The 57,671-nt window shown below is 70.8% G+C and carries 39 protein-coding genes and 3 pseudogenes (3 of these 42 running past the window's edge); 24 read left to right on the forward strand and 18 right to left on the reverse strand.

All coding sequences use genetic code 11. From position 1 onward, the window contains the following. Positions 1–4,279, reverse strand: partial view of an AAA domain-containing protein gene (locus CG740_RS16735; protein ID WP_100575938.1) — the 5' portion only. 371 nt of this gene lie to the left of the window's left edge; only the first 4,279 of its 4,650 coding nucleotides appear in the window; it begins with the start codon at positions 4,277–4,279; its stop codon lies beyond the left edge, outside the window. Positions 4,280–4,626: 347 nt separating this feature from the next. Here CG740_RS16735 and CG740_RS16740 point away from each other — a divergent pair, with 347 nt between their 5' ends. Next, complete coding sequence (locus tag CG740_RS16740) at positions 4,627–5,763, forward strand: hypothetical protein (RefSeq protein WP_100575939.1); 1,137 nt, start codon at positions 4,627–4,629, stop codon at positions 5,761–5,763. On the opposite strand, the gene CG740_RS16745 is transcribed toward CG740_RS16740, so the two are convergent. Further along, positions 5,702–6,313 (reverse strand): very short patch repair endonuclease, encoded by a 612-nt coding sequence (locus CG740_RS16745; RefSeq protein WP_100575940.1) that lies wholly within the window; start codon positions 6,311–6,313, stop codon positions 5,702–5,704. The two genes, CG740_RS16740 and CG740_RS16745, sit on opposite strands and share 62 nt — an antisense overlap. Positions 6,314–6,418: 105 nt before the next feature. Then, entirely contained in the window at positions 6,419–7,756 is a 1,338-nt protein-coding gene (locus CG740_RS16750) for a hypothetical protein (protein WP_100575941.1), read from the reverse strand. 237 nt (positions 7,757–7,993) lie between these two features. On the opposite strand from CG740_RS16750, the gene CG740_RS16755 reads away from it, so the two are divergent. After that, positions 7,994–8,560: a hypothetical protein gene (locus tag CG740_RS16755; RefSeq protein WP_159030308.1), complete on the forward strand. Its 567-nt coding sequence runs from the start codon at positions 7,994–7,996 to the stop codon at positions 8,558–8,560. Positions 8,561–8,870: 310 nt separating this feature from the next. Here CG740_RS16755 and CG740_RS41735 read toward each other — a convergent pair. The 6 genes and pseudogenes from CG740_RS41735 to CG740_RS16785 all read right to left on the reverse strand — a co-directional run. Beyond that, positions 8,871–9,041 (reverse strand): annotated as a pseudogene (locus tag CG740_RS41735) (NUDIX hydrolase); the annotation flags it as partial. A 56-nt stretch (positions 9,042–9,097) separates the two neighbouring features. Continuing rightward, a complete protein-coding gene (locus CG740_RS16765; protein ID WP_234376295.1) occupies positions 9,098–9,856 on the reverse strand; it encodes an STM4013/SEN3800 family hydrolase in 759 nt (252 codons plus the stop codon). Continuing rightward, positions 9,853–10,362: a hypothetical protein gene (locus tag CG740_RS16770; protein ID WP_100575943.1), complete on the reverse strand. Its 510-nt coding sequence runs from the start codon at positions 10,360–10,362 to the stop codon at positions 9,853–9,855. The genes CG740_RS16765 and CG740_RS16770 overlap by 4 nt, the downstream gene beginning before the upstream one ends. Continuing rightward, the gene (locus tag CG740_RS16775) at positions 10,355–10,987 is read right to left on the reverse strand and encodes a dTMP kinase (protein ID WP_100575944.1); all 633 of its coding nucleotides are present in this window, start codon (positions 10,985–10,987) and stop codon (positions 10,355–10,357) included. The genes CG740_RS16770 and CG740_RS16775 overlap by 8 nt, the downstream gene beginning before the upstream one ends. 3 nt (positions 10,988–10,990) lie before the next feature. Further along, positions 10,991–11,731, reverse strand: a complete 741-nt coding sequence (locus CG740_RS16780; protein WP_234376296.1) for a radical SAM protein — start codon at positions 11,729–11,731, stop codon at positions 10,991–10,993. A 563-nt stretch (positions 11,732–12,294) separates the two neighbouring features. Then, entirely contained in the window at positions 12,295–12,684 is a 390-nt protein-coding gene (locus tag CG740_RS16785; protein WP_159030309.1) for a DUF6415 family natural product biosynthesis protein, read from the reverse strand. A 132-nt stretch (positions 12,685–12,816) separates the two neighbouring features. Between CG740_RS16785 and CG740_RS40940 the strand changes: the two genes are divergently transcribed. The 4 genes from CG740_RS40940 (at position 12,817) to CG740_RS16795 (ending at position 14,506) form a co-directional block, all read left to right on the forward strand. Beyond that, positions 12,817–13,290: a helix-turn-helix transcriptional regulator gene (locus CG740_RS40940; RefSeq protein WP_234376297.1), complete on the forward strand. Its 474-nt coding sequence runs from the start codon at positions 12,817–12,819 to the stop codon at positions 13,288–13,290. 132 nt (positions 13,291–13,422) lie between these two features. Continuing rightward, a complete protein-coding gene (locus CG740_RS40945; protein ID WP_234376298.1) occupies positions 13,423–13,683 on the forward strand; it encodes a hypothetical protein in 261 nt (86 codons plus the stop codon). A gap of 47 nt (positions 13,684–13,730) precedes the next feature. Further along, positions 13,731–13,916 (forward strand): hypothetical protein, encoded by a 186-nt coding sequence (locus CG740_RS40950; RefSeq protein ID WP_234376299.1) that lies wholly within the window; start codon positions 13,731–13,733, stop codon positions 13,914–13,916. Positions 13,917–13,933: 17 nt separating this feature from the next. Further along, positions 13,934–14,506 carry an HD domain-containing protein gene (locus CG740_RS16795; RefSeq protein WP_100575947.1) on the forward strand — a complete coding sequence of 191 codons (573 nt, stop codon included), beginning with the start codon at positions 13,934–13,936 and terminating at the stop codon, positions 14,504–14,506. A gap of 550 nt (positions 14,507–15,056) precedes the next feature. Here the strand turns inward: CG740_RS16795 and CG740_RS16800 are convergent. Beyond that, the gene (locus tag CG740_RS16800; RefSeq protein ID WP_199846477.1) at positions 15,057–16,523 is read right to left on the reverse strand and encodes a mobilization protein; all 1,467 of its coding nucleotides are present in this window, start codon (positions 16,521–16,523) and stop codon (positions 15,057–15,059) included. Between the two features lie 438 nt (positions 16,524–16,961). On the opposite strand from CG740_RS16800, the gene CG740_RS16805 reads away from it, so the two are divergent. Next, positions 16,962–20,243 (forward strand): DEAD/DEAH box helicase, encoded by a 3,282-nt coding sequence (locus CG740_RS16805; protein ID WP_159030310.1) that lies wholly within the window; start codon positions 16,962–16,964, stop codon positions 20,241–20,243. A gap of 196 nt (positions 20,244–20,439) precedes the next feature. Next, positions 20,440–20,781, forward strand: a complete 342-nt coding sequence (locus CG740_RS16810) for a histone-like nucleoid-structuring protein Lsr2 (RefSeq protein WP_100575949.1) — start codon at positions 20,440–20,442, stop codon at positions 20,779–20,781. A gap of 106 nt (positions 20,782–20,887) precedes the next feature. Here the strand turns inward: CG740_RS16810 and CG740_RS16815 are convergent, their stop codons facing one another. Then, complete coding sequence (locus CG740_RS16815) at positions 20,888–23,479, reverse strand: GIY-YIG nuclease family protein (RefSeq protein WP_199846478.1); 2,592 nt, start codon at positions 23,477–23,479, stop codon at positions 20,888–20,890. Between the two features lie 521 nt (positions 23,480–24,000). Then, entirely contained in the window at positions 24,001–24,207 is a 207-nt protein-coding gene (locus tag CG740_RS16820) for a hypothetical protein (RefSeq protein WP_100575951.1), read from the reverse strand. 28 nt (positions 24,208–24,235) lie between these two features. Between CG740_RS16820 and CG740_RS40960 the strand changes: the two genes are divergently transcribed. Together CG740_RS40960 and CG740_RS40965 are read left to right on the forward strand one after the other, a co-directional pair. Continuing rightward, positions 24,236–24,658: a hypothetical protein gene (locus CG740_RS40960; RefSeq protein ID WP_234376300.1), complete on the forward strand. Its 423-nt coding sequence runs from the start codon at positions 24,236–24,238 to the stop codon at positions 24,656–24,658. A gap of 7 nt (positions 24,659–24,665) precedes the next feature. After that, a pseudogene (locus tag CG740_RS40965) lies at positions 24,666–25,175 on the forward strand (TetR/AcrR family transcriptional regulator); the annotation flags it as partial. Positions 25,176–25,370: 195 nt separating this feature from the next. Here the strand turns inward: CG740_RS40965 and CG740_RS16835 are convergent. After that, entirely contained in the window at positions 25,371–26,474 is a 1,104-nt protein-coding gene (locus tag CG740_RS16835; protein ID WP_100575953.1) for a winged helix DNA-binding domain-containing protein, read from the reverse strand. Positions 26,475–26,674: 200 nt separating this feature from the next. Here CG740_RS16835 and CG740_RS16840 point away from each other — a divergent pair, with 200 nt between their 5' ends. The 3 genes from CG740_RS16840 to CG740_RS16850 are packed head-to-tail and all read left to right on the forward strand — an operon-like array spanning position 26,675 to position 34,942. Beyond that, complete coding sequence (locus CG740_RS16840; protein ID WP_100575954.1) at positions 26,675–27,112, forward strand: group II truncated hemoglobin; 438 nt, start codon at positions 26,675–26,677, stop codon at positions 27,110–27,112. Between the two features lie 53 nt (positions 27,113–27,165). Next, positions 27,166–34,182: a non-ribosomal peptide synthetase gene (locus CG740_RS16845; RefSeq protein ID WP_100575955.1), complete on the forward strand. Its 7,017-nt coding sequence runs from the start codon at positions 27,166–27,168 to the stop codon at positions 34,180–34,182. Position 34,183: 1 nt separating this feature from the next. After that, complete coding sequence (locus tag CG740_RS16850) at positions 34,184–34,942, forward strand: thioesterase II family protein (RefSeq protein WP_100575956.1); 759 nt, start codon at positions 34,184–34,186, stop codon at positions 34,940–34,942. On the opposite strand, the gene CG740_RS16855 is transcribed toward CG740_RS16850, so the two are convergent. Continuing rightward, positions 34,861–35,733, reverse strand: coding sequence for a 4'-phosphopantetheinyl transferase family protein (locus CG740_RS16855; protein ID WP_100575957.1), 873 nt, complete (start codon positions 35,731–35,733; stop codon positions 34,861–34,863). The genes CG740_RS16850 and CG740_RS16855 overlap by 82 nt on opposite strands. A gap of 161 nt (positions 35,734–35,894) precedes the next feature. On the opposite strand from CG740_RS16855, the gene CG740_RS16860 reads away from it, so the two are divergent. The 8 genes and pseudogenes from CG740_RS16860 to CG740_RS16895 all read left to right on the forward strand — a co-directional run bounded on the left by CG740_RS16860 (position 35,895) and on the right by CG740_RS16895 (position 52,440). Then, positions 35,895–37,127, forward strand: a complete 1,233-nt coding sequence (locus CG740_RS16860) for a hydroxymethylglutaryl-CoA synthase family protein (protein WP_100575958.1) — start codon at positions 35,895–35,897, stop codon at positions 37,125–37,127. A 3-nt stretch (positions 37,128–37,130) separates the two neighbouring features. Continuing rightward, entirely contained in the window at positions 37,131–37,904 is a 774-nt protein-coding gene (locus tag CG740_RS16865) for an enoyl-CoA hydratase-related protein (RefSeq protein ID WP_100575959.1), read from the forward strand. A 53-nt stretch (positions 37,905–37,957) separates the two neighbouring features. Beyond that, positions 37,958–40,189 (forward strand): ACP S-malonyltransferase, encoded by a 2,232-nt coding sequence (gene fabD, locus CG740_RS16870; protein ID WP_100575960.1) that lies wholly within the window; start codon positions 37,958–37,960, stop codon positions 40,187–40,189. 135 nt (positions 40,190–40,324) lie between these two features. Beyond that, a complete protein-coding gene (locus CG740_RS16875) occupies positions 40,325–46,516 on the forward strand; it encodes a beta-ketoacyl synthase N-terminal-like domain-containing protein (RefSeq protein ID WP_100575961.1) in 6,192 nt (2,063 codons plus the stop codon). A gap of 45 nt (positions 46,517–46,561) precedes the next feature. Beyond that, a complete protein-coding gene (locus tag CG740_RS16880; RefSeq protein ID WP_234376301.1) occupies positions 46,562–48,109 on the forward strand; it encodes an MDR family MFS transporter in 1,548 nt (515 codons plus the stop codon). Positions 48,110–48,168: 59 nt separating this feature from the next. Continuing rightward, positions 48,169–49,191, forward strand: a pseudogene (locus CG740_RS16885) (DUF6039 family protein); the annotation flags it as partial. Then, complete coding sequence (gene fabD, locus CG740_RS16890; RefSeq protein WP_100575963.1) at positions 49,188–51,458, forward strand: ACP S-malonyltransferase; 2,271 nt, start codon at positions 49,188–49,190, stop codon at positions 51,456–51,458. The pseudogene CG740_RS16885 and the gene fabD (CG740_RS16890), both read left to right, overlap by 4 nt. A gap of 49 nt (positions 51,459–51,507) precedes the next feature. Further along, the gene (locus CG740_RS16895) at positions 51,508–52,440 is read left to right on the forward strand and encodes a DUF6039 family protein (protein ID WP_100575964.1); all 933 of its coding nucleotides are present in this window, start codon (positions 51,508–51,510) and stop codon (positions 52,438–52,440) included. Between the two features lie 73 nt (positions 52,441–52,513). On the opposite strand, the gene CG740_RS16900 is transcribed toward CG740_RS16895, so the two are convergent. Together CG740_RS16900 and CG740_RS16905 are read right to left on the reverse strand one after the other, a co-directional pair. After that, complete coding sequence (locus CG740_RS16900) at positions 52,514–52,879, reverse strand: VOC family protein (RefSeq protein ID WP_100575965.1); 366 nt, start codon at positions 52,877–52,879, stop codon at positions 52,514–52,516. Between the two features lie 128 nt (positions 52,880–53,007). Continuing rightward, positions 53,008–53,415, reverse strand: a complete 408-nt coding sequence (locus tag CG740_RS16905) for a DUF3224 domain-containing protein (protein WP_100575966.1) — start codon at positions 53,413–53,415, stop codon at positions 53,008–53,010. A 212-nt stretch (positions 53,416–53,627) separates the two neighbouring features. On the opposite strand from CG740_RS16905, the gene CG740_RS16910 reads away from it, so the two are divergent. After that, entirely contained in the window at positions 53,628–54,344 is a 717-nt protein-coding gene (locus tag CG740_RS16910; protein WP_100575967.1) for a PIG-L deacetylase family protein, read from the forward strand. Between the two features lie 80 nt (positions 54,345–54,424). On the opposite strand, the gene CG740_RS16915 is transcribed toward CG740_RS16910, so the two are convergent. After that, entirely contained in the window at positions 54,425–55,159 is a 735-nt protein-coding gene (locus CG740_RS16915; RefSeq protein ID WP_159030313.1) for a class I SAM-dependent methyltransferase, read from the reverse strand. Between the two features lie 8 nt (positions 55,160–55,167). Then, positions 55,168–57,162, reverse strand: coding sequence for an alpha/beta fold hydrolase (locus CG740_RS16920; protein WP_100575969.1), 1,995 nt, complete (start codon positions 57,160–57,162; stop codon positions 55,168–55,170). A gap of 260 nt (positions 57,163–57,422) precedes the next feature. Between CG740_RS16920 and CG740_RS16925 the strand changes: the two genes are divergently transcribed. Further along, positions 57,423–57,671: the 5' portion of a phosphopantetheine-binding protein gene (locus tag CG740_RS16925; RefSeq protein ID WP_159030314.1), read on the forward strand. Its footprint extends 9 nt past the window's final position; the window shows 249 of its 258 coding nt (coding positions 1–249); the start codon lies at positions 57,423–57,425; its stop codon lies beyond the right edge, outside the window. Continuing rightward, a protein-coding gene (locus CG740_RS16930; RefSeq protein WP_100575970.1) for an AMP-binding protein crosses the window boundary here: on the forward strand, positions 57,641–57,671 show its 5' portion. 1,556 nt of this gene lie beyond the right edge of the window; the window shows 31 of its 1,587 coding nt (coding positions 1–31); the start codon lies at positions 57,641–57,643; the stop codon falls past the right edge of the window. The genes CG740_RS16925 and CG740_RS16930 overlap by 40 nt, the downstream gene beginning before the upstream one ends.

Consider the following 57,671-nt stretch of genomic DNA (forward strand, 5'->3'; position numbering starts at 1 on the left):
GGTACCGCTCGCCGTCGCACTCCACGGCCAGTCGCCCCCGGGCCCCTACGACGACGAGGTCAATGCGTTTGCTTCCTGCCGGGTACTGCGGGATGACGTGGTACCCGCGAGCTTTCAGGCGCAGGTAGACGTGCTGTTCGAAGAGGGATTCGAACGGCTTCTGCGGAACATCGCTCGACACCTCTCCGATGTCGTCGGTGGCGGCAAGCCCGGCGGGCGGGTTCTCCATGTAGGCAAGGAGGTTGAGGCGAAGGTCTCCCGGCTTCAGGCGGTCTGGCGGCACTGAGTAGAAGAGCCGCATCTGGTCCTGGGCGCGGGACGCAGCGACGTTGTACGCCTGTCGTTCACTGCGTGCACCGCCCGCGATGCGTGGCGGGTCTGTGGCGACCATCGACAGCAGGATGACGTGCCGCTCGTCTCCCTGGAACGAGGCGGGGTTGCCCACCCGGATCTGGTGGTGTTCGCGTACAGGCGCCGGAATCCGCTCGTTGATCAGCTGTTCCAGAAGCTTGACCTGACCGATCGGCCCTTGAAGGGTGATGACGCCCATGGTCTTGTCCCGGTAGGCGGGGTCCTCCACCAGCTGTGCCAGGCACTCAAGGATGGCCTCGGCTTCCTTCGGGTTGCGGAGCCGGCTGTCGCGTCCTTGGGTCACGGCTCCCTCGACGAAGTGCGTCACGAGGGGGTCGAGGCGCTCGCCGCCGTACTGGCGCAGCGGTTGCAATTTGTTGTTGTAGAACGTCTGAGAGGACCAACCGATGATCTCGGGCATGCACCGGAAATGCTCCTCCAGCCGGATCACCTTCGGGAAGAACGTGGACAGAAGCTGGTAGAGGTTGGTGGCGGGACCGTAGAGGGTGCGCAGGCTCGGAGGCATGTCCGGCAAATGGGAGACGAGCCGGTCGTGGATCGCCTGGTGACGTCCCATGCCGCTGAGTGAAGGCGCACATTGCTTGTCGTCCCCCACGACGATCACGCGAGGGGCGAGCCACATCAGGAACAGCGCGTCCATGCCCGCCTGACTCGCTTCGTCGACGATGACCACGTCGAACGCGTCTCGCTTCGGCAAGACCATCTCGGCCACCTGCGAGATGGGCATGACCCACGCGGGTACCGCTCCCTGCGCCGTCTTCATGGCGTCGTGTGCCGCGGCACGATAGCGACCTGCGCTTCGGCCCTTGCCTTTGCCATAGGAGGCCATGTGGGTGCGGTACGCCTGGAGTGCGGACCGCTGCTCCTGTGTCATTCGCTCCAAACAGTGCAGCCGACCCCAGATGGCGGCCAGTTCACCGGTGAGGGACTCCAGGTTCCTTTCGCACTGGTTCAGTTCGCCTTCGATCTGATGCTCACGGCCCGTGGCGCGCTGGCTGCGTACGAATGCGGAGGCCGCTGCCCAGGCCCACGCTTCGGCCAATGCGTCCAGCCGGGTCTCCCAGGCCGGATCATCGGGCTCCTGCATCAGCTGGTCGGCGAGCAGAGGGTGCGCCCTGCGGATGCCCTCCAGGAGTACGGCGCACCGACGCCGACGGTGCTCCCGCCGATGTGCCTCCCGCAATGCCTCGAGCTCCTTGGCGTAGCGGTCGACGTCCTGATCTCGGACGGCCTGGGCGGCGGCCAGTGCTTCGGAGGTGGGGTGAGAACCTTCCAATGGCGTGCGGAGGTACTCCTCCCAAGTGCCCAGCTGAGCCAGGGCTTCATCGGCTGCCCGCCGACCAGAGAGGGCGGCCAAAGCCGTGATGAAGTCCTGCCAGGCCGGGCGCGAAGTCAAGTCGATGTGCAGCCCGTGGCGCACGAGAAGTTCGTCGATGTGCTCGCGGGCGTCGCCGAATGCGTCGACGTGCTCCAGGTGTGCGTATGCCTCGGTCAGGGAAGCCAGACGCAGTTCCACTGGGCCTGCAGACATGGGGACCCCGGCTTGAGCCCACCGCTCTGAGAGCGTGGCAACGGAGGAGAGGGCGCGTAGGTGGGCGAGGACGGACTCGAGATCCTCCGGCGTTTCAGGCGAGTGACCGTTTACGGTGCACGTGTCGAGGAGTTCCTGGGCGGCCTTCTGCGCCTTCGAAGCACGGAAGCTGCCTCGCGCCCGCAGTTTGCCGGCCGAGACGAGATGGTCGCGCAGCGCAGAGCCGAGCGTGAGCATTGCGTCGGCCCGTTCGGCGGAGAGCTGTTCCGGTACCATGACGCGCTTGATCCCCAGCTCGTCCAACTGCTGTGACACCAAAGCGAGTTGATCGGCAAGTCCGGACACGCGACGCCATAGGGCGTGATTGGTGCGGGAGAGCCGCTCCGAGAGCGCCTTGGTGGTCCACCTGTCGGTATCCCATTGCCTGGCCGAGGGGGGCAGGCCAAGGCGGTGCAGAGCCGTACGGCAGTCACCCGCGAACGCGGTCAGTTCATCGGTGACGGAGGAGTCGAGCTGGGCGAGGTGGTCGCGGATGTCCGCTGATTCGGGGGAGAGGCCGTCCCCGGTGACGCGGCTGGCCGCGAGTGTCTGGGCTAGAACCTCGGGGGCGGGGAGGGAGTCGGGGTGCGGAAGCGTTCCGCCGGTCCGTGGCTCAGCTGCTCCGTCGCGCAGCAGGATCAGTAGTTCCGCTGCCTGCGCGGGTGACAGCGGGGAAGCAGAAGGAGTCGGCCCCTCATCCGGAACCAGGCCGATCCAGGAGTGACGTGGGGCGTTGTCGGCGACACGCCGCACGATCGTGGCGAGGGTGCCGGCGTATCCCGGGGCGATTTCCGGGTGCCGATAGACCTCGGCCTCCCGAAGCGCGATCACCTGTTCGGTCAGGACGCCGATCCTTCCCCGCACCTCTTCGCGGCGGTCGGAGAGCCGACGGATTTCCTCCCGGAGCTGATCGGAATCGCTGGCAGCGACCTGGTCGGTCAGGGCGTTGATCGTGCGTTCGAGTTCGTCCGCCCCGTCCTGCCGTGCGGAGCTGAGGAGGAGTACGCACAAGTCCCTCACCGCAGGTGGAAGTTTGTCTCGCAGGACCGTCAGGGCCTGATCGCGGGCGCTGGTCACGAGCACCCTCTGTCCCTGGGCGAGCAAGGCCGAGACCAGGTTGGCGATCGTGTGTGTCTTGCCGGTACCGGGCGGTCCCTGCACCACCACGCCCGTGTCGTGCTCCAGCCGACGCAGCACGCTTCGTTGCCGTTCGTTGGTCTTTCCCGGGAAGAGCGGGTCGTCCCCGAACAGCGGTGGGATCTTGCGGCCGTCCCAGTTCGCCCGCTCCTCCGGACTCAGGGGCAGCACCAACTGAGCAATCCCCAGGGGTGCGTGCGCCTCGGAGGCCACGCTGTCAGCAATCCGGTCGTAGAAACCCAACAGGGCATTACGGTCCCGGGGGCGCACCATCAGTGCCGGAGCGTAGGTGAGCCGTGCGCCTGCTCCCGGTTCGCGTGGCGGCTGCCACTCGGCGCTGAACGCCACTGGGCGCTGCAGCACCCGCTCCTGCCATTGGGCCAGTTGCTCCAGGGCCTCGGTTCCGAGCAAGTGCAGTGATCGGGCGGCGATCTCCTCCGCAAGCGCGGCCGAGCGCTCGGCCGCCCAGCCGTCATCGGTGTCGAGGAACGCCTGGTCCTCAAGCCGCACTGCCCCTTCGGCCATGAGGCGGACCGTGAGCCGAGCGGTCTTACGGTCCACCGAGGTCTCGACACGGTGGGTGAGCAGATGGCGATGGACGGCGTCGCCTCGGGGATCACTCCAGGTCAAGAGGCCAGTAGCCAGGATGAGTTCGAGCTGGTCATCCTGCTGGGTCAGCTTCTGATGCCAGTGGTAGACCTGCTCGTACAGCTCTCGTAGGGCTCGCTCCGCACGCTCCCGCTCCGCCCACCGACGCCAACGATCTAGCCACGGGCCGTACGCTCGTAGTACTTCAGCGGCATCCTCTCGGCGGACGGTGTGATCCTCCGCCTCCTCCAACCACTGGCGGCCGTCTGCGGCTCGCACCAGCTCCCGCCCCGGTCCCTCGATCGCGAGCGGCGGGTCACCGCCATCCGCGTCTTGGCACCGTTCCGCGGATACCCATCCGTCCAGAGCATCCGGCAGAGGGGGCGGGGCGGTTTGCGGCACGTGGTCGAGCGTGAGCAGCAGACCATCGATTCGGTCCGATGGGCGCCGTACGGAGGCGGGAAGGTTGGCCAACCACAGGCGCTCTCGCGAGCGTTGGTCGTCGCGAAGACGGTTGTGGCTGCTCTGCACGACCTCTTTGAGGAAGCCGATCAGTCCGGTGGTCTGACCGATGACATCAGGGTCTTTCGCGGTACGTCGCTGTACGTTCACCTTGCTCCCCTCGGCTGGCGGCGAACGTTTCAGGATGGGGTCGCCAGGCAGGCAGAGCAACGGGTCTCCGGACAATGGCGCGATATGCGCTGCGCATAGGCCGGAACAATGTTCCGCCACGAAGATTGCGTCGGAGAGCCGTGTGAACACTGGGTCGGAAGGGACCAGAGCACCAGTCGTGATGGTGCCGTTGGTGAGGGGGCCGAGAGAGAGATCGGCACCTGCCTGGATGGCGTTACGCAGGCCAGAGTGCCTGTACAGCGGGCAATGGCCGTTTCGCGACGTGGTATCCGCGAACGTTGGGATTCCGGCCCATGAAGAGGTTCCTCCCTGCCAGGCTCGGATGTGTGACGTACGTAGTGACGGTAGACACCAGCATCCCGACGGGCGCACCGGAGATGGACCCGCTCCAGCGCGCCGGTTCCGTGGCACTCCTTGAGGACGGGTTCGACTCGGTCGAGAGCATCGACGGTCCGGACGGCATGGAGGTCGACGTCCTCGACACGATCGTGGCCGTGCATCCGGGCGGGGCGATACTCAAGGTGTTCGTGGACGCATCGGCCCTGGAATTCGCGGAGGACGCGGTACGTGCGGTCGTGAGCGAGCTGCTGGAGCGTTCCGAGCTGCTGGCCGACTGGACGGTCGACCGGTGCGCGGTGGAGCTCCACCCCGAGGACGCCCGGGAGAGCCTGGCCGCCGCCGACGGCCCGGAGGTCCCGCCCGCCGATCCGGCAGCCCGGAAGGCCCGGCATGCCGAGAGTCCAGCGGCCGGCGGGGACGAGTACGACGCGGAGGCGAAGGCCGCGGAGGTACGAGCCAGGATGCTTGTCTTGGCGGACGAGCTGCGCTACTTCCCGCCGCCGATGTTCGGAGTGCTCGACGAAGAGGAAGCCGAGAGCGAAGACGCCGACTATGACTTCACGGTCTCGCCGGAGGACGCCAAACTCGCGGCCGGGGCCCTGGTCTACAGCACGGACATCTTGGTGGACGAGCTGTTCGAGGACGCACAGGCATTGGCGGAAGACGAGGCCACGGTCGCGGAGTGCGAGCGGCCCCTGTGGCACCTGGAGGACCTGCCCGAGCGGTACGCCCTCCAGTACGACGTCCTCTTCGCCCGGCGCTTCCTGGTGACCGTCATCGCCATGACCACCCGGTTCACCAACGGGAGCTTCCACCAACTGGGTTGTGTGGCCGAGGAGCTCGCACTGAAGATGCTGCTCGACGCGGCGAGCGCCAGCCTCGACCTCTTCGGTCTCCTCGATGACGGCGTCAAAGCAGCCCTCGACGCGTTCGCTGAGAGCGTCTACGAGGATGCGGACTACATGTGGCTCTACGACGAATCGATGGACGGGATCGACGAGAGCCCCGTCGGCGAAGCCCTCGGCATCGAGCCCATGTCGATCAGTTCGTGGTTCACGCCGTTCAACGAGAGCCGTTACGTGCACCCGTACGCAGTGGACGAACCGAAGGAGACGGTGTCGTGAGGCCAGCGCTGCACGGCGAGCGTCCGTAGGCGAGTCCAGGGGCCGGAGGGCTCTTTCCTGCTGCCGACTCTTCCTTGATGCGCAGCGCGCGGGGGTGGCCTTGGTGAGCGAGTGCTTCCACCACCCTGTCAACGGCGGCGTCGACCGCCTCGTGCTCCCACACGCGCAGAGGTTGCCAGCCCAGGCGGACGAGGTGCACATCGGTCTCCTCGTCCCGCCGGGCGTTGCCCTGCAGCTTCTGTCGCCACCACTCCGCGTTGTGCTTCGGCGCGTGCAGGTGGCGAGGACACGCATGCCAGAAGCACCCCTGCACGAACACCGCCGTCCGCCACCGCACGAAAGTGACGTCCGCACGGCGGCGCCGCATCTCCGGAACGGGCAGGTTCACGCGATAGCGGAAGCCAAGCGCATGCAGAGCGCGTCGAAGAGCCAGTTCCGGCGCGGTGTCGCGACCGCGTTGCGCCCGCATGACCTTGCGGGCGCTGGCGTCACGAGGCACGGGACTGCCTGCACGGCCCACTTGTTCTTCCACGCGTTGGACAACCTGCATGTCGCGGTACCGGTCACCGTGCCGTCCGAACCAGTGAGTCGGGTCCGGGAATCCGGGCACTCCCGAGGCAGCGATGCCGGTCGCCTCTCGCAGACAGTCGAATGGTCAGGGCGCGGTAGTCGAGCCGGCGAACCCGTCGCCGTCCCTGTAGACCAGCCCGATACCGAGTCCTGCCAGGTAGTCGCACAGGTCCTGGTGCGGCTTCGACGGGACTAGGACGGCGGATCGCAGGCCCGGGTGGTCGATGTGGCGGCGGTAGTCGAGGAGTTGCCCCACTGCCATGCGCACGGCGCTGCGGCTCGTGTTGGCCTTCGCCTCGTAGAGGACGCCCGCTGTCGTGTCGACGAGGTCGGTCAGGAGTTCCTCACCGGTGCCGGCGACCTGGATCCGATAGCGCTGGACCTGGTGGCCCCGGTCCGTCAGGTGCTGCTCGTAGGCAGCGCAGAGGGCGGACTCGCGGCGCTCTATCGATACCTCTTTCCGCGAGGCGGAGCGAAGGGCCTTGCGGGCGCGGAACGCCTCGGGCGCGACGGCCGTCGCCGTCGTCACCGTCGGCCCTACGGGCTCGATCACGTCGAGGGGGCGTGGGAGCAGCACGATTCCGTAGTCCGCTGGCGGGCCAACGGCGTTGGTGAGGAGTGGTGCGTCGAAGTGGGCTCGGCTCTCGTGGAGGGCGCCGATCCTGGCCAGAGTGATGCGGCAACGTTCCAAGGCGTCAGCTTCGGTGGGCAGTTCACAATATTGCCATTCGCCCCCTGACCAGGCCGCGCTGCCTCGGCCGCGGGCGTCCCACTGCTGTGCATCTTCGAACTCGATGATCCTGTGCTTCCTGCGCCTTTGTTCCGGGCCCTGCTGTGCCGTGGTGCAGGCAGCTGAGAGGACGAGCGCGTCGCGCATGCCCCAGCCGATGAGCAAGGGGGCCGTGTTGGCCGTGGGATGGAGGAGCTGCCGGACGCGTTCGTAGCCATCGATGAAGGTGGTGCCAGATATGTCCGTCCGGCACCGGGAGCAGGGGATGTCCTTGCGCGCGGCGTACCTGGCGTCGAGCTTGTCCTCGCCCTCCATGCTCATCAACGAGAGTCGGGAGATGCGACCGCAGCACGGGGTGGTGACCAGCCCCACGATTAGCGCGTGTCGGTAGTTCCAGACGTCGTAGGTCCACGCGTGGGCCTCACCGGCCTGCGCAGAGAAGAAGAACCGTTGATCCCAGCCGTCCGCTCCCGTGCTGCTGGGTCTGACCGCTTCGTGGCGGTGGAACAGTGCGGTGTGCAGCGAGGCACCGGTGGCGGTGGTCTCGACGAGCCACGCGTCCGGTTCGCACGCCTCTCCGGGGTGCAGCCCTTGCGCGTGCAACTGAGCTGCCGTGGCGAGCGTTGCCGGAACGGTACGCAAATCGAACAAGGGCAGTTGCGCGAGGCCGTCGCCGTACACCTGCAGCAGCATCTGTTCCTCCGAGCGGCCTCTTATTCGATCATCCCACTGTCACACGTGGCGGAACGCGTGGTCTACCGCTCCGGGAAGGCGTTGTCAACGTGCAGTTGGCAGCTGCCACGTTCGGGTTGAGAGCGTGCCGCGCGCGAACTCGCATCCGGCCTGTTGCGTCGGAGAAGCCAACTGGAGGCACCCGCACGAATGAGGCAATCGAACCGGACCGTGCGGCATGGAGGAGGAGGGTTTTCCATGGGACGACTCGACGAAGCGGTCCGGCAGGCGACGGTGTCACCGAATGACCGCTCTCCCGTAGCGGAGCCGCTCCACCGCACGCCTCTGTCACAGCTTGAGAAGGGGATGAATCTCGTTCTCATCGACTCCGACGTTCCGGACGCCAGATTCTTCGGTGCCGTGTTTGCCCTACGGGACGGCAGGATCGTGCTGGTGATGCCCATCGGGCGCCGCGAGCTGGAGCGGGATGCTGTCGAGCGCGCACTCCTGGCCCGTGTTCTTGACGCGTGCCTAGATCAACTCCCACGGCTCCCGACTTCCCTCAAGATCATTGATGTCGAACTTGATGATCCAGCACGACTGCCACCGTGCGGAAGGGTGCCGACGGAGGGCTGCCGAGGCGGGGGACGCACATTTTACGATTGCAGGTGGGCGCCGTTCGGTAAGGAGCACCCTTCTGCTCTCCGTTGCCAGGAGGATGCTGAGCGCGTCGAGCTGACGTTGCCGGAGACCGGCGGCTGCTGCGCCGCCCCGGCCACCCTCCAGGTCGGCATCGGAGCACCGGCTGCCTCCGGAGGCTGCTGACCGGGGCGGCCAGGCCCCGCGCCATGCTGCCCGAGGGCAGGCCGTCAGAGGGTGGAGCGTTCGGCGAGGAGGAGGGCGAGTGGCCCGGCGGGGAGCAGGAAGCGTCCCCCCTCAGCGGCTCGGATAGCGTCTGGCATCGGCCACCAGGAGAGTTAGAAATCCTCTTCTGTTGGCGTGAGTTGCTGAGGTCCCAGAGTCGCCCGCGAGCCTCGTAGAGGTGGATGCGGGCTGTCGAGTCCAGAGTCATGGCGTACGCTCCGAGGGGGCGCCAGGTCTCGGCGCTGATGCCGGCTTCCTCGTGCAGTTCACGCCGGGCACACTCTTCGGGGCTCTCGCCGTCTTCCCGGCGCCCGCCGGGCAGGAAGAGGTACTCGCCGCCGTTACGGGGGAAGTCGGAGGTCAGGACGGCCACTTGGCCGTCCTCGTCGCGCGCCACGATCACTGAGGCGTCGCGGGCCGGGCGCGTGCGTTCGTCGCTCATGCCCGGCGAGCGTAGTGGGGGTCAGCCGCGCACCCTGGCCGCGTACGGCACGTTCATCACGACGGGTGGGCGATGCCGCGGCCGTGGAAGCCGTCCTCGCCGAAGGCGTCGCCGTGGTCCGCGCACAGGACGATCAGCCAGCGGCGACGAGCGGTGAGGGTGGTGATGAGGCGACCGAGGTGCTGGTCGGCGTAGGCGAGGGCGGCGCGTTGGGAGGCGGCGGTGTCGTGGCCGTCGCCGAGGTAGTGGGCGTGGGGGACGTGGGTGGCGGAGACGTTGACGAACAGGAACAGGGCCTGTTTGTCGAAGGTGTCGGCGATCTCCAGGGCGCGGTCGACTTGGTGGCGGGTGGAGTCGGGTTCGGGGGAGCAGAAGGTGGGGCGCCAGTGGTCCTCGTCGAACAGGTCCGGCAGGACGGAGCCGAGCGGGGTCTCGCGCGAGAAGTAGGTGACGCCGCCGACGCAGGCGGTGCGGTAGCCGTGCTGGCCCAGCCCCGCGAGCAGGTTCGGGGCATCGAAGACGAACGTCTCCGGCGGCACGGTCTTGAATGCGGGCGGGCGGCACTCCCACAGGCGGGTGGGCTGCTCGGGTTGCGGGAGCTTGGGCAGGAAGCCGGAGAAGAACGTCATGTGGGCGGGGAGGGTGAAGGTGCCAGGGGTCTGCCGCCGCTCCCAGCCTCCCTGCGGCAGCAGCTCGGCGAGGTGTGGGGTCGTGCCCTCGTCCAGGGCGGTGCGGGCGGTCTCGTAGCGCAGTGAGTCCAGGGTGATGAACAGGATGGGGACCCGGTTGCCGATGACGTCGGCCGCGTTGATCACCGCTCGGCTCCTTCCTCGGCGGGCGGGTGGGGGTAGTGCTCGATGCGGCCCTTGGCCGTTTCGTTGACGGGGATGGGAACGCGGTCGTTGGCGATCAGGTGCCGGATGCTCGCGAGGCCGGTGTCCTCGTCGAGGGGTTTGCCGTCGGACCCGTACAGGACGATGGAGACTGTCTCCTCGCCTTCCGGCCCGGTGGACGAGACGCGGGCGCCGGGCACGCCGCCCAGCTCGGCCATCGCCCGCAGCAGGGTGTCCTCGTCGGCGACGCGGAGGGTGAGCACGGTGCAGGCGTAGTGCTGGGCGTTGACCGCACCCCGGCACAGCCGCTGGTGGAACGGGACACTGGTGCTCCGCCCGTCGTGGGCGACGGTGATGCGGTGGGCTTTGAGGGTGGTGACGAGGCAGGCGCCGAGCCACCAGCCGGCCGCCGCGTGGATCTCGTCCGGGTAGCGGCCGTTGGCACCGCCGTCCCGGATCACGGCGTCGGTGTCGATGGGGTCAAGCACGGTTGCCCTCCGCGTACTTGAGGATCTCGTCGGCGAGCTGGTCGGGGGTTCGGCCGTCGGTGTCCAGGACCACGGCGGTCGGGTCGCCGGCGGCGACCGTCTCGAAGTTCAGGAGCAGTTGCTTGAGACGGTGTGGGACCTCGAAGAGGTCGGCGTCGTCCTGCTTCAGGTCCTGCTTGCTGCGCATTCGCTCCCGCAACACCCCCTCGGAACAGCGGAGGTAGAAGGTGTGGTCTGGGGTGGCCGGATAATCGTGGAACGGGGCGAGCAGGCGCGTGACGTCCTCCGTGGCGACGCCGTGGGCTGCTGCGTGGCAGGCGATGACGGACGACCGATATCGGTCGGCGATGACTGGCCCGGCGGTGAGTGCCTGCCGGGCCTGGTCCGAGGTGTCGAGCAGGCCGGACAGGTAGAAGCCGAATTGGGGCAGGGCCCGTAACCGCTGGCGCGCCTCCTCCGCCCATCCCTCGTGCGGCAGGGTCAGCGTGTGCAGCGCGGTCGCTCCGAGTCGCTCGGCCAGGACGCGAGCGAGGGTGGACTTGCCGACGCCGGAGACCCCCTCCAGTACGCCGAAGAAGCCACGGGGGAAGTCGCCGTACGGGATCGGCGCGTACGCGGGAGGCAGGTTTCACAGGGTCCCCTCGGTGAAAGCGGTGACGTGGCGGGCGACGGCTTCCGCCCGCTGGTCCGGGTCGCTCAGCGCGTCTTTGACGTCCAGGCGCAGGTCGCCGCGCAGCAGGCAGGGCTGGACGCCCGCGGCGTGGTCGGCGCGCAGGGCCCAGAAGCCTTCGACGCAGTTCGCACGCACAGGGCAGGTGCCGCACTGGCCGACGTGGTGACGGCCGAGACCACGCTCGATGACGTCGATCCCCACCCCGTCGACGCGGAAGACCCGCCGGCCCTGGCCGACCCCGGGGACCTCGACGTGTTCGTCGGCAGTGAGGGTCCGCAGGTGCTGGACGATCTGCTCGGCCGGGACCGCGTTGTCGGCGTCGTAGTCGTTGAAGTCGGTGGGCACCAGCTCGATGAACTGCACCGGCAGGCCGCGCGCGAGGGCGTGGTCGAGGATGGCCCGGACTTCGTGCTGGTTCTGGCGCAGCAGCAGGCAGTTCAGCTCGACCCGTTCGAAGGTCTCGCGCGCGGCCTCGATCCCGTCGAGGATCGGCGCGATGCCCGTGCGGACCCCGGCGATGTCGAGGAGCGAGGCGTCGGAGAAGTAGTGGAGCGAGACCTTGACCTTGCCGAGGCGGGTCTGGGCCAGCCATTCCTGGTTCTGGCGGACGCGGGTGCCGTTGGTGATCAGCGTGTACGAACCGTCCGCACCGATCTCCGGCAGGTTCGCCAGCACCTCGCGGGCCAGCGGCGACACCAGCGGCTCCCCGCCGCTGAAGTAACCGCGCCGCAACCCGCCTTGATCATCGCCCGGGTGAAGGTCAGGAAGTCCTCGGCGGCCACGACACGGGGCCGTGGCTGCTTAGTTCGGTCGCGCAGGATGAGGGGCGGCGGGACGTCGTCCTCGTTGTGGCAGAAGAAGCGGCCGAGGTTGCACCGGGGTGTCAGGGAGATCCGGAACTGGCCGCGCGGAGCGGCGAAGTTCCGTAGGGCGGTCCAGTCGACCGCCTCAGGGGCGGTCAGGGCTGCGGTAGTGCTCACGGCGTCCTCCGGACGGGTGGGCGATGAGGTGGCGCCGATGCGTGCGCACTCGGCGAGATGCCGGCCGCGGCCCGCCCGTTCTCGGGGGAGGCGTCGGCCGCGACCGGCGTGGGCGCCCCGAGCGGAAGGGCGCCCTGTTTCTCCCGCGCCCTGTCCCTCTTCGGGGAGCAGCACGCGGGAGAGCTGGAGATCAGCCGCCGTCGGTGGCGATGGCGATCGTGAGGGCGACGGTCAGTACAGCGAGGACCAGGACGTACGCCATGACCGCCCGCTGCGGGCTCACCGCCCGGGCCAGAACGGACGCGGCCGGGTGCGGTCCTGGAGGAACTGCGTGAACGAGCGGACCGCACGGGCCAGCGCCCGCAGGTACGTCCAGTTCGCGAAGGGCCCGTCGCCGGGGCCACGGTCGAGCAGCTCCGCCCAGTCCTGCAGCGCGCCGGGGACTCGTACGTCCCGCTCCGCCTCGGGCAACCTGCTCACGGAGCTGGCCAGTTGCCCTCCGTGGTCGAGCATGACGGCGACCTGGCGGGCATTCTCGGCCGGAGCGGGCTGGTACGCGAACCCGACCAGCGCCCGGTCGCAGTCCAGCGCGATCAACTCCAGCTCGCTCGCCGATGGCACGGCGTTCGGAGCGCTGTCCGCTGCCTTCTGATGCGTCACTGTGCCCACCGCGCTCCTCCTCGAAGAGACCCTTGCCGGGCCATCCGATCGGTCACAACGACCGTATGAGCGTGGGGAATGCGATGGGACTGACCCCGGGTACGTGTTAAGCGGAGCGCCACGCCAGGACGGGAGGGCGTCATGGGCCACGGGCCGCAGCCACGCAGGATCGACATCAGCGGGATCGTGTCCGGCTACGTATTGCGCCTTGCCCGCGAGAGCATCCCCCGCACCCAGACCGGCCTGGCCGAGGATCTACAGGTCGACCTCACGACTCTCCAGGGCTGGGAGTCGGGCCGTCGCCCCTTGGCCAACATGAAGGCCGGCGCCCTGCTCGACGTGCGCTGCCGGTTACCCGCGCTCGGCGCGGACTCCGATCTGGTGCAGCTCCTGGACGCGGCGATGGACGCGGACCGCATCCTCAGTGGGGCGCTCAGCCCTCCGCTCCGGCTGGAGCAACACCCACTGGCCGAGTGGGTCCACACCCGCGCGACGGCCCACATGTTCGCCTCGGCGATCAACGGAACGCCCCCCGATGCTGGTGAACCGGCCCGCTCCGCGGCGCCGTGGGGCCGTACCGACCGCACCAATCATCCCTGCCCAGCAGCGGCTTGACCTCTTCACCCATCTGCGTGAAGTCGCGGAGGGCGCGTCTAGCACGAGCGGGACCGGGGTGCTGCTGCGCCGCCAGGCCGCGTACCTCACCTCGTAAGACGACAGCCCGACACCTCCGCCTGGACAGCCCATGTGCTCCAGAAGGGCCGGGGCGCTCTCTCCGTCCACGGCTGGTCATCCCTGTGGCCCGAAGCTCGGTCGACCGCAACTGCCCTTGCCCGCCAGGGTGATCCGCAGCCGCTACGCGACTTCATCGAGCGCGCCTTGGTGGACGACGACGCGGGTGAGGCCGCGAACCTGAACTACTGGGCGTACTGGCTCGGCGCCGCCTCCCGGCCCCAGCCCAGCGATCTGTTCATGCGGGACCGCGAACTCACCGGCTGGGACCCATAACGCTCCTGCGACTCCTGGTACGAGGGCTCCAAGAAGCGCCGACCTATGTGGAGTTGTACGCCCACTCGATCTGGGCGCTGGTGCACGCGCACCCGTGGCTTCCGCAGGCTGCCCCTTCCGTCCCGGGCGTGCTCGGTGAGAGTGTCGGACAGATCCTCGACACCAGCTCGATCTCCCCCAGGTCCAGGCACGATCTCGGCGCCGTGCAGCACCAGCTAGGCAACCGCACATGAACGATGGAGGGCCACACATGGCAGACGACCAGAGCCGCGGCACCGCAGGGTTCCTGTTCGAGATGGGGATGCTCAAGAGGGCCAAGCGGTCCGGCTGGTGGATCGTCGGCGTCAAGGACCCCGAGACCATCGCGGAGCACAGCTTCCGCACGGCGATCATCGGGAGCGTCCTGGCCATGGTGGAAGGCGCCGACCCCGCCAGGGTCGCCCTGATGTGCGTCTTCCACGACACCCAGGAGACCCGCGTCAGCGACATCCCGCGCATCGGCCGCCGCTACCTTCAGGCCGCCACCAACGAGGCCGTCACCGCCGACCAGGTCTCCGCCGCCCACCCCGCCGTCACCGCCGGCGTGCAGCGCATCGTCGAGGAGTACGAGAACGGCGACAGCCCCGAGGTGATCGTGGCGCACGACGCCGACAAGCTCGAATGCCTCATCCAAGCCGTCGAATACCGCGAGCAGGGCCACCAGAACGTGCAGAACTGGATCGACACCAGCCTGGCTGGCCTCAAGACCGCCTCGGCCAAGGAGTTGGCCGAGGCGGCCCTGAACATGCCCTCGCTGGAATGGCAGCAGACCTACCTGCGATAACGACTGCCGCCCGTCACGAAGCATGCCGCCTGAAACGTTTGTGCGAAATGGGCGTCCTGAGTGACTCATGCGAGCCTCACCGTCCGGAGGCTGGCGGCGGTGCCGACCGCTTCCGCTGGGATGAGCCGCTGGAGCTGCTCACCCCGATGGTTGCCGGCCGGGGCTGATCGGCAACGGGGAGGGCTCTGGCGGGCGCGCTTTGGGCGTGGTGACGTCGCTGGCGGCCAAGGGGCTGGCTTCCCTGATTGCGGGCAGGGCTCGTTCCGTATCGGAACACCCCGGCCGTTCCCTCAGGCAACGGCCGGGGTGTTCCCTCGGGGAACGACTGAGGGTCGCTCTGGCCTAAGGGGTCGTACGACGGCTGCCCTGCAGTGCGTGCTTGCGCTTGGGATATCAGCATCGGTACGGCGGGCCTCAATGAGCTGACGGGTTCGCCGCCCGGAGCGAGGGCGCGGGCCGATGGGGCGATGTCGCAGCTCGCGGTGATCGTTGCCGAGGCGCGTTCAACGAGTGAGCGCCGGGGCGTTCAACGGGTGGATGGTCCTCCCGTTCACCCGTTGAACGCGCTGGCGTCTCCGAATAGCCGTGGCATGGCCGGGGCCGATGCTGCTGGTACCTGTCGCGTGGTCGCCCGCTGATGGCCGGGTCGCTGATCCCGCAGAGCTCCTGGTGCCGGGGCGTATCCGGGGAGGTCCGCGGTGCGTCGCAGGCGCCAGATGAGGACCTCGCCGGCGGATTCGGCGGAGTCGAGCTCGCGGCGGGCGGTGGCCTCGACGAGCAATGCTCGTGCATCCTGTCCGGCGGTTTCGGCGTCGGTGAGGGTGGCGACCAGGGCGTTCCAGCCGGGCTCGGCCAAGATGGTCTCGGCGAGTTCGGGCAGGACGGCGCGCAGAGTGGTGGCGTGGCGGCGCAGCAGGGACGGGGCGATACGGCGGCCACGCTCGCGCAGCACTGTGAGGGGTTCGCCTGCGGCGTGCTGGTAGGCGGCGCGTAGGTGTGCGGCGGTCCGGCGGGCGGCTTCGGCTTGCTGGGCGTGCTGTCGCTGGGCGTGCCAGTTGGCGGCCGCGGTGGCGAGGAAGACCAGCATGTCCAGGACCATCGCGGTGCCGGCCCCGTCCTCGCCCCGGCCCGGAGCCGGCCCGCCGTGGACGAGGTCGCGGGCCGCGCGGCGCAGGTCCTGCGCGTGGCGGAACTCGGCGCGGGTGTGCGAGCGTGAGGCACGCTCGAACTCCCAGGCCGCTTGACGCAGTTCGCTGCGGGTATCGAGGGCGGAGGTCTTGGCGAGCGCGTCGAGGACCTCACCGGTCGCGGAGATCTGGGCGGCCGCCACGCCATCGTCGGCGCCGTGGTCGAGGACGAGCAGGGCATGCCGGGCAGCGTGGGCGGTGGCGCGTCGTGCTGCGGCGGGTACCGATGGCCGGGCGGGGCGTTCCGGCTGCTCGCTGCCAGCGATCTCCGGCGGGGTAGGGGCGGTGGTGAAGCGTTCCTGGATGCGGGGCAGGGACAGATCGGGTGCGAGTCTGGAGCCGGAGTAGAAGGTGGGCTCGTTGTCCTTGTTGCGGTCGTCGGGCAGGGCCACCTTGTAGCCCTGCAGATCGCCGGAGGGCAGCACCCTCGTGCGGACGAGTAGCCCGGCGTTCTTGAGGCGGTCGAGGAACTCGTCCGTGGAGGCGGCGCCGTCGCCGGCGCCGCGAACGGTCTCGCGCAGCTCCTCACGCGGGGCGCGTGCCCGACCCTGGCGTTCGGCTTTGTGGCGTTCGGCGCTGGTGGGGCGTTTAGAGGCGATCCCGTCGCCCGGCGTGACCCGGTGAAGGCCGTAGTCGGCTTCGATACGGCGGGCCTCGGCCTGGGCGCGGCGGGCTTCGTTGTGCAGCCTGGGACGGCGGCCGTCCTCGCGGACCAGCGTGGCGATGACGTGGATGTGGTCGTCGGCATGGCGGACGGCCGCCCACCGGCAGGCGGCCTCGTCGCCGTTTCCCGTAGACGCTCCGTGGAGTGCATGAACGCCGGCGCGCATCGATCTCGCCATCGCCCGGCTCGACCGACAGCGGGCGTGGCCGGCGGGGCGCTGCCTGTCAACCGGCATCGGGCACGCGTCCAGATTCACGGGGTGGCGCTGTAACCCCGGGTTCGTTGCTGCAGACGGCTGATTCGCTGTAGGACCTCCAGGACCTTTCAGGGCGGGAATGAAGCGCACTCAAGCAGTTCGCCCACGGACGGATCCAGACTTCGTATCAACTTGTTCGAGACGTCTGTCGAACGCGCGACCGAGCTGATCTGGCGTGCCGAACTTGCGCTGCAGGACCGTCTCGTCCACTGCCAGTCCGACATCATCGACAATCGTGAATGTCTTCCCACCTGCTGGGCTGGGGCCGCGGCGCACCCGCGGCGTCTGGCAGGCGCGGGAGGTCCGTAGGGTACGGGTGAGTCGGCACTGTGGGTTGGGGGCGTTGTGGTGGATGAGCAGCAGCGGCGGGCCGGGGTCGTGGGGTACTGGCGTGCGGTGGAGCTGTTCAGTCCGCAGAAGATCCCCGCGGTGTCGGTTAGGGAGCGCGTGTACGCGGTGTCTCAGGACGATCCACTGCCGTGGCAGGACAGCCACCCGCTGCGATCCGTAGCCCTGGAGCCAGGATTCGTGTGGCAGCACGTGGTCTACGGCGGGGCTTATGCACTGCGCGCGGTGCGCGACGCGCTGCTGGCAGTCTTCGGCGAGAGCGAAGAGGACCACGACGGGCGAATGGACGGCGAGACTGCCTTGTTCGCCCTCACGGTCAACGACGAGGGCCGGCTTCTGCTCGACTCTCCGGTGCTGTCCACGTGCGCCTGGGCCACCGGCCGAGCCCTGGCCCCGGGGCCCGGCCGCAGGGGATGGCTGGAGGGCTTCGAGGAGGACGAGGCGGTCTGGCTGGCCCGCGCGGCAGAACTTGGCGACGTCCTGGCGACCGACGTGTCCGAGGAACGTGAGGACGATCTGCTCGACGAGGACGACGACAACCCCGAAGACGACGAGGACAAGATCGGGCTTCGGGCTCTCGGCGCCAAGGACCTGCTGGAGTTCGTGGCGGAGGTCAGTGCCGCGTGGGGTGTCCAGGAGGCGCTGCGGCCGGGCGAGGTGCGGGTCCGCAGTGTCATGGTGCGCCAGAAGCAGGCAGACGGGGCTGATCAGCAGGACTTCCTGAACAGCTTCATCGCCGCCGACCTGGGACGGGTCGCCGACGCACTGCGCACAACGGAGCCGGGAGCAGGTCTGGCCGCGTACCTGACCCCGGATGAGCAGGTGAACACCGCATGGCGCACCGACCTGCGCCAGCATCCCCAAGCAGCTCTCGATCAAGTCGCGCCCGAAAACGCGCCGTTGGGGCGCTGGCCGGCGAACGCGAAGCACCCGCTCGCGTTGAGCCAGCAGTTCGCGGTGAACACGATCTGGCGGGACCTGGGCGGTGCGAGCGGCCTGTTCGCGGTCAACGGCCCGCCTGGCACGGGCAAGACCACCATGCTGCGCGACTGCTTCGCTGCAGTGATCGTCGAACGGGCCCGGCGTCTAGCTGCGCTGCGGATGCCCTCGCAGGCCTTCACCGATGGCAAGCCGTACACCTGGAAGAGCGGCGATTACACCCGCACGGTCACCGCGTTGCGCCCGGAATTGACCGGGTTCGAGATGGTGGTCGCCTCCGCCAACAACGGGGCGGTGGAGAACATCTCCACCGAGATCCCCGCCCGCGACGCCCTGGGCGAGCACTGGCGTGAAGAGGCCGACTACTTCAGCGAGCAGGCCACCCGCCTACTCAAGGGCACTCCGGCCTGGGGCGCGGTCGCGGCCCGTCTGGGCAACAAGAAGAACCGCATGGAGTTCGTCAACCGGCTCTGGCACGGCAAGTACAAGGCGAGCGACGAGAACGCGCCGCCCCCACCGCCAGGGCGCCGCCCGCCGCGCCGGCGCGATGCGTGGATCGACAGCGATACAGGGGTCTCCCAGCTCCTGCGCGAGTGGGCACGCCAGCCGCACACCGGCGTATGGCGCGACGCCAAGGAACGCTTCCACACCGCCCTGGCCGACGTGGAGCGGCTGCGCGAGGAGCGCGCGGCCTCGGCGGCCGCCCTCGCCGGCCTACCCGCAGCCCGGGCCCACCTCCGCGAAACGGAGCAGGCAGTCGCACACGCTGAAGAACAGGTCCGGCAGGCACAGCGCGGGCACCCTGGTGGTGAACAGGCCCTCGTGCGGGCCGAAGCGGACCTGGCCGAAGCGCAACGGCTACACGAAGCGCATGCTCAACGACGCCCCGGGTTCATCGTCAGCCTGAGCACCCTGGGTCGTGCCGGACGCGACTGGCACGCCCGCGACCAACAACTCCTCACGGACGCCGATGCGGCCCGCGACACCCGCAACCTCGCGCGCACCGCGCTGAGTACCACACAACACCTGCTCGCCCAGGCAGAGCACCAGCGCCTCACCTGCGCCCAGGCCCAGACGGCGGCCGGGGAGCGCCTGGCCGCGCTCCAGGACCTTGTGGCGGCAGCGGAATCCCGGTGGGAAGGGCACGTCCCCAAGGACACCTGGCTGGTCGACGACGCACAGCGTGAACTCGCCGCGCCCTGGGGCGATGAGGTGATCGCCCACGCCCGTAGCGAACTGTTCCTGGCCGCTCTGGCCCTGCATGAGGCGTTCCTACGCTGTACGGCGCGCACCATGTACGCCAACCTCATGGGCGCCATGGATGCCGTCACCGGCAACATCCCCAAGACCGTTCCGGTGAAGGCCCTGCAGGCCGCCTGGCAGAGCCTGTTCCTGCTCGTGCCGGTCGTCTCCACCACCTTCGCATCCCTGGACCGCGTCTTCGGCCGGCTCGGGCAAGAGGCGCTCGGCTGGCTGTTCATCGACGAGGCCGGACAGGCCAGCGCCCAGCAGGCCGTGGGCGGTATGTGGCGCTTGGCCCGCACCGTGGTCGTCGGCGACCCGCTCCAGCTCGAGCCCGTCATCGTGCTGCCCTGGACCGCCCAACGCGCCCTGGGCGCCGAGTTCGGTGTCGACGAACAATGGGCGCCCAGCCGTACCTCCACCCAGCAGCTCGCCGACCGCACCAACCGCTACGGCACCCTGCTCCCGGCCGAGCTTCCCGACGGCAGCCAGGAAGTCTGGGTCGGCTCGCCGCTGCGGGTCCACCGCCGCTGCGACGACCCCATGTTCACTGTCAGCAACGCCATCGCCTACGACCACCTCATGGTCTACGGCACCCTCGGCCGCGACGAATACCGCTACCAGCCCCGCAGCTGCTGGGTGAACGTCGTGGCAACCGAGGCCGACGGGCACTGGATCCCCGAAGAAGGACGCGCCTTGCGCCGGGTACTGGAAAAGCTCCGCGACGAAGGCGGCGTCGACCTCACCCAGGACGTCTACGTCATCAGCCCGTTCCGGAATGTCGTCCGCGGCGCCGAGAAGGCCTGCCGCGGCCTGCTGCCCGACAACCGGGTCGGCACCATCCACACCACCCAGGGGAAAGAAGCCGACGTCGTCATCCTCGTCCTCGGCAGCGACCCCCGCCGCCCGGGAGCCCGCACGTGGGCTGCCTCCCGGCCCAACCTCCTCAACGTCGCCGTCAGCCGCGCCAAGCGCCGCCTCTTCGTGATCGGCAACCGCGACACCTGGCGTGACCAGCGCTACTTCTCCACCCTGGCCGAAACCCTCCCCGCCCATGATTGGACCCCACCTAGCGGGCCTGGCTCATCGGTCTCGCGCTGACGTTGGACGGTGGTCTCACGGGTGCGCCTGCGAGGACAACGACCCGCGCCCGCCCACTCAACGCAGGCTGCTTGAAGGCGCAGATTCATGTCCGCAATTCACGCGGGATGCAGGACTGGCGAGCATCGGTCACTCAAGATGACGGGCGCACCATCTTTGGGTGGCTGCTTGCCGGATCGGGTCTATAGTCAGCCGTATGGCCCAGAAGGTAATTACGACATACGTGGATGATCTCACCGGTGAGGAATCGACCGAGATTTCCACACACAGCATTCTCATCGACGGAGCTGGGGTTGAGATTGACCTCACCGATGAGAATTACGAGAAGCTCCTCGCCCTCCTCAATCCGTATCTTCACGCGGACGGCGCCCGCAGGATCCGAGGAGCTGCGAAGGCGAAGGGCAAGCCTGGACCGAGTGCCGAGAGCAAGGGCGACTCGTCGGCAATCAGGGCCTGGGCCAAGGAGAACGGCCATGTGATCAGCGACCGTGGCCGGGTGCCGGCAGCGGTCCGTGAGGCATACGCGAAGGCCAAGTAGGAGAACGGTTCGCGCCCCCTCACTCTCGAGTGAGGGGGCCTCGTACTGCCCGGGCGAACGAAGCCGGAAGAGGTACCAACTGGCGTCGGCGAGTGGGGGCGTTGAGTCAACGTGCCCGCCCCTGACGGCGGCCCTTGCGCTGTGCGAGTTGGGGAAGCCAGAACTCGGCCGGCTGAGGATCTGTGGCCGCCGTTGCCCAGCCGTCCTCCTCTTGGGGATTCCGGGGAGCCCAAGAGCGAGGTGCCTTAAGGGAGCGAACCTCCCTGACCAGTGCCGTCATCGTGTCGGGGAGAGTGCGGTCAACGTCATTCAGCAAGAGCGGGATGCCCAATGGGCCCCGTCTCGGAGTCGACGTCCGATACGTGACCTGGCAGAAGGAACTCACTTCGAACACGGCACCCCGAGCGTCCGCTGGTCCCTCCGCGTCCGAGAGCCACACAAGCCGGTCTCCGGCAACCAGACGTTCCCTGCCGTGGATCATGCCGTTCCGCGCGGTGCTGTCTCTGTTGAGGAACGGCACCGGGTCTTCGAGGGCGCCGGGATCACTGTCACTGATCCCGGCCACGTGCCCTGGGTGGCGCGTGGAAACGATCTCCAGTACGTCGCCGTCCGCGTGAACCTGCCAGATATCGAGCATCTCTGCCGACGAACTGAGCAGACTCGGATATGCCGTGAGCGCAAACACCTGCCCGGCCCTCAGCGGGAGGACGACGCGATCATTGTCGCGCAGTCGATGAATGGCAGGGACCGGCGCCCAGCTGGTGAGGCCGGTTACTTCCTCCTGGCATCGCCGAATCGCCTCAACGGCTGTCTCCAAGGAGACTTGGAAGAACTCCCGATCTCCAGCGACCCGTTGGGCGGTGAGGAGGCGGTGGACAGCCCGTTCCACGTCTTTGGGCCTGGACGTGTGTGCCCTGTGGAGAACGTCGAAGGGGAACGGGACTGACGTCCCCGACAGCTCCTTTGCCCGGTCTTCCGAGAGCTGGTCGGTGTAGCCGATCTTGAGCATGTGCGGGAAGGCCGGGTTCCGCTGGATGTACACGAACCCCGTTGTCAAAGGAGGAGGCAGAGGTGTTCGGGGCTGCGTTTTGCCTGTGCCGCTGGGTTTCTGACGTTTCTTCGTGCCGGTGGCGAAGGCGGCCAACGCGACTGGTGGATCGGCTGAGAGGGGCGTGAACCCACCTTCGAGGCCGCGTTGGGACCAAGCAACGATGTCGCGTCCTCGGCATAGGTGCTCGACGTGTGAACGGGGCAGTCGCTGCAGGGCCCCTGCCAGAGCTTCGATCTCGTCGTCTACGTCGTAGTTGCGGTCACGGGCACCTGGCAGTGTCCGGTTCAGCCCGTCGATGGCGACTTCCCTTATCAGGTTCGCCAATTCCTGACCGATGGGGACGTACAGAGCGCCCAGGGGCGTGGACTCGATTTCGTCGTACTCGTTGACGGCATGCGCGTAGAGGTCGATGGGGACGCCGGCCCGCTGTGCCAGGAGAAGCAACTCGCAGGCGTGGGCCGAGTTGTCCATGTCGAAGGCGAACCGGGCGCACATGCCCTGGGACTCAGTCCTGGGCTTGCGGCAGACCAGCAGAAGTCGGCTCGAGTGCTCGGGATCTCGCTCGAAGCCGAGGGGTAGCACCCCCTCGCTGACTGCGGCCTGGGCAGCCTCGGTCTCCTGCGGGGTGCGCACGATGATGCTCCACCGAGGCAGCGGCCCGCAGGTGCCGTGCGCCGTTTGTACATCGAAGAGGAAGGAACCTCCGCGTCCGGGACCTCGGAGATCGAGTGAGTGGTTCAGAAAGGTTCGGATGCAGGCGTCCCGGAAGCGCTCCTGCTGAGTGCCGCTTCGCAGTACTGCACGTTCACTGCTGCTGAGGCACTCGATCGCCTTCGTCAGCGTGTCGAGGTACTCGTCGACCACAGCCAAGGCGGAGGTCATGACCGGTTGCAGGGCACGTTCCAGCTGGGGGTGGCGAGTTGCCTCGACAAGCCAGTCTCTGGCGGCGAGGCAGCCGGCCGACTCCGTACCGAGTGTCCAGAGGTGGCCTGCCGCGGAGGCGGCGGGGAACCGCTCCGACCATGGACTCCGAGCTTCGTGGCCTCGCTCGTTGTGGGCCATAGCGACAGCGGTGCGAACCCGCCTATCCGGCTCGGCTTCCAGTCTGGTCCAGATCGTGCCGGAGCATGTCTCAAGAGGCGTGAGAGAGCTAGGCATCAAGGCAGAGGCGCGATCAGGGGTCTCAACACCCCAATGCCGTCGCAGCTCGTTGGCTACCTGAGCGGGGGACGCTGTGCGACAGCGCTGGCGGGCCCACTGACCAAGAAGCAGGTCATACGTGCCTTCTGGATCCTGAGCGCGCAGGCCGAGGCCGAAGAGCAGCACGGAACCCGTGAGCCCGTCGTACTCCATACGCCGGCGCACTCTCTCGACCAAGCTGGCGAGCTGATCTTCATCCGGCCTGGGGTCACTGAAGTCCGGGTGCTGGGCGAGAAGTTCAATGACCTGCGTTGTCGACAACCCTTGCGAGTCCAGGATGGCGATCCGCAGGATGAGAAGCGCGCGCAGTAGGTTCAGATTTCTCGGGTCGACGGCGAGCCGCGCCGCGTCCAGAGCCGGTTGGTCGTCGGCGGTGGCTGCCAGACCCGTACAGATCTTCTCTATCCACTGATCTCGCTGGTCAGTTAGGGCGGCACTGGAAGGCACAGCCTCATCCCCCTGTATATCCGTGGCCGGTGTGCTGCCGTGGCGCCGCTGGGGGCCCCGGCGAAGGCTCGTTCGCATTCCCGCGTATCAGCGGAGTCTATGACTGACCACTGACAGAGCCACCCAGCATGTTCCCCGATGCCCGTTGCCGTCCCCGGTCCACCAGCTGTTGTCCTGCTCTGCCCCGACGCATCCGGCAATGGACGGTCGGCGGGGGCAAGTTTTGGCCGACCTCTCGATTCCACGCAGGACCTCGGCTCGGCCAGGGAGGCTGCCCCTGGAAGAGAGGCGGCCAGGGGGTGACGATGGGGTACACAGCCGTACATCCGCAGTGCGGCCGGCTGGACGCGTCCCTGGACGATCTCGGCTGTGGCCGCGCTTGGTCGGACATCCACCGCGTCAAAGGCGTGGAGCTGACGTGCCCGGAGTGCCAAGGCCGGGTCTTCGCGCGGCGCTCGCAGCACTACGTCGGGCACTTCTACCACCAGGAGCGCCCGCACGATTGCCAGTTGGCGAACGAGTCACCGGAGCATCACCTGCTGGAGCTGGAGCTGGAGCTGGAGCTGGCAATGGCGGCGCGCGCTGCGGGGTGGCGTGCAGAGCTGGAGGTCGGCAGCCGGGCCCGGGACTGGCGCGCTGATGTCATGGTCTATGACCAGCTGGGGCGGCAGGTTCTGGCTTTGGAGGCGCAGCCGTCGCCGATGACGGCGGATGACGCGCAGCTGCACGGACCACTATGTGCGAGACGGATTTGCCGTGTGCTGGATCTCCCTGCGCGCCCAGCCCTGGCAGCGCACCGTGCCGTCGCTGCTGGCACGCACACCGAAGGACCGGGGCGACGCCTGGACGGTGTTCCACGGTGTGGCCCGCCACGACTGGAGGCCGCGCACGCTGAAGGCGAAGGCGAAGTGGACGCACATCGAGTGTTCCCTGGGCGACGTAATCGGGTGGATTCTCGACGGCGGTGTGCATCCGCGTACGAGTGCGAACGGGACGGTGTGGTGGACGGCCCTTGCGTATGATCGGCTGGCGCTTGGGCGCGCCCGGCTGGAGGCGGAGGCGGAGGCGATCGCGCGAGAGGAAGCGGCTTCCAAAAGATCGAGCCTCGATCAACCCGGAACGGTTCATCACAGGGCCGGAGGGACGCCGACTCACCAAACCCGGCCGGAAGACCCGTGAACGCATCATCGAGGCGGCCGCGGAGCTGATGTTCCACCGGGGCGTCGGGGGTACGAGCATCCCGGACGTCCAGTCGGCCGCCGGGGTCAGCGCGTTGCAGATCTACTACTACTTCGGCGACAAACAGGGCTTGGTCCTGGCGGTCGTCGACTTCCAGACGGACACCAAGCTCGATCAGCAGCGTCCCCTGCTGGACAACCTGGACAGCATCGAAGCGCTGCGGGCCTGGTGCGCCGGGGCGGCGGACCGGCAGGACGCCACGGGGTGGGTCGGCGGCTGCGAGATCGGCTCGCTCGTCAGCGAACTCGCCGAGACCGACCCCCTGGCCCGCACCGACCTCGCCGCGGCCTGCGATCGCTGGGAGGCCCCCATCAGGTCCGGGCTCGCCCGCATGCAGGCTCGCGGCGATCTGAGCGGGCGCGCCGACGTCACGGCACTGGCCACCGCGCTGCTGGCCGCGATCCAGGGGGGCATGCTGCTGTCCCAGGTCCGCCGGTCGAGCCACGCGTACCGGCATGCCGTATCGGCGGTGATCGACCACATCGAGAGTTACGTCCCGCGGCAACCACTCAGGATCTGCCGCCGCTCCCGGCCTCCGGACCGGCGATTACCTCCGTCTGCTCGCCATGGCACGCCGCGCTCCGGCGGACACCTCGGGGGTACCGGTCGTCGTCGCGGAACTCGTCGTCAGCCGCGCCGCGCACCGCCGGGGTCAGTCGCCCACCACGACGTCGACCGTCGCCTCGTCGCCCTCGGCGGCGAAGGCCACCAGCCGCTCACCCTCGCGGGCGATCGCGTCCCGCTCCCGCTTGGGGGTCTTGCCGAACAACTCCACCGTGAGACGGGCCTTCGAGCGCTCGCGCTTGATCTTCCAGACGCCCTGGACGAAGCCGTCGACCAGGACGGTGGGGAGCACCCGGGCGCCCGGCCGGAAGACCTTCGGGCGGTCCTCGTCGGAGATGATCCGGGTGCGGTCGCCGTGGGACAGCAGGAGGTTGTCCCACTCGGGGAGGAAGCGCGGTTCGGCGGGGGCGTCGCCGTCGGCGAGTTGCGCGTCCTCGAGGTCGAACAACTCCGTGCCGTCCTCCGCGCGCAGGACCCGCAGCTGCGGACGGATGCGCTTGAACACCGAGGCCAGACCCGTCAGTCCCGACCAGGTCTGGACGTCCTTGGCCGTGCCCGGGCCGAAGGCCGCCAGGTGGCGCAGGACCAGCGCGTCGGGTGCGTCGTCGCCGTCGGGGTCGGAGCCGAGCCACTCGGCCGCGTTCACGTACGTGGCGCTGGAGCCCGAACCCCAGGTCCCACCGGGCGGCTTCTGGACCACGGGCAGATGGCAGCGCAACGTGATGTAGGCCAGCGCCGACGCGTCGCGGTCGGAGTGGTCCTCAAGCAGCGCCTCGCCCAGCTCCGTGTACCCGTAGGGGCGTTCGGCGAGCAGGTCACGTGCCTGGACCGCCAGCGCGTCGAGGTCGAGGTCGGCGGCGCGCTTGCCCATGAAGCCGCGCATCGCCTTCGACAGCGCGGGCTGCAGCGCGGGCCGGAGCCGGAGGTAGTCCTGGGCGGTGACCACCTGGAGGGTGGCACGCAGCATGCTCGCGCGGACCACCTCACGGTCCTCCATGAGGGCGTTGAGCGACTCCTTGCGGAAGTCCTTCAGCCGGCTCCACAGGCCGATGTAAGGGGCGTTGGGGGTCTGCGCCTGCATGGCCACCAGTTGCTCCACCGCCTCCGCCACCGACCGCTCGTCGCGGCGCAGCAGCATCTGCCGCTCCAGCGCGGTCCGGTTGAGCACTCGTCGGCTGACGGTGTCGCCCATGGTCGCCCTCCCGTTCGTGATGCAGCGGTCGACCTCAGCTAACCACGCGTGGCTCACGGGCGCACGGAATCTGCCGTGCGCGCCGGTCCGTGCGCGGGAACCCCGTTCGGTGACCGGTGCACAAGTTTGAGCAGCCCCTGTCTCCCGGCCCCCGGTAGCGTCCGGCTGCCGGAGCGCGGTGTACAGGAGGGGGCTGACGTATGACCACCATGTACGAACATGTCGGCGGCGAGCAGGCGCTGCTACGTTTCGCCGAGCATTTCCACACCTCGATACAGCAGGACCCCTTGGTGGGACCGCTGTTCCTCGCCGGATCGCCGGATCACGCCGAGCATCTGGCCGCTTTCTTCTGCGAGATGCTCGGCGGGCCCTCGCGCTACAGCGACGAACTCGGCGGCTTCCTCAGCCTGATGAAGGCCCATCTGGGCATGCGCATCACCGAGGAGCAGAGCGAGCGCTTCGTCCAGCGGATGCTCGCGTCCGCGGACGCCGTGGGCCTGCCGAACGACGAGCGGTTCCGTACCGCCTTCGCGGCCCAGATCGAGAAAGCCGCCGGGTTCACCAGGAAGGTGTCCCTGGAGGACGACTCACCGATGCTCGACGCACCCCATCCGGAGCTCGGCCGCTGGAAGTGGTGAATCCGCACGTCGATCCGGCTCGGAGCGAGCCGGATCCTTCACCTGGGGGACCGATGAAGCCTGTAACAACCACCGTGCCGCAGCAGGCTGACAGCACCTGCGGGCGGCTGGTGGGCATCCTGCGCCGCCTGTTGCCCGAGAGCGGCGGGCTCACCGTCGACACGGTGCTCTCCGACGCCGGTCTGTCCTCCCTCGCCGCTGTCCGGCTGGTCCTGGAGGCAGACGCCGAATTCGGTGTCGAGGTGCCGCTGCCCCGGCTGCTGGAGTGCCGGACCGTGGGCGACCTGGCGGCCTGGATCGACGAGGCCGGCGGCCGTCCCGGCACCGGCGATGCGGCCGCCCCGCCCGGCGTGCCGACGGAACCGGAGCGGCGGCACGAGCCGTTCCCCGCCACCCCGCTCCAAGAGGCGTACGTCGTCGGCAAGTACGCCGAACTCGACCCCGACGCGATCGGGTGCCACCACTACCACGAGTTCGAGTTCGACGACCTCGACGTGGCGCGCCTGAGCAGCGCCTGGCAGCGCGTGGTGGCCCACTTCGACGCCCTCAGACTGACCGGGGTGGGACGCTCCCAGCGGGTGCTGGAGACGGCCCGTGCACCAGAGTTCGTGGTGCACGAGACCGTCGGCCCCGACGACTGGGCGGCCACGGCCGCGGACGTCCGCGGCCGGATGTCGCACCACCGCCACCCGCCGGGCGAATGGCCCCCGTTCACCGTCGAGATCACCCGCAGGTCGCCGTCGGGTCGGGCGGTGGTGCACTTCGGCATCGACGGGGGAGTGACCGACGCGCACGGCACCGAGCTGCTGCTGCGGCACTGGTGGGCGGCGTACGAGAACGACGAGCACGAGCTGCCCCTCGCACCCTTCTCGCTCCGTGACAGCGTCCTGTTACTCGCCCGGCGCCGTGACACCGCCGGTCACCGCGCGGACCTGGCGTACTGGACGGAGCGACTCAAGGAGCTGCCCGGCGGCCCCGACCTGCTGCTGTCCGAGCCCCCCGAGCCGCCGGCGGACCTCGACTGCCACCTGCGCCGCTCCCGGCTCGCCCGGCTGGCACCGCCGCAGTGGCGGGCTCTGCGGCGCCGGGCCACCGAACTGGGCGTCTCACCGACCACGCTGCTGCTCTCGGTCTTCACCGACGTACTGAGCGGCGCCGCGCCCGCGGGTCCCTACTCCCTCGTGCTGACGACCACCGACCGGACGCGGCTGCCGCGCGAGGCCGAGCGGCTCATCGGCCCCTACACCTCCAGTTGCGTGCTCGTCGTCGACGATGAGCCGGGCGCCCGGACGTCCCGGGATGCGGTGGGCACGCTCCACCAGCAGGTGTGGGAGGCCCTGTCGCACAGCTCGGTCAGCGGTGTCGAGGTGCTGCGCGAGCTACGGGGCCAGGGCACGGACGTGCCCCGGCTGCCCGTGGTCTTCACCAGCCTGCTCGACATCGCGGTGGAGGGCGCGGACGCCGGGAGCATGGCGGACCACGAGCGCTACGCGGTCGGCCAGACCTCGGGGGTCGCCCTGGACCACCAGGTGCGGTTGCGCGCCGGGGGGCTCGAAGTCCGCTGGGACACCGCGGACGCCCTCTTCCCGACGGGTACGGTCGACGCACTGTTTAGCCGGTTCTGCCAGGCGTTGCAAGGGGTGTGCGAGGCCGCCGAGCCGGTGTCGGTGGTCGACGTCCGGCCGCTGAACGGACTCCAGCAGGCGTATTACGTGCCACGCGTCGCCGGCGACCGTTCGCGGGGCTGTCAGTTCCACCAGAGCTTCACGGTGACGGGGTTCGACCCGGGCCGGCTGCAGGCGGCATGGCTGCGCATGGTGCGCGAGCACGACATCCTGCGGACCCGCGTCTGCGACGACGGGCACCTGCGGGTGCTGCCCGACGCCCCCGCCGACCAGTGGATACCGGTGGTGGACCTCGCGGACCGCGCGGACGTCGAGGCGGAGGCCGTGGAACGCGCGGTGCGCCACGACATGACGCACCGCCCCTTCCCCCTCGGCCGCGGATCCCATGCCGATCTGCGGGTCGTCCGCCGCGCGGCGGGCCGTGCGACCGTGCACCTGGCGGTGGACCTGCTGGTGGCGGACGCGCGCAGCATCGTCCTGCTGGCCAGCGAACTGCTGAGGCGGTACGCGGACCCGTCCGCCGAGATCCCCGGCACCGCCCCGGCCACCGCCCCACCGTCCTCGGACAAGGCGCCCGCGGAGGTATCCGGCCGGGAGCAATGGCATGCCCGGCTCGCGGACCTGCCGTCGGGTCCCCGGCTGCCGGAGGGCACGCCCGGGGCGCACGACCCGGTACGGCGCACAGCCCAACTGACCGATCGGGCCGCGCTGCTGCGGTGGGCGGGACGGCACGGCGTGGAGCTGGACACGGTGCTCCTGGCCGCCTACTGCGCGGCGCTCGCCGCCGAGTGGGACGAACCGTTCACGGTGCCCGTGGTGTGCTGGCGGGAAAGCGACGACTCCCGGCGCCCCGCCGAACTCACCGCACTGAGCTGGGTGCGGTCCGCCGACCCCGGCACCACGCTGCGGGACGCGGCCCACGCCTACGGCCTGATCCTGGCGGCGGACGCCGCCGCCGACGCGGCTGCCGGTCTCGCCGAGATGCGCCGGCTGGTGCTGCGTCGCCGCCGCGCCGAACCCTTCGCGCACCCGGTGGTTTTCACCAGTGTCCTGGACGTCTCCGGCCACCCGCTGCCGCGCGGCACGGCCATGGCGGCCTGGGGCACTGCCACCCCCGACGTGGCGCTGGACTGCGTCACCGTCGACGACGGCGAGACCCTGCACGTGGCATGGGATGCGGTGGCCGACCGCTTTCCCGACGGTGTGCTCGACGCCGCCTTCGCTCGGTTCCTCGACACGCTCCGCGAGCTCACCGAGGAGACGGACGGCCAGCCGCGGGAACGCCCCGCGGACCGCTCCGAGCCGGGCGGCGAGCGGCACCGGGTGCTGTACGAGTGGAACGACACCGCCGTGCCGTACCCCGCCGAAGGGCCCGTCCACCTGCGGTTCGAGAAGCAGGCGGCGCTCCGCCCCGACGCCGTGGCGCTGCGCTGGCGTGGCGGGACGATGAGTTACGGCGAGCTGAACCGGCGGGCCAACCTGGTCGCCGGGGCACTGCGGCGCCGCGGGAGCACCGCCGAGACGCCCGTCGCCATCTCCGTGCGCCGCGGGCCCGCGATGGCCGTGTCGGTCCTCGGCGTGCTCAAGGCGGGTGGCGTCTACATACCCGTTGACCCCTCCCTGCCCGCGGAGCGCGCGGCCGGGATGCTGGAGGACACCGCGGTACGGACCGTCCTGACCACCCCCGGCGCGCCGGCGTGGGCGCTCCCGCCCGGCATCGGCGTGCTCGACGTGGAGTCGGACGACGTCAGCGGCGCGGACGTGCCCGACCCGGGGGACGCGGAGCCGGTCACCGGCCCCGACTCCACCGCGTACCGCATCTTCACCTCCGGCAGTACCGGCAGGCCCAAGTGCGTCTCGGTCGCCCACCGGTCGCTGCACAACCTGTTCAACTGGTGCGAGCGGACCTTCGGTTTCGGGCCCGGTGACACCGGCCTGTGCGTCACCTCGCTCGGTTTCGACCTGTCGGTGTTCGACATCCTCGGCCTGCTCGGCACCGGCGCCGGTCTCTACATCGCCGACGAGACGGAGCAACTCGACCCGGATCTCCTCACCGAGGTGCTGCTGCGCGAACCCGTCACCTTCTGGAACTCCGCGCCGACGACGCTGGCCCAACTCGCCCCGCTGCTCGCCCAGTACCGGGAGCACCCCGGCAGGCACGATCTGCGGCTGGTCTTCCTCAGCGGTGACTACACGCCGCTGTCGCTGCCCGGCGCACTGCGTGAGGTCTTCGACCGGGCGGACGTCGTCAATCTCGGCGGCGCCACGGAGGCCACCGTATGGTCCAACTGGTTCCCCGTCGGCGAGATCGACCCGCGGTGGCGCAGCATCCCCTACGGCAGGCCCATCGACAACGCCCGCTACTACATCCTCGACGAGCGGGGGGAGCCGTGCCCCGTCGGCACCGAGGGCGACCTGTACATCGCCGGTGACTGCGTGAGCCTGGGCTACCTCGGCCGACCCGAGTTGACCGCGAAGCACTTCATGCCCGACCCGTTCCACGGCGGTTCCGGTGAGCGGATGTACCGCACCGGGGACCGGGCCGCGTTCCGGCCCGACGGGGTCATGATCTTCCTCGGGCGGCTCGACCAGCAGGTCAAGATCCGGGGCTTCCGGGTCGAACTCGGCGAGATCGAGCACCGGCTGCGGGCGCATCCCGCCGTGCGGGAGGCCGTGGTGGTGGCGCGGCCGGACGGTGCCGGGGGCCGCCGGGTGGTGGCCTACCTGCTGGCCGAGCCGGGGCAGTTCGTACCGGCCGTCGGCGACCTGCGCCGGTTCGCCGCGGAGACGCTGCCGGACTACATGGTGCCCAACTTCGCGGCCTTCCTGCCGTCCTTCCCGGCGACCGCCAACGGAAAGCTGGACCGCGAGGCCCTGCCCTGGCCGTTGCCGGCGCCGCGGGAGGCGCTGCCCGAGCCGGAGCCCGCCACGGTGCCCCAACCCGAGGCGGTACCCGAACCGGTCCTGCGTCGCGACACGGAAACGGGCGCAGGCGCGGTGAAGGGCGCGGGGAAGTACGTCCTGCCGTCCGCCGACGCGCTCCAGACCGAACTGGTCTCCCTGCTGGCGGGCCTGATCGACATACCGGAGGTCGACCCGACCCTGGACCTGTGGGACCAGGGCGCCACCTCCTTCACCCTGGCCCAGCTCTCGTCCACGCTGCGCGAGCGCTACGGGCGCCGGGTCCCGGTGTCGGCGCTCCTGGCCGAGCCGACCGTCGCGAGCATGGTGCGGCACCTGACGGGCCGAAGCGCCGGCGGCACAGGGACCACCGAGGCGGCCGCCGCCCCGGCTGCCCCCACGGCGCCCGCCGTCGTGCCCGGTCCGGCGGACGAACGGCCGGCGGACGACCCGGCGGACAGCGTCGAGTTCTTCTCGCCGCAGGCCCGCACGGAGTTCAAGTCCGCGGCCCGGCACCTGCGCCCGCAGAGCGACCATGAGCCGATACTGCGGCTGAGGGGCGAACAACTGCCCCCCGAGAGGTTCGAGGAGCGCGCCACCCGGCGCGACTTCGACGGAGGACCGGTCGCCCACGCCGACTTCTGCCGGTTCCTCGCGACCCTGCGGCAACGGCCCGAAGGACACAAGCCCAGCAGGCTGTACGCCTCCGCCGGTGACACCTACGCGGTGCAGGTCTACCTGCACGTCAAGGCGCACGGCGTGGCCGGTGTACCCGAGGGCGTCTACTACTACCGGCCGGGTGAGCACGCGCTGCAACTGATCGGGGACGGCGGCGGCATCGACCGCACCGCGCACTTCCAGTACAACAGGCCGGTGTACGACCGGGCGGCGTTCGAGGTCTTCCTGATCTCCGAGCCGAGGGGCATCGAGCCCCTGTACGGGCCCGAGTCGGAGCTGTACCTCGCGCTGGAGGCGGGGTACATGGCGCAGCTGCTCATGAGCGAGCAGCAGGACTCGGCCGTCGGGCTCTGTCCGGTCGGCGCCCTGGCCTTCGCTTCGGTGCGCGAGCAGTTCCGGCTGCACCCGGGGCAGCGGCTGCTGCACTCCTTCCTGGCCGGCCCCGTCGCCCGTCGCATCGCCCCCGCCTCGACGGCCGCGCCCGCTCTCGTCCGCGCTGCCGCTCCCGAACCGCTGACGGCGGAGGTCGCGGTCACCGGGATGGCGGGGACCTATCCCGGCGCACGTGACCTCGACGCCCTCTGGGAGGTCCTGCGCCAGGGCCGCAGCGCGCTGCGAGCGCTGCCCGCCGCGCGGGCCGCCGCGTTCCGCGCCGTCACCGGGCCGGACGGCCCTTCGTCCGGGACCTCCCCGCACGACTTCCCCCACGGCGGATACCTGACCGGCGACGAACCCTTCGACAGCCTGTTGTTCCGCATCTCACCGCGCGAGGCCGACCTGCTCGACCCCCAACTGCGGCTGCTGCTACCGGTGGTGTGGCAGTGCCTGGAGGACGCGGGACACACTCCGGCGTCGCTGCGCCGCTCCGCCCCCCGGGTCGGCGTCTTCACCGCGGTGATGTGGCACGACCACCGGCAGGCCGGCGAGGACCGCCGGCGCTCCGGCGCGCCTGCCGAACTGTCCGGCGCCGCTTCGGACATCCCCGCCCGTATCGCCCACTGCTTCGGCTTCGAGGGACCGGCCGTCGCCGTCGACACGGCCTGCTCGTCCTCGCTGACGGCCCTGCACCTCGCGGTGCAGAGCCTGCAGCGCGGCGACTGCGACGCCGCCGTGGTGAGCGGGGTCAACGTCGTGGCACACCCTTACCACCTGGCGCTCCTGACGGACCTCGGCCTCGCCGTCACCCTCCCGGGCCCCGGCGCCTTCGCCGAGGAGAGCACCGGCTGGTCGCCAGGCGAGGGTGCGGGCGCCCTGCTGCTGCGCCCGCTGCGCGCCGCGGTCGGGGACCGCGACGTGCTGCACGGCGTCATCGAGGCGACCGGCGTCGGGTCGGCCGGCGGCGCGGGACGCTTCGGTACCCCGGCGGTCGACGCGCTGACCCGCTCCCTGGAGCACATGCTGCGACGGCACGGCATCGCCGGCCGCGACATCGGGTACGCGGAGTGCGCCGCGTCCGGGGCGACACTCGCCGACGCCGCCGAGGTCGAGGCCCTGCTACGGGCGCTGCGCCCGGCGCGGCGGGGGGACCAGGCCCCCTCGGGCGGCCCGTCCCCGCTCGTCGTGGGCACCGTCAAGCCCAACATCGGCCACCTGGAGGCCGCTTCCGGGCTCTCCCAGCTGACCAAGGCACTGCTCCAGATGCGGCACCGCGCGCTCGTGCCCACCGTACTGGCGGGCCGGCGCACCCCGCTCGCCGACTGGGAGGACGCTCGGCTCGACATCATCGACGGCGCGCCCCGCGCCTGGGAACCGGTCGCCTCCGGTGCCCCGCTGCGTGCACTGGTCAACGCCATGTCGGCGTCCGGGTCCTACGGCCACGCCGTACTGAGGTCGGCGTCCTCCGCCGACCATCGAAGGAGCGACTGACATGACCGGTAGCTGGCTCAGAAACGGCGACGCCACCACCGACGCACCGTTGCGGCTGTTCTGCTTCCCCCACGCCGGGGGCGGCGGCGGGTTCTTCCGGCCCTGGCGCGCGCTGCTGCCGCCGCAGATCGAGGTGTGCCCGGTGATCCTCCCCGGCCGGGAGGCGCGGATCGAGGAAACCCCCTACACCCGCATGACCGACCTCATCGACGCGCTCTGCGAGGGGCTGGCACCGTATCTGGTCCGCCCGTATGCGCTGTTCGGGCACAGCACGGGCGCGGCGGTGGCGTACGAGGTGGCCCGGCGGTTCGACGGCGATCCGCTGCGCGCGCCGCGGCGGCTGCTCGTGTCAGGACGCCGCGCCCCGCACCTCGCCGCCCGCCGGCGCGCCTTCGCCGACCTGAACGACGCCGTCTTCCTCCAGGCCGTCGTGCAACTGGGAGGCATCCCCGAGGAGGTGCTGCGCCACCGGGAGTTAGTACGCATGTTCTTGCCGGGGCTGCGCGCCGACTTCGCCGTGAACGAGACGTACCGTCCAGCGGAGGGACCGCCGCTGACCTGCCCCGTGGCGGCCTTCACCGGGGAGCAGGACCCGGAGGTGACACCGCTGGAGATGAGCCTGTGGAACCGGACCACCGAGGGGCCGTTCCGCATGACGGTGTACGAGGGAAACCACTTCTACCTGAAGGACCTGCCCGGGCCGCTGAGGGCCGACCTGGCGGCGGAGCTGGACGAGGACGTACGCCAGGCGGCCGCCTGAGAGGCGGCCGCCGCGCTCACCCCGCGGTGCCGGACCAGGGCCAGGTCGGTGGCCGGTCCGCGCCGCAACGCCACGGCCACCATGTGGTCGGCGCCGTGCTGCCACTGCCCGAACTGCCAGTCGGCGCCGTCGTCGTCCGAGGCGTGCAGCCGGGTGGGACCCGGCGGCCCCAGCCGGAAGGTGTACGAGGCGGTGGGCAGCGAGAGGCCGAGTCCGCGGCCCTTGCTGTACGCCTCTTTGAGCGTCCAGTAGCGGATGAAGCGCTTCGCGGTGACGTACCCACCGGGGGCGGCGGCGATGTCGTCGGCCTCGGCGGGGCTGAGCATCGCCCGGGCCAGCCGCACCGGGTCGAACCGGCGGTCCAGGCATTCGACGTCGAGCCCGCAGTCGATCTCCGGGCAGATGAGGCAGGCGGCCAGCCCGCGGGTGTGCGAGATGTTGAAGCGCAGCCGCGGCGCGGTCCTGGGGGACAGCACCTCGGGGCGTCCTTGGGGGCCGGTGCGAAAGGCCCACTCGGCGGGGTCGACGGCGGGCACACAGCGGCTGAGGGCGGTGCGCAGCAGGACGCGGGCGGTGACGAACAGCGCCCGGTCGCTCTCCAGCAGCATGGCGTCCAGCCGGTCGCGCTCGTCGCGGGAGAGCCACTCCTGGCCCGCTACGGTCCCCTCGGGCGCCGGTTCCGCGGTCCAGAGGTGGGCGAGCGGGTCTCCCGTGCCCGGGCTGTAGAGCGCGAGCGGCCGCGTCGTGGCGAGGATGCGCTCGCCGGGCGGCGTGGGGGATGTCGGCGGCACGGCGGGCTCCCTTCTCGTCCCGCCCACGGCGGCACCCTCCGAGGGTGTGCCGCGACCGGTTCGCCCCGCCGTTCAATAGTGAGCAGACCTCCCGTGCTCCGGCCGACTAGAACCGACACCATTGGGGTCCTCCCGGGTGACCCCCGAGGGCGGGAGCGTGTATGGCCGTCGGTATCGAGGCGCTCAACGCCTATGTGGCGCGGGCCTGCTTCGGCGTGGAGGAACTGTTCCGGGCCCGTGGTCTCGATCTCGCCAGGTTCCAAAATCTGATGATGCGTCAGAAGTCGGTGAACCTGCCGTGCGAGGACGCCATCACCAACGGCGTGAATGCGGCCCGGCCGCTGCTGGACCGGATGACCCCGGAGGAGCGCGACTCCATCGAACTGCTGGTGGTCGGCACCGAGTCCGGCCTCGACCTGGGCAAACCCATCAGCACGTATATCCACCACTACCTGGGACTGAGCTCGCGCTGCCGGTCGTTCGAGGTCAAACACGCCTGCTTCGGTGGCACCGCCGCCCTGCAGACCGCCGCCGGCATCATCGGCTCCTCCCCGGTACCGACGGCGAAGGCGCTGGTGATCGCCGCCGACGCCCCCAGCGCCGCCTCACGCGGTACCTACTGGGAGCCGTCGGAGGGCGGTGGCGCCGCCGCGATGATCGTCAGCCGGCGGCCCGACGTGCTCGAACTCGACCCGGGCGCCAGCGGGCTGCACACCTTCGAGGTGATGGACACCCTCCGTCCCCGACCGGATCTGGACGTCGTGGACGCGGATGTCTCCCTGCTGGCCTACATGACCTGCCTGGAGCAGAGCTTCGCCGCCTACCGCGACCGGGTCGCGGGCGCCGACGTCGTCGACAGCTTCGCCCACCTCGTCCTGCACACCCCCTTCGCCGGCATGGTCAAGGGCGCGCACCGCATGCTGCTGCGCAAGTACCGGGGCCTGCCGCCGCGCGAGTCGCAGGCGGACTTCGAACGCCGGGTCGTGCCCACGCTCGACTACAGCTCCAGGGTCGGCAACCTGTTCTCCGCCTCCCTCTATCTGGCGCTGTGCTCGCTGATCGACACCGGCGGCCCCGTCGGGCCGTGCCGGATCGGCCTGTTCTCGTACGGGTCGGGGTGCGGTTCTGAGTTCTTCAGCGGCGTCCTGGGAGCCGGCGCCGTGCGGAACCTGGGGGAGCTGGGGATCGGCGCCGCCCTGGACAACCGCCGCGAGCTCACCTTCGCGCAGTACGACACCGTCACCGAACTGGGCGGCGACCGCGCGTTCGGCGTGCAGGAACGGGACTTCGACCCCAAGCCGTACGCCGATCTCTACGCGGACCTGTTCGACGGCGCGGGCCTGCTGGTGCTCGACCGCATCGAGAACTTCCACCGCGTCTACCGCTGGAGCTGAGCCGTGACCTACAGCGCCATCGAGGTGACCCGTACGGGAGCGGTGTTGCGCGTCACCCTCGCCCGCCCCGACCGCGGCAACACCGTCGACGCCACGCTGCTGGCGGACCTGGACCGCGCGCTGGACGAGGCGGAATCCGCCGCCGAGTGCCGCATCGTCGTCCTCGACGCGCGCGGCAGCGTCTTCTGCAACGGGCTCGACATGGTCGAGGCCGCCGCGCCCGCCCCCGGCGGACCGGACGGCGCGTCCCTCAACGGAACCGCCTTCTTCCGCCTGCTGCGGCGGTTCACACAACTGTCCCGCACCATCGTCGCCAACGTCGACGGCCGGGTGGCGGGCGGCGGGGTCGGACTGGTGGCGGCCTGCGATCTCGTGCACGCCACCGAACGGTCGACCTTCAGCCTCCCCGAAGCGCTGTGGGGCCTGCTGCCGTGCAGCGTCCTGCCGTACCTGATCCGCCGAACCGGCTTCCAGACCGCGTACGCGATGACGCTGACCACCCTTCCACTCACCGCCGCCGAGGCGGTCGAGCGCCGGCTGGCCGACGAGGTCTCACCGGACGCGGACCCCCTCGTTCGCCGTCTCGTCTCCCGGCTGACCAAGGTCGACGGGCACGTCATCGGCGACGCCAAGCGCTACTTCTCGTCACTGCACCCCATCACCGAGCAGACCGAACGCCACGCCGTCGACGAGTTCGCCCGGCTGGCCTCGGCGCCCGGCGTGCGGGACGGGTTCGCCCGCTTCGCGGCCGCCGGACGCTACCCGTGGGAGAAGTGAACGGACCCCGCGCGGCTGGCGCCCGGGGCACTGACACTGGGGAAGGGAACCGAATGGCAGTCGTATGGGCTTTTCCCGGTCAGGGCTCCCAGCGCAAGAACATGGCGGAGGGGCTGTTCGAACGGTTCCCCGCGATCGCCGCCGAAGCCGACGCCGTGCTGGGGCGGTCCGTACGCGAGCTGTGCGACGACCCGGCGCTGCTCCAGGACACCCGCAACCTGCAACCGGTCATGTTCACCATCAACGCCCTGAAATACCTCGACCTGGCAGGCCGGTCCCCGCAACCCGACTTCATGGCCGGTCACAGCCTGGGCGAGTACAGCGCCCTGTACGCGGCGGGAGCCGTCGACTTCAGCACCGGGCTGCGCCTGGTCTCGGCCCGTGCCGACATCATGGCCCGTGCCACCGGGGGCGCCATGCTGGCCGTGGTGGGCCTGGAAGCCGACCGGATCGAGCGGGTGCTGAGCGGGGTGGGCGCGAGCGACGTGGACGTGGCCAACTACAACTCCCCGCTCCAGACGGTGCTCTCCGGCCCCGAGGAGTCGGTACGCGCGCTCGCGCCGGTCCTGCGGCGGGAAGGCGCGGGCAAGTGCGTACTGCTCTATGTCAGCGTGGCCGCGCACTCCCGGTACGTGCGGGAGGCGGCGGACGAACTCGGCGCGGTCCTCGACACGGTGGACTTCCGCGCGCCACGGGTGCCCGTGCTGTCGAACGTGACGGCCCTGCCCCACCGGGCCGAGGAGATCGGGGCGCTGCTGCGCGAGCACATGGTGCGCCCGGTCCGATGGTGGGACAGCATGCGGTACCTGGCCGGGCAGGGCGTCACCGAACTGGTCGAGGTCGGCCCGGGCAGCGTGCTCGGCAAGCTGTGGGCGACGGTGGAGCAACCGGAGCCGGCGCGCCCGGCCGCGGCCGTACCAGTCGCGGTTCCTCCGCCCGCACCCGTAGCGGCTCCCCGGCCCGCTCCCGCTCCGGCCCGTCCGAATCCGCAGCCGCGCCCAGGGGCCGGGCAGTTGGGCGCGCCAGGGTTCCGCGAGCGGTACGGGGTCCGCCTCGCCCACGCGGCGGGAGCGTCGGGCGCCGGGACGCCGGAGCTGTGCGCGCGGATGGCCGCTGCCGGTCTGCTGTCCTTCGCTGACCGCGCCGCCGACGTCCCCGTGGGCGCGGCGCGCGGCGGGTGGGGCATGGCACTGCGCGACGACCCCACCGCTCCTGCGGCCGTCTCCCGGTTCCTGGAACACGGCGTGCGCCACGTGGAGGCGGACTTCCCCGCCGGCCCCACCGCCGACCTCGTGCGATTCCGCTTCCGTGGTGCCCGCCGGCACCGCGACGGCACCCCGGTGTCGGCGCATCACGTCATCGCCCGGGTCACGGGCATCGAACAGGCCGCGGCCTTCCTCGCCGCGCCGTCCCGCGCCCTGCTCATGTCCCTGGTCGCCGGGGGAGGGCTCACGGAGGAGGAGGCCGAAGCGGCGCGGGGCCTGCCGGTCGCCTCGGACCTCGCCGTGGAGACCTCCGCCGGATGGAGCACCGACTGCGCGGACGCGTTCGCGCTGCTGCCCGCGATCACCGCCCTCGTACGGCGGGTGACGCACCGGAACGGCTACCCGGAGCCGGTCCACGTCGGGGTGCGCGGAGCCGCGGGCACCCCTGAGCGGACCGCGGCAGCCTTCGCGCTGGGCGCCGACTTCACCGTCACCACGTCGGTGAACCAGTGCACCCCGCAGTCCCTTCGGAGCCGGCCGCAGAAGGAGAAGTTGTCCGCCCTGATGGACCAGGACCTGTGCTGGGCGCCCGGCGAGCGGCACTTCGCGCTCGGCGCACGGACCCGCGTGGTGCGCGTCGGCACGCTGTTCCCGGCCAGGGCCAACCACCTCTACCGGCTCTACCGGGACCACCGGTCCTTCGACGAGATTCCGGCCGCGACCCGGGCCCATGTCGAACGGGCGTGCCTCGGCCGGTCCTTCGACGAGGTCACCGCCGTGCTCACGGCGCCCGGGCCGGAGGGGCCCGGCGGGCCCCGGCACCGTATGGCCTCCGTCTTCCGCTGGTACCTGCGCGAGGCGGCACGCGTGGACCACGCGGGCGAGCCGGCGCGGCCGCTGGACCACCGGCTGGACTGCGATACGGAACTGGCCGACTTCAACCGGCGGGTCGCCGGGACGGAACTGGCCCCCTGGACGGCGCGGGACGCGGACACCGTCGCCGAATACCTCCTTACCGGCGCCGCGGAACTGATCGGCGCGGCCGGTCGCCGATGTGGGCCGAAAAGCGCTCACCGATAGAGACACCCCAGCGAACCGCCGTTACGGTCAGCGGCGTGCGCCATCCGGTCTGCGCCTCCAGTCGGGCGGATCCGTGGGGCGCGCCACATGTCGGGCCGACGCGGACGAGAAGTCGAGACCCGTGGAGTGAGACGTATGGAGTGGAATGACAGCGCGTCGTCCGGCGGCACCTCGGTGACCGGTGGCGAGCCGCCCTCAGGGACGGTCCTTCGTGACCCCGTCGTGGTCCTCGTCTCCGCAGGCGACCGCGGACGGCTGACCCGCTCCGCACGGTCCCTGCGCGAGTACCTCGACCGCGTGGCACGCGAGGGGCCCGCCTCCGGCGTGCTGGCTGTCGACGTGGCCTGGACGACGCAGACCGGCCGAACGCCGCTACGGCACCGGCTCGCCGTGGTGTGCACCGGATTGGACGACGCCGTGGCGGCTCTCGGCGCCTACCTGGCCGGGCTGCCCGACCCCCGCGTCCATACCGGTTCGGCCAACCCGGCGACCGAGGCGGCCGATCCGCGGCAGCCCTCGACGGCCGCCGAGGCGGCCGCGCTCTGGGCCGGCGGCGCCGACCTGCCCTGGCACCTGTACTGGCGGCAGCGGCCCGCGCGGGTGAGCCTGCCCGCCTATCCGTTCGCCGAGGAGGACCCGCCCACGGGCTCAGGGGCGGGTACGGCTACGGAGGTGGCGCCGGAACCGGAGCGTGCGCCGGAACCGGCCGATGCCGCCGCGCGCGTCGCTGAGGTGGAGGAGTACCTGCTGGGCCGCTACACCGAGGTGTCGGGGATTCCTCTAGAGGATCTCGACGCCCACGTCTCCTTCGACCAGTACGGGCTGACGTCCTTCCAGATCAACCTGCTCAACGCGGACCTGGAGCGTGACTGGGGCGTCACGAGGCGCACCCTGTTCTTCGAGTGCCGCCACCTGCACGAGGTGGCCGAGCGTCTCGTCCGGCGGCACGACGCACGTCGTGAGGCGGCCTCGGACCCCGCCGCGTCCGCGGTCGCACAGCTTCCCGCGCCGGCACCCGCCCCCACGCCGGCACCCCTTCCCGCGGCCGTCCCCGCCGGCAACGGGGCGATCGCCGTCATCGGCGTCGCGGGCCGCTATCCCCGCTCGCCCGACCTGGACACCTTCTGGGCCAACCTCGTCGGCGGCCGGGACTGCGTCAGCACGCTCCCCGAGGAGCGGCACAGGCCAGGGTGGCCGGTGGAGCGCATGGTCGGCGGCTTCCTCGACGACGTCGACCGCTTCGACCCGCTGCTCTTCGGCATCACCCCGCGCGACGCGGCCCTGATGGACCCCCAGGAGCGGCTGTTCACGCAGTCCTGCTGGGAGGCGCTGGAGGACGCGGGCCTGACCCGCGAACGGCTGCGGGAGGAACACGGCTCCCGGGTGGGCGTCTACATCGGCTCGATGTACAGCGACTACGCCTTCTTCGGCGTGGAGGAGACGTTGCGCGGCAACCCGTCCTACGCGGGCGGCGCCATCGGCAACATCGCCAACCGCGTCTCGTACCTCATGGACCTGCACGGCCCCAGCCTCGCCGTCGACACCATGTGCTCCTCCTCGATGACCGCTCTGCACCTCGCCGTGCGCAGCCTGCGCTCCGGCGACTGCGAGGTGGCCATCGCCGGCGCCGTCAACCTCTCGCTGCACCCCAACAAGTTCATCCAGCAGAACAAGATGTCCCTCACGTCCAGCTCGCTGCGCTGCCGCAGCTTCGGCGCGGGCGGTGACGGATTCGTGCCCGCCGAGGGGGTCGGTTCGCTGGTCCTCAAGCCGCTCGACAGGGCGTTGGCGGACGGCGACCGCGTACGCGCCGTGATCCGCGGCACCGCGGTGGTGCACGCGGGCAGGACCAACGGCTACATCGTGCCCTCGCCCGTCGCGCAGAGCGAGGTCGTTCGTGACGCGCTGGCCGACGCGGGCCTGCGGCCCCGGGACATCGACTACGTGGAGGCGCACGGGGCGGGGACCGCGCTCGGTGACCCGGTGGAGATCGAGGGGCTGAACCGGGTCTTCGACACTCCGGACCGCGCGGTGGGCAGCCTGCCCATCGGCTCGGTGAAGTCGACGATCGGCCATGTGGAGGCGGCGGCCGGGATCGCGGCGTTCACCAGGACGCTCCTCCAGCTGGAGCACGCGACGTTGGCTCCGAGCCTGCACGCCGAGGAACTCAACCCGAACGTCGACTGGGCGGCCACCCCCTTCCAGGTGCAGCGCGAGGCCGCGCCATGGCCCGCGGCGCTGGGCCCAGACGGCCTGCCCAGACCCCGGCGTGCGGGCATCAGCTCGTTCGGCGCGGGCGGGACCATCGCCCACGTGGTGCTTGAGGAGTACCCCGCGGCCCGGGCGCCGGAACGCCCCTCGCCGTCGGCATGCAGCCCCCAGCTGATCGTCCTGTCCGCCTACGACGAGCAGCGGCTGCGGACGGTCGCCGACCGCCTCGCCGCGCGCCTGCGGCAGGGCAGTGAGCAACTGGCGCTCGCCGACGTCGCCTGGACCCTCCAGCAAGGGCGCGAGCCGCTCAAGGAGCGGACGGCCCTTGTCGCGACGGATGTCGCGGACCTCCGCGGCCGGCTGGAACGGTTCGCCGCGGGCGACGACACGGGGGTGCTGCGCGGACGTGCTCCGGCCCAGGGCCGGGTGCGCCCGGCACGCGCCGACGGGGCAGAGGGGTTGTGGGATACGGGCCGGCACTGGGTGAACGGTGGCCAGGTCGACTGGCCGGCGCTGCACCGGACCTCGGACGCGGCCGGGGCGCGGCCGTGCGTCGTGTCGCTGCCGACCTACCCCTTCGCGCGGATGCGGTGCTGGATCCCGGAGACGGTCGCGGCGGTGGCCCCTGGTTCTGTGCCGGCCCCGGCGTCCGACGCCGCGGTACCGGCGCCCGCCGTTCCCGTACCCGCGCCCGCTGTCTCCGTACCCGCGCCCGGCGCACCCGCCGACGACGCCCAGCTCCTGCACCGGGAGTGGATGCCCACCGGGCAGGCGTCCGCCGCGACGGGGCCCTCGGGCACCGTGGTCGTGTGCCTGCACACCGAGGCCACCCGCTCCCTGGCGGAGGAACTGGCGCGCACCGCGTCCCCCGGCTCCCTGCTCCTGGTCCGCGAAGGCCCGGGCACGGGAGAACTGGGCTACTCGGACGACGCGGGCGCCGACGCTGTGACGGAGAAGGCGCTCGCCCGCCACCCCGTCATCGCGGGCTGGATCGATCTCGCCGACCTCGGCGGCCCTGCCGCCACGTTCGCCGACGGCTGGACCGCGCGGTTGCTCCTCATCCGGCGGCTGATCGGCGCCCGACCCGGCGTCCCGGTCCGCGGCGTCCACGTCGTCCGCGGGCTGCAGGACCTGGAGGTCTCCGAACCGGATCCGGCGGGCGCGCGGGTCGCGGGCTTCCTGAGGATGCTCGGCGCGGAGTATCCGCGGGTGGACACCACCGTGATCGACACCGACCTGCCGATCAGCGACCCGGCGGCGCTGGCCGAGTCCATCTGGGGGGAGTGGCACGAGCGGGGCGCCCAGGCCGAGGTGTGCCACCGGCACGGGCTGCGCTACGAACCCGTGCTCCGCCCCACGCTCGGCCACTACGCACCCCTCGCCCCCGACCGCGCCAAGGCGTACGTCGTGACGGGCGGCACCCGGGGCATCGGGGCGAAGGTCGCCGGTTTGCTGGCCGACCGCGGCGCCCGCCGGATCGCCCTGCTCGGCGGTCGCCCGCTGCCGCCGCGCGACCGGTGGCGCGAGCCGGGGGCGCTCGACGCGCGTGCGGCCGAGACCGTGGAGCTGGTCGAGCGCCTGGAGGGCCGTGGCGTCCACGTCCTCGTGCACACCGGACCGTTGACCGACGAGCCGGCCATCGACGGGTTCCTGCGGCAGGTCCGTACCGAACTGGGCCCCATCGGCGGTGTGGTGCACTGCGCGGGAGGCCACGGCACGGGCAGGCCGGCGTTCGTCGGCAAGGACTCCGCCGCCATCCGCGCTACGTTCGCCCCCAAGATCGACGGCCTGGAGACGCTCGCCGCGCTCTGCGCGGCCGACCGCCCCGACTTCTTCCTGGTGTTCTCCTCCGCGTGCTCCCTCGTCCCCCGGCTGGCGGTAGGCGTCAGCGACTACGCGGCGGCCAACGCGGCGATGGACTTCTTCGTCGCCCACCAGGTACGCGAAGGGCGTGACTGGTTCCGCTCGGTGGCGTGGCCCATGTGGACCGAGAGCGGGGCCGCGCGCGGCAAGGACAACGTCTGCGCGCCCGCCGGGCTCGCGGCGCTCGGTGACAGCGAGGGCCTGCGAATACTGGAACGGGCCGTGGCCCTGCCCTGGGGCGGCACGGTGCTCCCGGCACGGCCGCTGTCCGGTGCGTTGGACGTCGACGCACTGATCAGGGCCAAGTCCCTTCCCGCGCCCGAAGCGTCGGTCGTCGCCGAGCCGGCCGCCGTTCCGCGACCGGCGGCCGCGCCCGAGCCGGAGGTGGGTGCCGCACCGCCGGCCGCGGGCGCCGGGCACGCGTGGCTGACCCCGTTGGTCGCCTCCGTCCTCGGCACTCCGGAGGCCGAGCTGGACGTGCAGGCCGACTTCGCCGATCTGGGGGTGGAGTCGGTGATGCTGGGCGAACTGCTGGAGAGCGTCGAGGAGGCGGTGGGACGTCGTCTGCAGCCCGCCCTGCTGCTGGAGCACTCCAGCGTCGAGCAACTGGCCGCCTACTGCGCGACGCTGGGGCTGCCGCCGGCCCCCGCCGTGGCCGTCGCCGAATCGGGCCCGACCAGGACCGCGGCGCAGGCCCCGGACCCGGTGCGCGCCCCCGCCGACGCCCCGGCCCCGGTCCGGGCGCGGGAGCCCGGGCGGGGCGCCGTGGCCGTGATCGGGATGGCCGGCCGCTTCCCCGGGGCGCCCGACGTGGCGACGTACTGGCAGAACCTGCTCGACGAGCGCTGCTCGGTCACCGAGGTGCCGCCCGGGCGCTGGGACGTCGACGAGGTGTACCGGCCCGCGTTCGAGCCCGGGTACAGCACCGGCAAATGGGGCGGGTTCCTCGAAGGGCTGGAGATGTTCGATCCCGACCCCTTCCAACTCGGCGACGCCGAGGCCACCGCGCTGGACCCCGGCATCAGGCTTTTCCTGGAGACCACCGCGGACTGCCTGGCCGACGCCGGTTACACCCGCGAGGAGCTGTGGGGCCGGGACGTCGCGGTCTACGTGGGCGGGCGAATCTCGGACTACGCCCGCAGGGCGCCGCTGCGGCCCGAGGTGCTCCAGTCGGACCAGAACTTCCTCACCGCCCAGGTCGCACACCGCTTCAACTTCCGCGGCCCCAACATGGTGGTCGACAGCGCCTGCTCCTCGTCACTCGTCGCCGTACAGCTCGCCTGCCGCGCGCTGCAGGCGGGCGACGCCGAACTGGCCCTGGTCGGCGGCGTCGAGCTGCTGCTGGACGAAAGGCCCTACCTGGAGTTCAGCGTCGCCCGGGCGATCTCGCCCACCGGCCGGTGCCGCAGCTTCGACGAGGCCGCGGACGGCTTCGTGCCGGGCGAGGGATGCGGCGGGGTGCTGCTGAAGCCGCTGGAGGCCGCGCTCGCCGACGGTGACCGCATCCACGCGGTGATCGAGTCGATCGCTGTCAACAACGACGGACACACGATGGGGACGACCACGCCCAGCCCCGCCGCGCAGTCGGACGTCGTGCGCCGGGCACTGGCCGCCGCAGGCCGGCAGGCGCGGGAGATCGGGCTGGTCGAGGCACACGGGACGGCCACCAGGATCGGCGATCCGCTGGAACTCCAGGCGCTGACCGAGGTGTTCCGGGAGAGCTCGCCGGACCAGGGCTTCTGCGCGATCGGCAGCGTCAAGTCGAACGTCGGTCACCTGCTGTGCGCCGCCGGGGTCGCCGGGCTGATCAAGGTGGCGCTGTGCCTGCGGCACGGCCGCATCCCCGCGACGCTGTTCTGCGACAACCCCAATCCCCGGTTCGACTTCGCGCACTCGCCCTTCGTGCCGACCACCAGGACCCGGGACTGGCCTGTGGAGGCGTCCGCGCGGGTCGCCGGGCTGAGCTCCTTCGGCCTGGGCGGCACCAACGCGCACCTCATCGCCTCCGCGCTCGACCCGGCATCGCGCCCGGCCGGGGTGCCGGTACGCGGGCCGCTGCCGGCGCCGGTGTACCGGCGCCGCAGGCTGTGGCTCGACCCACCCGCGAGGAGCGCCGTGTCCCCGTCGGCCCCGCCCGCCCCCCGGCCCCTCGGAAACGTTCCGCGCGCCGCCATCCTCGATCTGCGGTTCACCACCGGTGCGCCCGCGGGACACCACAACGGGGGAGCGCCGCTGGCGGGCCAACACCGGTAGCCCCAGGCATGTTTGTCACGTCCTACGGAAGGAACGAGAAGCACCATGGGAAACCCCGCAAAGGCGTCTTCGACGGCGGAGGACACGTCGTCCCAGCCGATCGGCCGGCAGGCCAAGCTGGCGATCGGTGGGGTGATGGCCGCGATGCTGTTGTCGGCCCTGGACCAGACCGTCGTCAGCATCGCGCTGCCCAGCATCGTCAGCGACCTCGGCGGCCTCGACCGGCTGCCCTGGGTGGTGACGGTGTACCTGGTCACCTCCATGGCTGTCACCCCACTGTGGGGCAAGATCTCCGACCTGTACGGGCGCAGGCCCGTCGTGCAGGGCGCCATCGCGGTCTTCGTACTGAGCTCGGTGGCCTGTGCGGGGGCGCAGAGCATCTGGCAGCTCATCGTGTTCCGCGGTGTCCAGGGCATCGGAGCCGGTGGACTGTTCGTGCTGGCACTAGCCGTCATCGCCGACGTGGTGCCGCCCGCACAACGCGGGCGCTACCAGGGGATGTTCGGCGGCGTGTTCGGTCTCGCGAGCGTCGGCGGACCGCTGGTGGGCGGCTGGTTCACGGACGGCCCCGGCTGGCGCTGGATCTTCCTGATCAACGTGCCGGTCGGCATCCTCGCCCTGGTGGCGACCGCCGTGGGCCTGCGGGCCCGCAACGAGCAGCGTCGCCAGGACATCGACTACGCGGGTGCCGCCCTGATCGTCAGCGCCGTGACCTGCGCGCTGCTCTACCTCAACTGGGCCGCTGAGGAGTACGGCTGGACCGCCCCCGGTCCGCTGCTGCTCCTCCTGGGCGCCGTGCTGCTCGCGGCGCTGTTCGTCTGGGTCGAGCTGCATGCCGGTGAACCGGTCATCCCCATGGCGCTCTTCCGCAACCAGGTCTTCGGGATCGGCACGCTGTTCGGCTTCCTGGCTGGCGCCACCATGTTCGGCGGCATCGTCTTCCTGCCCCTGTGGTTCCAGTCCGTCATGGGCATGTCTGCCACTCGTTCCGGACTCGCCATGCTGCCCGCCATGTTCGGGCTGATGCTGACCTCCATCGGGTCCGGTCAGCTGATCAGCAGGACGGGCAAGTACAAGGTCTTCCCGGTCGCGGGCTCCGCAGTGCTCGTGGTGGCGATGCTGCTGCTGGCCCAGCTCGACGTGGACACGCCGTACTGGCAGGCCGCGCTCTTCACGGCACTGTTCGGTGCCGGTGTCGGACTCGTCATGCAGCCGATCATCACCGCCGTGCAGAACTCGGTCGAGATGAAGGACATGGGGGCGGCCACCAGTGCCGTCAACTTCTTCCAGCGCATGGGATCGGCGATGGGCGTCGCGGTGCTCGGCTCCGTGCTCACCACCCGGCTCGCCGACCTCGGCGGGGGCGGCGGCTCCGGCTCCGGCTCCGGGAAGGTCGCGGACATCCACAAGCTCGCCGAACCGTTGCGCAGCAAGGTGCTGCACGGCTACGCCGACGCGTTGTCCGACGTCTTCCTGCTCTGCGCCCCGCTGATCGCCGTGGCTTTCGTGGTGTCCCTGTTCCTCAAGGAGATGCCGCGCAAGGTGCCGCAGGAGGCCGCTCCGGTCGCCCAGGAGGCGACCGCCAAGGAGTGAGCGGCTGACGCGCCGCCCCGCGTTCCGTCCGTCCCGCTGTCAGCAGGCCGGTCCCACCGCACGTGGTGGGACCGGCCTGCTCAAGTTTGCGCAGCCGCCGTGCCACCGCCCGTCCTAGCGTGACTGCACCGTCTCGTCAGCTCGGAAACGCGCCCGTCCACCTTCGGCCTGAAGGACATGACATGACTCAGCAGACGTCCCGCCGGGAGTCCGGCCTCAGCACCGCCGGCGCCCAGAGTTCGGTGCCCGCCGACAAGTTGCTCCACTCGGGCAACGCCGGATTCATCATCGCCCGGAGCGCCCAGCTCAAGTACGAGCACCGGGCCGAGGGACGCAAGTTGTTCGCCGACGTGATCGCCTACATGAACCAGGCGGACCTCAACGGCGCCTCCTTCTTCTTCTACGAGGAGGCGTTCGGCCGCCAGGACCGCGTGCACTGGCTGATCCACTGGAAGACGCCGAACGACTTCGCCATCAGTCTCCACATGGTCGATCACGACGAGAAGATGATCGACATGCTGGAGAGCGACCGCGTCGTCGGCGACGCGAGCGCCGGAGTCTGGGGCCGGGCGGTCGTCGAGGGATCCGTCCAGGAGCGCATCCTCGTACCGCAGCACGGACTGGTCCACGAGGAGGGCGAGCACCAGGACGACGTGTGGGTCGACCCGGCGCGGCTGCAGACCCGCCAGTCGGAGGACCAGCTGCTGCACTCGGCCAACTCCGTGCTGACCCTGCACCGCGTGGGACAGGCGTCCCACGAGTTCCGCAAGGAGGCCAGGCACTACGCCTTCGCCTGGCAGAACGAGATCAACACCAAGCTCGCGGGGCGGGCGACCTCGTACCTCTACGAGGAGACCTTCGGTGTGATGGACCGGCTGCACTGGCTCATCCACCTCAAGGACTTCGACACCTACCAGGAGCTGCTCGCCATGGAGCGCGAGGACGAGGGCTTCCAGAAGCTCCAGGGACGGGAGTTCGTCGCCGAGAGCAAGGGGGGCGGCCGGTGGGGCCGCGCCTTCGTCCAGGGTTCCATCGAGGACACCCTGCTGCTGCCGTACCAGTACGGCAGCACCGCCCGGTGAGAGCCTGGGTCTTCGGCGGTCAGGGCACACAACGCAAGGGAATGGGCGAGGACCTCTTCGCCCGCTTCCCCGAGCATACGGCCACCGCCGACCGGGTCCTGGGCGAGTCCGTGGCGGAGCTGTGCCTGCGTGACCCGGAGGGAAGACTCGGCCGTACGCGGTGGACGCAGCCCGCGCTCTTCGTGGTGAACGCCCTCGCGCAGTTCGCCGCCCGGGAGGAGGGCCCGGCGCCCGACGTCCTGGCCGGACACAGCCTGGGCGAGTACAACGCCCTCGTCGCCGCGGACTGCTTCGACTTCGAGACCGGCCTGCGGCTGGTCAAGCGGCGTGGGGAGCTGATGGCGCAGGCCGACGGCGGCGGCATGCTCGCCGTCCTCGGTCTCACCATCGCGCGGGTGGAGGCGCTGCTGCGGAGCACGGGCGTCACCGACGTCGACCTGGCCAACTACAACACCGCGACCCAGGTGATCGTGTCCGGCTCGGCCGCCTCCATCGCGACGGTGCGCACGGCCGTGCGGGCGAGAGAAGGGGCTCGCTGCATCCCTCTGGCCACCAGCGGTGCGTTCCACTCCCGGCACATGGCGGCGGCCGCCACGGAGTTCGCCGCGTTCCTGGCCGGGATGGAGTTCCGCGAGCCCCGCATTCCGGTGATCGCCAACGCGACCGCCCGCCCCTACCCGCCGTCCGGGGTGGCCCGGCTGCTGGTCGACCAGATCACCTCACGGGTGCGCTGGCACGAGACCATGCTCCACCTGATCGAGCAAGGTGTAGGCGAACTGCGGGAGTTCGGCCCGCAGCATGTGCTCACCCCGATGTGGCGGGCGGCACTGGCGGAGCCGCGAGCGGTGGACCCGCCGGCCGGCCCCGCCCCACTCGCCGCCCCCGTACCGGCGGCACCGGCTCCGTCGGCCGCCGACCCGGCGGCTGCCCGGCTGGGCAGCGCCGAGTTCCGTGCGGACTTCGGGCTGCGCTACGCCTACCTCGCCGGGAGCATGTTCCGTGGGGTGGCCTCCGTCGAACTCGTCGCCAGGATGGGTCTGTCCGGTCTCATGGGGTACCTCGGCGCGGGGGGCCTGCCACTGTCCCGGGTCGAGGAGGCGGTCGCCCAACTCGCCCGTACCCCGCACCTCGACGGCCGGTACGGAGTCAACGTCCTGCACGACATGTCCGACCCCGGTGCGGAGGAAGCCCTGGTGAGCCTCCTGCTCCGGCAGGGGGTCCGGCACATCGAGGCTGCCGCGTTCACCACGGTGACCCCCGCGCTCGTGCGCTTCCGGTTCCGCGGCGCCCACCGGGGCCCGGACGGCGCCCCGGTGGCCGTACGGACCGTGCTGGCCAAGTGCTCCCGTCCTGAGGTCGCCCAGTCCTTCCTCTCGCCGCCCCCGCAGGGCGTGCTCGCCCGGCTGGTGGCCGAGGGAGGGCTGTCGGAGACCGAGGCGGCGGTGGCGCGTGAGCTTCCGGTGGCCGGGGACATCTGCGTCGAGGCGGACTCCGCCGGGCACACCGACGGCGGGGTCTCGCTCGCCCTCGTGCCGGTCATGACCGCGCTGCGCGACCGACTCACCGCGCGTCACTCCTACCCCCGCCGGCCGAGGGTGGGCGCCTCCGGTGGACTCGGCACCCCGCAGGCGGTCGCCGCCGCCTTCGTCCTGGGCGCGGACTTCGTCGTCACCGGCTCGGTCAACCAGTGCTCGCCGCAGGCCGGGACATCGGACGCGGTCAAGGACCTGCTGGCGACGCTGGGCGTGCAGGACACCACCTACGCTCCGGCGGGCGACCTCTTCGAGATGGGCTCGAAGGTCCAGGTCGTCCGCAAGGGGACCCTGTTCGCCGCCCGCGCGAACAAGCTCCACCAGCTCTACCGCCAGTACCCCGGCCTCGACGCGCTCGATGCCGGGACCCGCAGGACCCTGGAACGGGACCTCTTCCGCGCGCCTTTGGCCCAGGTGTGGAAGCAGACCCGCGAGCACTACCTGGAGACCGGCCGCCCGCACGAGGTGGACCGCGCGGAGAGCGACCCCCGCCACAAGATGGCGCTGGTCTTCAAGTCCTACTTCGCGCGCACCAACCGTGCCGCGCAGGAGGGCGACCCCGCCGAGCGGGCCAACTACCAGATCCACTGCGGGCCGGCCGCCGGCGCGTTCAACGGCTTCGTGCGGGGCACCGATCTGGAGCCCTGGCGGGAGCGGCATGTGGATCTGATCGCCGAGCGGCTGATGACCGGGGCGGCCGAGGTGCTGCGCCTGCGGTGCGCGGCGTACGGCTGAACCCCGGCACCACCGCGCCTTGTGTACCCGACGTGATGAGGAGACCCGTATGACCGAGGACAGCAACAGGCCCGTCGTTCCGCCCGCCCTCCACCAGACCTCGCAACCCCCGGAAAAGGTCCTGCACTCGGGGAACGCCGGCGTCGTCGTCGAGCGTGTCGCGCAGATCGCCGCGGGGCAGAGCGGCACGGCCCGTGCGCTGGCCCGGGAGGCGGCCGAGTTCGCCAACGACAAGCACGCGGGTCTGGTGACCGTGTTCGTCTACGACGAGACCTTCGGCGTCAAGGACCGCATCCACTGGCTGATCCACTTCCACTCGCTGGAGGACTACGAGCGGCTCCTGCACATGGGCGGCGCCCAGGACTTCAGGGACGGTGTGCTCGGCGGCTTCGTGGCGCAGCGCAGCGCGCGGGAGTGGGAGGCCGCGTTCGTCCCCGGCAGCGTCCAGGAGACGATGATGTTCCCGCACCGCTGGGGGATGTTCGGCACCGCGACCCAGAAGATGGCGCAGGACCCGGCGATGAGCCCGCTCGACCCGGCGCGTGAGGGCCCCTGGTTCGAGGTGCTGCCGGCCGCGCACCAGACCTCGGTGGCGCCGGAGTCGCTGCTCAACACCGCCACCGCGGGCGTGGTGATGCACCGGACGGTGGACTTCAGCTACGAGTTCCGCGCCGAGGCGCGGCTGTTCGCCCGCACCGTCACGGAGAACACCAACCTCAACTCTGGCGGTCAGGCTTCCGCCTTCGTGTTCGAGGAGGCGTTCGGGAAGATGGAACGGATGCACTTCCTGATCCACATGCAGTCCCTGAGCACCATGTACGCGCTGATGGGGATAGACGCGCGGACCGATCCGTCGTCCCCCCGCGCCACGTACATGCAGGACTGGGTCTCGCCCGAGAAGGGTGGCGGCCGCTGGGACCGGATGATCGTCGAGGGCGGCGGCCGGGACAGTGCGCTGACCCCTCAGTACTGGGGCGGCTGACCTCCGTACGGCGAAAGGGCCGCGGCGCTCCGAGCGGAGCGTCGCGGCCCTTTCGTTCAGGCCGGGTGGTGGATCAGACGGCCGTCGTCACGCAGAAGAGGTGACCGGCGGGGTCGGCGAACACCCGCCACTTGTCACCGCCGGGCTGGAAGTCCGGCTTGGTGGCGCCCAGGGCGAGTACGCCCTTCTCCGCCTCGTCGAGGTCGCTGACGCTGAAGTCCAGGTGCATCTGTTTGTCCTGGCTCGGCCACTCGGGGGCGCGGTGGTCGGCCACCCGCTGGAACCCCATCTTGCCGGTCCCGTCCTCGCTGGCGATGAACGCGAAGTCCTCGCTGGTGAAGACCACCTTCCAACCGGTGATCCCGCAGTAGAACTCGGCGAGTTCAGCAGGCTCGACCGCATCGAGAGTGACTGAGGCCAGCTGGCCAATGGAACTCATCTGAAGCTTCCTTCCTCAGGACAGTGCCCCGGTCGGCCGCCTGGTGAACGGACGGTCCGGGCGGGGCCAGTCGTGTGACACATCGAGACTATGCGCGCGTGGCCCGGGGCGCGCGCCGGTCCGCCGGATTACCCGAAGGAGTGATCCAGCGTCACCGCCGCGTTGCCGTTGGGGCCCGGGTTGTCGCAGAAGTACTCGCCCTCTCCGCTGATCCCGGCCAGGGCGCCGGTGCCCGATCCCTCCACGACGGTGAGCGCGGCCTTGGCCTTGCCTCCCGCCGTGCTGCCGCTGATCCGCAGGACGAAGGTGCCCTCGCGGTCACCGACACGGCCGGTCACCCGCTCCAGGCCGGTGAACGTGCTGGTGCCGTCCGGGCCCAGCGCGATGAGCACGTGCTGGCTGCCCTCGGCCTCGATTCCGCCCCGGTAGTGGTTGGACACGATGCCGTGCATGAGCATCGGAGCGCCCTCGGCATCGGCGTAGGGCGCCGGCTGCCAGGGGTCCCAGGTCATATCGCTGGTCGACTGTGTCGCCATGCGCGTTCCTCTCGCTCGCGGGCCGCGGCCTCGGGCCGGTCGCGGCGGGCCTTCGCCCGCCGTGCGGAGCAACGGATTCTCCCGGCTTCCGAGCCCCCTTTCTGCTCACAATTGAGCAGTTCGCGGGAGCGGTTCAAAAGGGGAAAGCGATAGCGCCGGACAACGCCGATATCTCTGTCGATAAAAGAACTCCCGATGCTACGTTGACCCTCATGAGCCAAGATTTGGAAATCATGCCGGAGGACTGGAATCGGGCACTGGCGGTGGTGGCCCACCCGGACGACATGGAGTTCGGGGCGGCCGGTGCGGTCGCGCGCTGGACCGCGGCGGGCAGGACCGTCACCTATCTCGTCGCGAGTCGCGGGGAGGCCGGGATCGACACCCTGCCGCCCGAGCGCGCGGCCGCGCTGCGCGAGCGCGAGCAGCGGGCCGGCGCGGCCGTCGTGGGCGCGTCCGGCGTCGAGTTCCTCGACCACCCCGACGGGGCGATCGAGTACGGGCTGGCGCTGCGCCGCGAGTTCGCCGCCGCGATACGCCGGCACCGCCCCGAGCTGGTGATCGGCTTCTGCCACCACGACCAGTCGTCGAGCGGTCGGTGGAACTCACCCGACCACCGCAACACCGGGCGGGCGCTGCTGGACGCGGTGGGGGACGCGGGGAACCGGTGGGTCTTCCGGGACCTGGGCCTGGACCCGTGGCAGGGCGTGAAGTACGTGGCCATGTCCAACTCCCCGCAGCCGACGCACGCCGTGGACGTCAGCGCCGTCCTCGACAAGGCGATCGCCTCACTGGAGGCGCACAGCAGCTACCTGGCGGCGCAGCAGCCCCCGATCACGGACGTGAAGGGTCCGCTCATGGGCCTGGCGCAGGCGACCGGCACCCGCTTCGGCGGCGTACCGGCCATCGCCTTCGAGATGATCCGGCGCTGACGGAGCCCAAAGGGGCGGCGGCCGCGACCGGGACAGGTCGCGGCCGCCGCCCGTCCCGGGTCAGGGTCCGCCCTTTCTCATCAGGGCTTGCGGTACACGCTGTGGTGCACCCGCCACTGCTGCGGGCGCGGCCGGTCCTGGTCGGGGAGCGCGCGAAGCTCGGCCAGGGCCGGCTCCACCACCCGCGCCCAGGTGTCGTCGTCGACGTTCCACAGGAACGGCGGCAGGCGCCGTTCCAGGCTCTCCAGCAACTGGCGCGGTGAGGTGGCCCGTTCGTAGTCCGGCGCGAAGTCGTGACCGACCAGCAGCAGACCGGCCTTCCGGGCCGCGGCGTCCAGCCTCTCGGGGGTGTCGGGGCGCGGCGGGTGCAGTTCGCCGAGCCGGTCCAGCACGGCGACCAGTTCGTCGGGGTCGGCCGCAGGGTCCCCGTGCGCGGCCAGCAGCCGTCCGTCGGGCGTCAGCACCCGTACGGCCTCGCGCAGGGCCGTGGGCATGTCGGCCACCAGGTGCAGCACATGGACGAAGACCACGTTCGCGAAGGCGCCGTCGGGGAAGGGCAGCGACTGCGCGTCCGCCACGGCGACCCTGCCCCCCAGCCTGCTGTGGGCGCGCGAGAGCATCTGCGGCGACAGGTCCACGCCGTACACCCGGTGGCCCAGTTCGCTCAGGCCCGCCGCGACGATCCCGGTGCCGGTGCCGACCTCCAGCACCGGGCCCGGCGTGAGATCGGCGACGAGCCGGGCGGCGGCCTCGCGGCCGCGCTCGATCCCGCCTCGCATCCGGTCGTAGTCGTCCGCCACGCGGTCGAATGCCATCGACTCCGTCATGATGCAGCCTCTCGTGCTGGGTTGTGTTCCTGGCCGGGCGCTTCGACACCCCACCGGATCTCGGGATGGGCGACTTCGCGCGTGATGCGTTCCGGCGCCCGGACGAACTCGGTGATCAGCTCCGCCACCGGCGCCGACCTGTCGTGCGGGGCGTAGTGGCCGGCGCCCGCCAACTCGGCGTACCGGGCGTCGGGGAAGCAGCGGGCCGCGGCTCGCGCCCGGGCGGGCGAGGAGATGGCGTCGAACTCGGAGCCCACGAAGAGGACCGGCACCTCGACGGCCGGAGCCTGCTGCGCGGTGTCCAGCGTCCATAGGTCGACCAGCTGGCGGGCGTAGCGCAGCAGCTTCTCCGGTGCGAGAAAGGGCCTGCGTACCTCCTCGGCCAGCGCCTGGCTGAGGACCCCGAGGACTCCGGCGTCCTGCCCGGGCCCCGTCTTCTCCCCGCCGCCGGCGCTGCCCGGCGCGAGCAGCCCGACCATCCGCTCCGCCTTCTCCGGTCTGCGGGCCAGGGCGCGGCAGACCGCTTCGAGATTGCGTTCGTACGGTGTGTCCATCCCGCCCCACAGGCCGTCCTGTTTGAACGTGGCGTTGAGGAAGACCAGGGAGGCGACGTCGCCGGGTCGGCGCCGCTGGTACGCGGTGGCGATCTTGGCGCCGGTGCACCAGCCCACCAGGTGGAAGCGGTCGGCACCGGTCAGGCCGAGCACCGCCCGCAGATCGTCGAGCTGGTGGTCGATGTCCCAGGGCGGCAGGTCGGGGTCGGTCCCGCGGACCTGCCAGGACACCACCCGCCGGTGCGCCGCGAGCTGGCGCGCGAGGCGGTCGAGGAAGCCGTGTCCCTGCCCGAGCGCGTTGATGAGGACCAGGGGCGCCTGGTCGGCCGTCCGGGCGGTTCCCACTTCGAACAACGTCAACGGCGCGCCCGCGACCTCGACGGTACGGGTCGGACCTTGCGGCGGCGTTTGGGTCGCCGCCCTGTCCTGGTTCTCCCGGACCGCGCCGAACAGCTCCCACTGGGCGGCCACGGAGAGGGCCTCGGCCGCGCCGTCGGCGGCGCTGCCGCCGAACCGGACGGCCGCGCTCCGTACCAGGTCGAGCCGCAGGTCGAGCAGCCGTTCCGCCGCGGTGAAGCCGTCCCGCCCGGTCACGGGGCGCAGATCGATGCCGTACACGGCGCCCGCGCGCGGCAGCAGCTCCTCCAGCGGCGTCGGCACGGGCTGGGGCAGGGTGGCGAAACCGTCGGGCAGGCCGGGCGGACCCGCGGCGTCCCACAGCCACTCGGCGGCCCGTCCGGCCGGGAGCAGCGGAAGCCCGCGCCCCCCGAGCCCGGCCACGCGCAGCGGATGGTGCTGGAACCAGTCGGGTACGCGGTCGGTGATCTCCGACCTGACGGAGCACAGTGCTCCGAGCAGATGGTGCGGTCCTGCCGGGCACTCGCCGAGCAGCGGCGCGGCGGCATCGATCACCGGGGGCGTACGCAGCACGCGCCAGGCGGCCCCGTGGGCCAGGCAGCTCTCCACGGTGGCGCGTTCCAGCTCACGGTAGGGCCTGGGCGGGGCCGCGCGGTCCTTACCCTCCGCCCCCGAAGGGCCGACGTGCACGTACCTGGCCGTCCGCAGCGCGGGCAGGGCGGCGAGCAGCGCTCCGGCGACGGCGCTGTCGGCGCACGCCGCGCGCACCGGGTCGGGGTCCAGGCCCGGGGTCACACACCAGACCTCGTCGGCCGTCTCCGCCGCGAGTGCCCCCGCCAGGGCGTCCGGGTCCAGCCGAAGGACCCGCAACCGGTCACCCGGGTCGTCCGGCGCCGTGCCGGGCGCGCTGTCCAGGACGAAGGTCCGGAGGGTCGCGGTGTCGGGCCCCGGTGCGGTCGGGCGGCTCCTTGCCGCCAGCAGCAGCAGGAGCGAGGGGCGGTCGGGTGCCGCGAGCCGGTGGGCCGCCAGACGCCCGGCGAGAGAGGCCGAAGTGCCGGCGAGCAGCACATGGTGGGACATCGTCCTGTCCTCCTGGAGCGGTGCTGCGGGCCGCGCGGCGGGGCACGTGTTCCCGGAAAAGGCGAGAGAAGAGAAGACCATCAATGGTGCAGGAATTCACCACCCTCTTCTGCTCAAAAGTGAGCACGCCGGTAATTGCCTGGAATGGCATTGTGGAGACCGCTTCCGTGCCGTGTGGAATCCGGTACCGGAATTGCTGATTACTCCGTCGCTGAACACCTCCGCGGTACCGAAGGACCGACGAAAGGACGCACGGCATCGTGACAGCTCACTGGGACGCCACGTTCGAGAAACTGGTCAGGGCGGCGCTCACCGGCTACCCCGCCGAGGCCCCCCTGGAGCCCGGAGTCCCGCTGCCGGCCCACGGCCTCGACTCGCTGGGCATGGTCGGCCTCTCCGCGTCGCTGGAGGACGCCTACGACTTCACGTTCCCCGACGCGGCACTGGTGCCTGCCACCTTCGCGTCACCGGAGAAGCTGTGGGACACCGTCACCGCCTGCCTGCCGGGC

Origin of the sequence: Streptomyces sp. CB01201, from assembly GCF_002803085.1 — a bacterium.
GTDB classification, from domain to species: Bacteria; Actinomycetota; Actinomycetes; order Streptomycetales; family Streptomycetaceae; genus Streptomyces; species Streptomyces hundungensis.

What these genes read in the sequence shown, in the direction of transcription:
- CG740_RS16745 (WP_100575940.1), bottom strand. Translation starts at nt 6,313, where the DNA reads ATGCAGGTTGTCCAACGCGTGGAAGAACAAGTGGGCCGTGCAGGCAGT.
- CG740_RS16750 (WP_100575941.1), bottom strand. Translation starts at nt 7,756, where the DNA reads ATGCTGCTGCAGGTGTACGGCGACGGCCTCGCGCAACTGCCCTTGTTC.
- CG740_RS16755 (WP_159030308.1), top strand. Translation starts at nt 7,994, where the DNA reads ATGGGACGACTCGACGAAGCGGTCCGGCAGGCGACGGTGTCACCGAAT.
- CG740_RS40940 (WP_234376297.1), top strand. Translation starts at nt 12,817, where the DNA reads ATGGGCCACGGGCCGCAGCCACGCAGGATCGACATCAGCGGGATCGTG.
- CG740_RS16795 (WP_100575947.1), top strand. Translation starts at nt 13,934, where the DNA reads ATGGCAGACGACCAGAGCCGCGGCACCGCAGGGTTCCTGTTCGAGATG.
- CG740_RS16800 (WP_199846477.1), bottom strand. Translation starts at nt 16,523, where the DNA reads ATGCGCGCCGGCGTTCATGCACTCCACGGAGCGTCTACGGGAAACGGC.
- CG740_RS16810 (WP_100575949.1), top strand. Translation starts at nt 20,440, where the DNA reads ATGGCCCAGAAGGTAATTACGACATACGTGGATGATCTCACCGGTGAG.
- CG740_RS16835 (WP_100575953.1), bottom strand. Translation starts at nt 26,474, where the DNA reads ATGGGCGACACCGTCAGCCGACGAGTGCTCAACCGGACCGCGCTGGAG.
- CG740_RS16840 (WP_100575954.1), top strand. Translation starts at nt 26,675, where the DNA reads ATGACCACCATGTACGAACATGTCGGCGGCGAGCAGGCGCTGCTACGT.
- CG740_RS16845 (WP_100575955.1), top strand. Translation starts at nt 27,166, where the DNA reads ATGAAGCCTGTAACAACCACCGTGCCGCAGCAGGCTGACAGCACCTGC.
- CG740_RS16850 (WP_100575956.1), top strand. Translation starts at nt 34,184, where the DNA reads ATGACCGGTAGCTGGCTCAGAAACGGCGACGCCACCACCGACGCACCG.
- CG740_RS16860 (WP_100575958.1), top strand. Translation starts at nt 35,895, where the DNA reads ATGGCCGTCGGTATCGAGGCGCTCAACGCCTATGTGGCGCGGGCCTGC.
- fabD (WP_100575960.1), top strand. Translation starts at nt 37,958, where the DNA reads ATGGCAGTCGTATGGGCTTTTCCCGGTCAGGGCTCCCAGCGCAAGAAC.
- CG740_RS16875 (WP_100575961.1), top strand. Translation starts at nt 40,325, where the DNA reads ATGGAGTGGAATGACAGCGCGTCGTCCGGCGGCACCTCGGTGACCGGT.
- CG740_RS16880 (WP_234376301.1), top strand. Translation starts at nt 46,562, where the DNA reads ATGGGAAACCCCGCAAAGGCGTCTTCGACGGCGGAGGACACGTCGTCC.
- CG740_RS16895 (WP_100575964.1), top strand. Translation starts at nt 51,508, where the DNA reads ATGACCGAGGACAGCAACAGGCCCGTCGTTCCGCCCGCCCTCCACCAG.
- CG740_RS16900 (WP_100575965.1), bottom strand. Translation starts at nt 52,879, where the DNA reads ATGAGTTCCATTGGCCAGCTGGCCTCAGTCACTCTCGATGCGGTCGAG.
- CG740_RS16905 (WP_100575966.1), bottom strand. Translation starts at nt 53,415, where the DNA reads ATGGCGACACAGTCGACCAGCGATATGACCTGGGACCCCTGGCAGCCG.
- CG740_RS16910 (WP_100575967.1), top strand. Translation starts at nt 53,628, where the DNA reads ATGAGCCAAGATTTGGAAATCATGCCGGAGGACTGGAATCGGGCACTG.
- CG740_RS16915 (WP_159030313.1), bottom strand. Translation starts at nt 55,159, where the DNA reads ATGGCATTCGACCGCGTGGCGGACGACTACGACCGGATGCGAGGCGGG.
- CG740_RS16920 (WP_100575969.1), bottom strand. Translation starts at nt 57,162, where the DNA reads ATGTCCCACCATGTGCTGCTCGCCGGCACTTCGGCCTCTCTCGCCGGG.